The following is a 54,935-nucleotide window of genomic DNA, read 5'->3' as shown; positions in this document are numbered from 1 at the left end:
AACATCCGTTCCACCTTGGCGCCGGCGACGTAGGTGTCCCAGGGGATTCCGGGGACGTTGCTGGCCTGCAGATCGTTCTGGCTGGTGGTTCCGCTGAACTGCATGAGCAGCGATCCGGGTAGCCAGGCCATCACCGAACCGAGGGTGTTGAACAGGTCAACCGCAGGTTCGTGACGGGCGACGCGCACCTGTTCCCGGATGGTCAACACACGTTCGAACGGGTCGGCGATGGCGACCGGCCCGGACAGGCGGCCCACCGCGATCCGGTTTCCACCGGCGGGGTCCTCGGGCCGGCGCACCGAGATAGGGATCGCGACGGGGATCGCCTCGACCGGAGTGCCCATCTTCTCGTGGTACAGACGGAATCCGCCGATCAGTCCGGCGAGATAGACGTCGTTGATCGACGCCTTGGTGGCCGTGGCGGTCGCCTTCAGATCGGCGAAGGGAACCTCGAATGCGCTGAATCGCCACGACAGGCTGCGGTGCGCGAGCAGCGGGGAACCGGGTGGACTCGCCAGCCCCGCAACCCGGGGCACCGACCGCCCGTAGCGCAACGCAGAACTCAAGGCGCGGCGCGGGTGTGCCAGGGCGCGTACTCCGGAGATGGCCACATCGAGGCGATGGGGGACCCGGCGGACCTCCTCGCCGAACTGGCGCCGCAGCAGATCGAGGGCGGTGATGTTGTCCGGCTCGGGGTTCGGCGGCTGCGGTTTGCTCGGATTGTGCTCGCGGGTCGGTGAATGCAACTGGGCGAGACCGAGGATGGCGCCCAGCCCGTCGGTCAGTGCGTGATGTCCCTTCAGGAAATAGGCGGCCTTTCCGTCGGGTAGACCTTCGATCACCGTGCCCTCCCACGGTGGGCGGGCGGGGTCGAGCGCGGTCATGGCGAGCTGCTCGCAGGTGGACAACAGCTCACGCATGCTGCCGTCTCCGCCGATCCGGATCCGGCGCAGGTGGTAATGCAGATCGAACTCGGGATCGATTGCCCAGCTGGGTGTTCCGGTGCCGAACGGTGAGTCGACCACACGCTGACGGAACCGCGGCGCCATCCGGCTCGCCCACTCGTGGGCGGCGACCAGCCGATCCCAATCCGGGGCGCAGTCGTAGATCTCCAGCATGCAGATGGTGCCGCGCATGCGCCGGTCGGTGTCACCTCGCCACATGATGGTGTCCACCGGGCTCATATGGGGCTCGTTCGCCCAATCCAGCGGGCGATCACCCGCATCGCCGGCATCAGCCGTGTCACTCATCTACTGTCTCCTGTTCGGACTCCGGGGAATCGTCGGTGAACGACTCGAGTGGCCAATCGGCGAGCGCGGTCACGAACATTTGGCGTACCTCCTCGGCGTGGGTGCCCATCTCCTCGGCCCGCCACCCGGTGGTGTCGACCGGCGGCAGCACCCGCACCTCCACGATTCCCGGTCGGATCAACTGCGAACCGCGCCACATCAATTCGCCGGTGTTACGCATCACCACCGGGACCACCGGTACTTCCGCCTGCGCGGCGATGTGGAACGGTCCCTTCTTGAACGGTCCGATCCGGGGCGTCGCGGACCGTGTCCCCTCGGGCGCCACCACCAGCGACATCCCGTCCTCACGGAGTGCTTTCACTGCCGGCGCCAGCTGTTCGATCGCCCGGCTCGGGTCGGCGCGGTCGATGAACACCAGTCCGGCCTGATCGAGGATCTGACCCACCACGGGCACACGCTGGACTTCCTTCTTGGCCACCCCCGTCGCATCCGATCGGACGAGGTTGATCATCACCGGTAGGTCGAGTTTGGACTGGTGGTTGAACACGAAAACGCACGGCCGGTCCGAGGTGAGGTATTCGCCACCGTCGAGGACCCGCACGTGCACACCGGCCAGCGACAACCCGACATCGACACCCGTCGGGAGGGCCTCGATAAGTGTCTGCGGGTTCCGACGCACCAGTCCCGCAGTGAAACCCACAGCGGCAGAGGCGATGAACGACCCGTAGAAGGCGCCGGTGCGGGCCAACATGCCGGCCCGGTTGTAGGTGGGGTTCTTCAGGTCCAGGATCGGCCACCCGCGGGCCTCGGCTTCGGCGCGCAGCAAACGACGGGGCGAGACGGCGGCCGGATGGCCGACCGACTCCAGATAGGGGATGTCCTCGTTGCCGTCGCTGTAGGCGAACGACGCGCCCAGGTCGATCTCGTGGTCGCGGGCCAACGCCCGCACGGCCGCCGCCTTGCCCGGCCCCCACAGCGGTCGGCCCAGAATCCTGCCGGTGAGCACACCGTCGACGACCTCGACGTCGGTGGCCAGCGCGTGGTCGGCCTCGATCTCCCGGGCGATCGGTGCGATCTGAAATCGCGTCGCCGACGAGGCGATCACGATCGTGTGCCCCATCTCCCGGTGCGCGCGCAGGATCTGCCACATCTGCGGGCGCAGTTTGGCCGCCGTCTCATGCTTGAACAGATCCTCACCGAACTCCAGCATCTCGGTGTAGGTCTTGCCGGCGAATGTCGGCTTCGTCGCCGCGAGTACCTCGGCGTAGTCCTGCTCGGACACTACGCCGCGCAGCCCGATCAGCAGGTAGTCGGCGAGCTCGCCGAGCCCGAACTCCATGCTGCGCATGCGCGCCCGCATGATGGCCGCGGCGGAGAAGCCCTCGATGAGGGTGCCGTCGTAGTCGAACAGCGCGGCCACCTTCTTGCCCGTCGGCGCCGCACGGATCGCGCGCATCCGGTCGGTGAATGCGCTCATCGGGCATCCTTCTGTCCGAGCGCCGGTTGGATGTCCTCGATCTCGGCGATACGAGCGAGTCGATCGCGCATGAGGTTCACCTCGTCGAGCCACTCCTGACGGGCGGCAAGAAGGTCTGTGACACCGTCGCCGTGAATGAGATCGCGATTGTCGGCGAGGCGATAAGCGCCGTCGTAAAGGTCCTTGGACACCGAATCCTTGCTGCGCACAACGCCTTGTAATGACAGCTGTCTGCCGAGGCCCAGGCAGTCGGCGATCAGGTCGGCTTTGTCGCACGCGGCGGTGCCCAGCTGGACGAGCCGTGTGGCGGCCACCAGCTGCGCATCGAAGAATGGTTGCAGGGTCCGCCGCGCGAGCAGGGCGCCGGTGTGACCGTGTAGGACCTCATACGTCCACTCCTGGGTCGGTATCCGCTCGCGCCACTGCGGCGCGATCAGGTCGAGTTCGGCGGCGAGCCGGTGGAAGTACTCGTCCTTGACCGGAAAGAAGAACTCGAACTTGAGCAGATCTCGTATCCTTAGGGCTTCGCGCTGCGCCACGGCCAGCAGGCCTTCATCGGTGGCGTAGTCGCCGGTGGCGCGGACCTCGCCTTCGGCTACCGCCAGCATGTTGACCTCGACGATGGCCCGGTTCACGAAATGGTGCAGCGCACCGTTGCGGTAGTAGGCGGCGACCGCGCGGTTGTCCGGCACGATCGACCAGACCGGCTCGGACCCACCGTCGAAACAGCTCACCACGCCGTTGCCGGCCAGCACCCGGAGAGTCTGGGTCAGGCCCACCCCGCGACAACGCGCCGGGTCGGGTCCGGGTAGGCCGCGGCGCGCGATGTAGTCGAGCAGCGGCACCAGGATCGCCTCGATCTCCGCCAGGGTGTAGGCGCGGTCGGGTGCACCCAGCAGGGCGAAGCCGGCCAGCGATGTTGCCGAGATCGGTGTGGCGGAATTGATCTCGTCCATCACGCGGAACGCGACCTTCTCCAGTCGGGCGCGGCCCTCACCGGCGTCGTCCAGTGCCGAGCGCAGCGAGAACGGCGTGCCGAAGCGGACCCGCGCCTCGCCCAGATAGCTGCGCTGGGCCTTGGCATATCGGAGCAGCCACCCGATTCCCTCGGGCTTCTTGGCGCCGCCGGCGTCCTCGGCGGCCATCGCGCCGATCTCCTGCAGCTGGTCGTAGACGATCGAGGTGGGCACGATGGTCACGTCGCCGGAGTCGAGCTGGGTCACCGCGTCGACGACGTAGTTGAGCAGGCCCATCATCGGCTTGCGCAGCTTGCCGGTGCGACTGCGGCCGCCCTCGATGTACCACTCCAGGTTGAACCGCTTCTCGACGATGTAGGAGAGATAGGACCGCATGGCGAACTTGTAGACCGGGTCCGACCCGAACTTCCGTCGGATGAAGATCATGCCGGCGCGGCGTGCGACCGGGCCCACCGGCCAAAACGACAGATTGTTGCCGCCCAGGACCAGAGTGGGTGGGAAATCGTTGCTGCGCAGCACTTTCGCCAATACCAACGGATCGACGTAGGACCGGTGGGACGGCAGGAACACCAGGCCGGTCGACTTGTTCAGAGTCCGCAGGGTGTTGAGCGTGTCCAGATCCACCGTGACATGCCACGCCCGTTCGTGCAGCCGGTCGAAGGTCGCGGAGAACACATCGTCCATCAGCCGGCTCTGGGTGGCCACGAAGCCCGACAGCTTGTCGACGGCCTCGGCCACCACCGTTTCGGTCGGTCGGCCGAGCTCGGCGGCCAGCTTCGCCGCACCGGCCTGGAAGCGTGCCGAACTGCTGACCTGTTCGGCGACCAGCTGCGGCACCTTGTAGCGGTCCCCGATGATCTGCCGCTCGGCCCGCTCGGCCGACAGGGATGCCTGGACGGCGACGTACTTCCCGAACGGTGCACCCTCGGCGAGGTCGCGGGCGTAGCGCTCACGGAGTTCCGCGATGGTCGCCGGCGCCCCTTCCACGACGCGCAGACTGTCCGGCCGCCGGCCGCGGATCAGCGGCTGCACCAGTCCCACAGGACGCCTCGGGTTCGACAGCACCAGCACATCGCCGAGCGTGACGCGACGCTCACCCTGGCGGACCGCGGGCAGCCACACCGGCCGTACCGGCACCAGCGTCGTCGATGGCGGCAGTGCATCGAAGTCGACATCGTCCGGCCGGCGAACCGGGGCATCCGGGTGGGCGGTCGACGCCCAGTCGGTAACCGCCCGCAGCTCGACGGACGTGCGTGTTTCCGCCAGAACGACGACCTCGTCGGCCATGTGCACCACCCTCACGTCGTCACCGCGCGGCAACGCGGCACGTCCATTGTGGCGCGGGTCACATCTCGGCTGGTGGGCTTTGGCTCAGATCGGTCGGGGTGGAATGGCGCATCAGCTCTGCCGTCACCCGGTCAGTGAGGAAGCTCCTGCTCGGTCATCCGTACCGGCCGCTGCGGTAGGCGCGGCCGCAAGAACGTGGTGGCCGCGGCGATGACGATCGTCACCCCGGCCGCCAGCCACAGCACCTCGATTCCGAGGCCGCGGTAGGCGAGCGCACCCAGGATGGCGCCGACGGCGAGTCCGGCCCACAACGACAGGTAGCGCAGCCACAGCCAGCGTGGACCGCCCGCGAAGGCGTCGACGAGCCGCTGCCCCGCCTTGACGAGGGTGCCGGTCATGTAGGTGAGCCCCACAGTGACCTCGCCGTCGCGCTGGAACACCGAGTTCATCACCCCCATCGACGCCGCCATCACGCCCATCGACGCGGTGTCGAAACCCGCCTGCGCCACGGCCGCGGCGGCCAGCAGGACGGTGCACACCAGCCACAACACGCCCATCCGCGAACTGCTCACCCGGGCGGCCACCGCGCCGACGATGACACCGAGGAAGAACGCCCCCACCAACCCGGCCGTGATCCCGACGACCTCCCACCGGAACTGCGCCACGCCCGCGGCCATCCGGGTCGTGTTGCCACTCATGAACGACAGGAAGTAGCCGCCGAGGTGGACGAAGCCGATCGCATCCACGAACCCGGCGATCCCGGACAGCACGATGGCCAGCCCCAACTCGCGTCGACGAAACAGCCGCACAGTTCTCCCTTCAGCGCGCACCAGGTACGCGCCGACCATTCTCCCAGGTCGGCCTCGTTCGCATCCGGCAGCCGGGTAACGCTCGGCTCCCCGACGAGGTCCGCGGTGCGCACATACGAAGTCCGCGGTGCGCACCACATACCCAAGGAGGTCCGGCCGCAGGCTGGGGCCGAAGGACTCTCCCGTGTCCTGGATCACCAGAGGAACATGGTTGCTGTGAGCAACGACGCCCCCCGGATGACCCAGTCGGACATGTTCTCCTGGCACATGGAGCAGAACCCGATTCTGCGGTCGACGGTGGTGGTTGTGGTGCTGCTCGACGCCTCCCCGGATTGGGATCGGTTCCTCGCCACGGTCGAACGTGCCGCGCAGGTGCTGCCGGCGATGCGCCGCAAGCTCGTGCCCGACCGCGGACTCGCGCCGGCGCGGTGGGTCGACGACGCCGACTTCGACCTCAACTGGCACGTGCGCCGACTCGACGCCCCACATCCGAAGAACCTCGACGGGGTGCTCGAGGTCGCGCGGACCGCCGCGATGACCGCTTTCGACCCGGCGCGACCGATGTGGGAGTACACGCTGCTCGACGGCCTCGAGGAGGATGCGGCGGCCGCGGTGGTGATGAAGTTCCATCATTCGCTGACCGACGGGGTCGGCGGGGTGCGCATCGCCGCGGAGATCATGGACTTCGAACGAGGCGGCACCGAGCGTGAGCCGATCGCGAGTTCCGACCAGGTCGCGCCCGCGCCGACGTTGCGCGACACCGTCGGCTGGTACGCGTCCTCCGGCGTCACGGTGGTGCGCCAGTCGGTGTCGTCGGCGGCGCGGCTCGGTGCCCGCATGGTGGTCCGGCCGTTGCGGGCGTTGCGTGACGTCGCCGGAACGGCGGTGTCGGTCGCGCGGATCGTCGAACCGGTCACCTCCACGGCGTCGCCGGTGATGACCGAACGCAGCACCCGACGACATCTCGCCACCCTGGACGTCCCCGTCGACGCGCTGGCTGCCGCCGGAGAAGCCGGCGGCGGAACGCTCAACGACGCCTTCCTGGCCGGAATCGTGCTCGGGATGCGTGACTATCACCGACGCCACGATGCGCAGATCGATCACTTGCGCGTGACCATGCCGATGAACCTGCGCCACGAGGACGACCCGCTCGGCGGGAACCGGATCACGTTGGTGCGGATCCGGATTCCGTGCGATCTCGACGAACCGAAGAAGCTGATCGACCGCATCCACGACATCGTGATGAAGTGGCGGCTGGAACCGGCGGTGCCGCTGGCCGACCCCATCGCCGGCGCGCTGAACGTGCTACCCGCCGCCGCGGTGGGAGCGATGCTCGAGCACGTCGACTTCCTCGCCTCCGACGTTCCCGGCTCGCCGGTCCCGCTGTACCTGGCGGGCGCGAAGATCACCCGGCAGTACGCGTTCGGCCCGACCATCGGTGCCGCCTTCAACGTGACCCTGCTGTCCTACGTCGGTGACTGCTGCATGGGGATCGACGTCGATGACGCGGCGGTCCCTGATCTCGACGTCCTGGTCGAGAGCCTCGCCGCCGGTTTTCGGGAGGTGTGCGAGACCTGACGGCGCGATACCCGGCGGAGGACGCGCGGTCGCATGCCGGACAATGAACCGAGTGTTCGACAGTCTGCAGCCCCCGCACCCCATCCGGGATCTCCGCCGATGACCGCCCCACCGCGCCCGGCCCAGGCGATGACGATCTGGCTGGTCGGCCTCGCGGTCTACTTCGTGGCCGTGCTGCACCGGTCGTCGTTGGGTGTCGCGGGCCTGCTCGCCGCCGAACGCTTCGACATCAGCGCATCCCAACTGTCCACCTTCGTGGTGCTGCAGCTGCTGATCTACGCGCTCATGCAGGTGCCCGTCGGCCTGCTGGTGGACCGGTTCGGGCCGCGACGGGTATTGCTCACCGGCACGCTGATTCTGACCTCGGCTCAGTTGAGCTTTGCCTTCGCCGACAGCTACCTGTGGGCGCTGTCGGCGCGCTTCTTCGTCGGCGTCGGTGACGCGATGACCTTCGTGTGCGTGCTCCGGCTGGTCACCACGTGGTTCCCGATCCGGCGCATCCCGCTGATGACGCAGCTGACCGGGGTGCTCGGACAACTGGGCGCGGTGGCCGCGGCGGTGCCGATGACCTGGGCGTTGTCGACGTTGGGCTGGACGCATGCCTACATCGCGACCGCCGCGCTCGGCGGTGTGCTGCTCGTGGCGACCCTGGTCGTGGTGCGGGACTCGGCCGAGGCGCGCTCGGTGTCGGGGCCGATGCTGGGGTTGGCGGGGATCAAGGACAGCCTGAAGGCGTCGTGGGAGCATCCGGGCACCCGGCTCGGATTCTGGATGCACTTCTCCACCCAGTTCAGTGCGACGGTCCTCGGTCTGCTGTGGGGTTATCCGTTCTTTGTCGAGGGGCAGGGATTGAGTTCGGCGACCGCCGGTCTGCTGCTGACCGTCATGGTGCTCTCGATCATGGCCTTCGGACCCACCTTCGCGTGGCTCATCACCCGCTGGCCGTGGCACCGGTCGACGTTGGTGTTGCTGGTGGTGGCGAGTATCGCGACCACCTGGGCGGTGGTCCTGGCGTGGCCCGGGGCGGCGCCGTTATGGATGCTCGTCGTATTGGTGGTGATCTGCGGGATGGGTGGTCCGGCCTCGATGGTCGGCTTCGACCTCGGTCGCACCTCGAATCCGGTGTTCCGGGTCAGCACCGCCACCGGGATCATCAACCAGGGCGGATTCCTGGCCAGCCTCACCACCGCCGCCCTGATCGGTCTGCTCCTGGACTGGCGCACCCCCGACGGCGTGTCCGGCTATCCCGCCGAGGCCTTCACCTGGGCGATGTCGGCGCAGTTCGTGCTGTGGGCGATCGGTGCGACACAGATCTGGCGATACCGGCGCAAAGGCCGCGCGCGCCTGCTGCGCGACGATCCGGAGCTCTGGTCACAACAGTCGGGCCGCCCGGTGCCGAACTGAGGGAGTACCAATGGGTCTGCTCGGTACCCACATACAAGTGTGTTCGCGCGCCCCATGAGTTTTCGCGCGTGCAGCTTTACGCGCGGATGGTCGAAGGACGCGCGACGACCCCACGTCTCACGGTTCGACGGGCGCGAAATCCACCCCTTGCCTTCCTCGGTGTGGGAACGATCACCCGGCGGCAGAGAGACATCGCCGGACCCAGGACCAATCGATGCGTTCCTGTTCAAGTCGCACACGCTCGCCGAGGGCGTCGGTGACGAGGTCGGTGTAGAGCTCGTGCTCGCCACGGGTCAGATGCGTGAGATCCGACGACGCGGGGCGTTGTTCGGTGACCCAGCGGTCCCGATGGGAGAGTAGGGTTTCCCGATCCATCAGCACCGACTCGGTCTGCGGCAGCCAGGCACGCATGCGGTCGAGGATCGCGAAGCCGTGGGTGTCCAGGTCGCCCCAGTAGCGAATGGGTGTGTCGGCAAGCCAGGGCAGGCGCCCGATTCGATCCACCTCGAAACCCTTGCCCCACAGCACCACACCGTCGTCGGGGACATCGACACTCAGATAGGTGATCTCGTTCTCGATCACGAGTGCACTGCGTGGCCGCAGCTCGAGCCGCGCGAGTTCGTCGGCGCGCGCCGTCAGCTCGGTCAGCGGCGCGGGCAACCCCACCGACGCCGCGAACCGCAGGCGCACGAACTCGGGCTTGCCGTGCAGGCCGAGATCAGCCAGGAAGCCCGACGCCGACGTCGACACGCCGAGCATCGCGGCAAGGACCGCACGGTGCCGTTCGGCGAACTTGGTGTCCACACCGGGCGCGCTGATCTCTCGCAGGTACCGGTGAGAGGAGCGGTGCTCGTCGAGCCACGCGTGCGCGGCGATCAGACGCGGCATCTCGTCTGCCAATTCCAGTGCGCGCAAGGGATATCGGATCATCCACGTGCGGACCGCCGGGTGTTCGGCGGCGAGATCGAGGAGCTCGTCGTACCGCCGGACAGTCGCCGTCACACCCAGTGCTGTCCACGCCTGCTCGAACGAGGACACCACCGCGCGGGCCGGCAGTTGGTTGCGGCCGACATGGCGCCCACCGACCGACTGCCACTGCAGCGCATAGCGCCGATCGTCGCGGCGTCCCGTGTCCAGGGCCGTCACCCAGTCGCGGGCGGAGCCGAGGTCCGCGCCGATCTCCGACGCCGTCGGCCCGCGCAGTGCAATCACGATGGGATCGAACGGTTCTCGGTTGGCATGAGACCGCAGCAGCGATCCGTCATCCCACCGGCGTCGGACCTTGGCGGCGATGTCGTCGGGGGTGGTCCAGCGTCGGCTCACTTCAGTCGTCCGTCGCGGCGCGACCGGTACTCCTCGATCGTCATCGTCTGCAGGCGGGAGAAGGTGCCGGTCGGGTTGTCGACGAAGCCGATGGCTTTCACATACGGCTCGATCACGTGCACCTTCTGCAACGGGGTCACGATGAGCAACTGGAGGCCGAGTTTCGCGAACAGATCCAATGCGTATCGGGTCGAGATGTCCGAACCGCGACCGAAGGCCTCGTCGATCACCGCGAACCGGAAGTCGCGGGATTTCTCCACACCCCACTCCAACCCGAACTGATACGCCAGCGACGCCGCGAGGATGGTGTAGGCGAGCTTCTCCTTCTGTCCACCGGATTTGCCGTCGGAGTCGCTGTAGTGCTCCCACTCCACGTCGGTGTCGACGTCGCGTTCGGATGCGGAGAACACGAACCAGTTGCGGACATCGGTGACGCGTCGGGTCCAGTTCTTGTCGGAATCGGCGTGCCCGTCGCGGCCGCGGAACCGTTCGATGATCCGCTTGACGTCCAGGAAGCGTTGCTCGGAGTACTGGTCACCGTCGACGGCGAGGGTGTCGTTGGTCAGGTTGCGTAGATCGGAACGGAACTGTGCCACATCCTGATTCGTGGTGGACTCCCGCTCCAGCCGGATGTATCGGCCGGGGTTGTAGGGTACGGCGCCCAACGCCTCGTTGATGCGGGCAACGCGCTCGTCGATGGAGGCGGCCTGCCGGTGCAGCCAGTTGTTGAAGCCGGCGAGCTCCTGGATGGCATTCTTGTTCAGCTGTTCCTTGAACTCGAACTCGAACCGCGGCAGATCGTCGGTGGCGACACGCTCCCGGAACGCGACGAAGTCGGCGCGGGCATCGACGCTGGCGTCCATGTCGGCGCGCAGGTCGGGCCAGCGGCGCAGCACCTCGGCCATCTGCTGGGCCAGGCTCTGCCCGAACCCGCCGAGTTCGCGGGTCAATCGCTCGATCCGCTGATGCAATGTGGACGACAGCGAATTCTCCGCAGCGGCACAATCGGCGGCGCGGGTCGGCAGCGTACCGGTGAGCCGTTGGGTCAGCGCGTCGTAGGAGGCGCGGGCCGTCGCGAGATCGGTGTCGGTGTGTCCGGAGATGAACTCGTCGTCACTCTTCTTGTCCTGCTCCGCGCGATGTCGGGTCGCGGCGGTGGTGGCGAGCTTGCCGGTGAGGTCGTCGATGGTGGCGTTCGCGGTGGTCGCGAGTTCGGCATTGCGTTCCAGCGCCGTCGTGATCTCCTGCAGCCGTGAGGAACCCGACTCCAGCCGGGCCTGTTCGGCCTCGCACTCGTCGGCGCGGCGTTGGGCTTCCTCGACGTCGAGGTCGGCCCACGAGTGGAAGCCGTCGAGCCGGGCGAGCGCTTCGCGTCGCGTCTGCAGCGCATCCCGTTCCTCCGACAGCGAGACCACCTCGGCGGCGGCCGCCGACCGCTGACGGTCCAGGTCGTCGAGATCCTCACGCAACGCGGCGATCTTACGTTCGTTGGCCCAGCCCAGCACCCAGCGGCGCGGGTCGTCGACGCGGTGCCGGTCGTCTTTCTCGTGCCGTCCGCCGGAGCGGACCTGGCCCTCGCGGGTGACCGCCCTCTTCGCCGCGCGGAACTCCTCGAGTGTTGCCGCGCACTGATGGTCGGCGCGTTTGATCAGTTCGTCGCGCAGGTAGTCTTCGAACGGGCCCTGTTTGATCTCCAGACAGTCGGCGAGCAGCAACGTTCCAGAATCCTGACGCTGCAAAGGAACCCGCCGCGCAGGCACCCGCTCGTAGACGAGTTTCGCGCCGACGGTGCGCCCACCGGCGCCCTGGAAGGTGAGCCGTCGGCCGTTGACCCACTGCGTGACCGCCTCGTAGTGCTGTTGCGGCACCAGTAGCGACAATGCGAAGCCGCGCAGCACCCGCTCGGCCGCGCCCCGCCATTCCGCGTGCTCCTCGTCGACGTCGAGAAGCTCACCGGCATAGGGAAGATCGTCGTGCGTCAGCCCCAGATCGGTACACAGCTGATCGCGCAGCTGCACCTGATCGGGTGGCAAATTGCTGGTGCGGTTGGCGAGGTCGTCGAGTTCGTCGCGGATGGCGTCACACCTGCGGGCGGTGTCCTTCTCGCGTCCGATCGCGTCGGCGGTCGACGCGTCCAACGTGCGTTTCGTCTCGGCCAGCCGCGGCCGTTCGTCGGCGATGAGTCCGCGCAGCGCGGTGAACTGTTCACCGCTGGTGACCGGCTCGAACGCGGCATCGGCGACCGTTGAATCGAACAAGGTGCGGCCGTGCCGGCGTTTGCGCACGTCATCGCGGGCAACGGCGGCGAGGCGTTCCAACTCGCCGACCCGGTCGCCGCCGGCCCGGGCGCGTTCCTCGATGAGTGACTCGCGTTCGCGGCTCAGATTGCGTTGCTGCGCTTTGGCGTCGTCCTGCTCGCGCAGCAGGCGTTCACCCTCGGCGGTCAGGGTGGCGATCTCGCCGGCGAGCAGCCCAGAGCGGTGTTCGGCGATGAACAATCGCACCGCCGCGCGCTGCAGGTCGAGAGCATCCCGCTCGGCCAGCGCCGCATTGTATTTCTGCGCCGTCGCCACGATCGGATCGAGCGCCTCGAGCTGTTCGCGGGCTCGTTTGACCGCGTCGTACGCCTTGGTCAGGTCGTCGAAATGGGCGATGATGTCGCGAACCCGGTCGGTGGAGTCGCTGGGTTCGAGCATGTGGCCGCGGACGAAGTCGTTGAGATTGCCCACCGACTTCATCGACACGGTCTGATGCAGCAGTTCGAGGGCCTGCTCGGAGCGGATACCGAGTAGCCGCCGCAGCGACGTCGAGTACTTGGGGAACTCGTCCACCACGTCGGCGCCACCGGAGCGCAGCCGCTTGCGCAGGTCACGAAGGTCGGAACCGAAGTCGGCGAAGTCGGTGGCGATGGCGAGCTGCTTGGTCGCGGTGACGTAGAAGCGATACGGTTGTCCGGCGCTGTCGCGCTGCTGGAACACCTGTGCGAGGGTGACGGTTTCGTCGTAGCCGGGGTTGGTGAATACGCCGAGGATCACCGAGTAGGTGCTGCGGTCTTGCCGCAACCCTTTGGCGCGGGACCGGCCGGTCGCCTCTTGGCGCTCCGACTTGTAGTGGCCCTCGACATAGGAGCGCAGTGTGCGTTCTTTGGCCTCGGCGCCGGCGGCCTTGTTGTAGGCGATCTTGTGTGCCGGCATCAGCAGCGTGGTCACCGCATCGACCAATGTGGACTTGCCCGAACCGATGTCGCCGGTCAACAGCGCGGTGTCGGTGTTGGGCGTCAGCCGCCACACCTGCCGATCGAAGGTGCCCCAGTTCAACACCTCGACATGCTGTAGCCGGAACCCGGCCCCGCCGTTCGGGGCGGCGAGTTCGACCGACGAGAACAGCCCCTCACTCATCGGCGCGCGCCGTTCCGGCATACTCGCGCAACTTGCCGGCGAAGTCCGACAGAGTTTGCGCGTCGATGTAGGCCTTGATGATGCGCCGGACCTCCCACTGGTCGGTCTGCCCGCGTAGCTGTCGCAGGAAACCGAGTTCGACGGTCTTCTTGATCGTCGTCTCCGCCTGGTCGACCAGCCGCGCCTCGTTGGTGGATTCGGCTTGGAACAGCCGCAGCATCTCCACGATCTGCTCGGTCGACAGTACGAGTCGTCCTTCACCGCCGGTGATCTCGAACTCCAACAACCGTTTACGCAGCAACACCAGCAGCAGGCTCACGTTGTAGGTCAACGCACGTCGACGCACCAGCCTCGGTAGTGGTTCGTCACCTTCTTCTTCCGGGCGTGACCGCAGATAGGCGTAACCTTCGGAATCGTCGACCACCACGTCGACGCCGATGGTGGCGAAGTGATCGCGCACGCCGGCGCCCGAGCGTTCGAGGGTGCCCCAGGTGTCCTCGTCGGACTCGCGATACACCACACCCTGCATCAGCCGGATGATCGCGCTCGCGACGGTGCGTTCGTCGGTCATCGTCGTCTCACCGTGACTCTCGGTAGCCGTGCCCGTTTGGTGGTCTCGGGATCGTCGGGGTCGGGGTATTCCAGCAGCGTCTCGTCGGTGTCATCGATGTCGACGCTGACGTCGTCGTCGTTGAGTGCAAGGTAGCCGACGATCTCGGCCGCACCCTGCTCGATCGGGTACATGTCGATGACGTCGGACAGCAACGCCGACGATCGCTCCGGCAGGATGGCGCGGATGTTGGCGGCCAGCCGGGCCTGGTCGACGAACGTCTGGGTGAACAGCAGGTCCGCATCGACTTGTTCGGTGGTCTCATCGATGGTGCTCTCCACGGTCACCGCAGCGGGCTGCTGGTACAGCGGTCGCTCGAAGGGTAAAACGATCTCGATACCAGGCTGATCGACTTCGAGTCCGAAACGTGGTTCCCGGCCGCGGATCTCGAGGGCGGTCGCCTCCACTGATCGAACGAGGTCGAGGACGCGGCGGTTCTCCAGCCATACCTGATCGTCGAGGAACCGCCGCAGTTGTTCGGAGATCTGGCGCACGGTGCGTTGCGTGCGGTCGGCGGCTTCCGACCAGTCGTGGTGGATGCCGCGGATGCGGCGGTCGGCATCGACGATGTCCAGCGAGGACACCGTGGCCAGTAGGTCGGACAGCTCGGTCTGCCGGGCGTCGGAGAGCAGGAACTCGTAGAACGACGCGAAGCTGCGGCCCTGGTCGGAACCGGCGATCTCCGAGCGGCTGCCCACCAGCTCGGCGAGCAATTCACCCTTGGGGCCGTCCCAGGACGCGATCTTCTCGCGGGCGGCGCGGTCGAGGAGTCGGAAGTTGTCCTCGACCTCCCGAAAGTCGGAGAGGAGTTCACGCGCGGTCGCCGACATCTGCTGGTAGCGGTCGCGAACGCCGGTCTCATCGAGCACCGAGACGTCGCCGGATTCGACCGCCTCGATCTCGGCGTCGATCTCGGCGCGACGGCGACGCAGCTCGGCCAGCCGGATCTCCGGGTCGGCCTCGGTGCCGTGCACGATCTGTCGCAGCAGTTCGACGACGGTGTGCAGCCGCGATTCGGTGCCCACAAACGAGCGGCCCTGCAGCGACACCACCCACGCGTAGGCCTTTTCGAAGGCGGGGGTCACCTCGTAGTGGACCTCGTCGTCGCCGGGCGGGTAGAAGCGGCGCAGGAACCCCGCCTCGGTGGCGGCCCAGTCCTCGAGGTAGGCGCGCGGTTCCTTCGGGAAACGAGGCTGGCCGTCCTCGGCCGGTGACGCGCCGTTGAGGTCATACAACAGGTCGTCCAGCGCGGTGGCCAGGGCACTTGCCGAGCTCGCCCCGCGATTGCCTTCCACGAAGTAGTTCCCGAGGAACGTGAGGAGGAGCGGGGAGTTGTGCGCACGTAGCAGCCGCCAGGCGGGATGGCGATCCCATAGGCTGCCGAATGCGTCGAAGTCCACGGGTCAAGGGTAGGCAATGGGGCCGACAGGTAGAGGCCGACGTCTGGTACGTCATTGATCAGTGCTCGATCCAAGGGGGTGGTATCACACTGGTATCGTCTCGGGGGTGGGTATGACATTGCGGACCAGTGAGGCGCAGACAGAGGCCTTGCGGCGACAGGCCGAAGCCGAAGGCCGTTCCATGCAAGCGGTCGCGCTGTCGGCGATCGACGAGTACATCGCGCGACGCGAACACAAGGCGAAGGTAAGCGCGGTTGCGCGTCGGGTTGTCAGCGAAGAAGCGGGCGTGTTGGAGCGGCTCAAGGACGCATGACCGAGTATCTCGACCTCGAAGACGTACTCGAGATAGCGAGACTCGCACTCGGCGCACCTCCCGACATTCGCGACTACGGACTGCTCGAGTCCGCACTGGCCCGGCCTCGCGCATCCCTCTTCGGCGAGGACGCGTACCCCGACATTCATCTGAAGGCTGCGGCGCTGGTGCAGTCGTTGACGCGCAACCACGCGCTCGTCGATGGCAACAAGCGAACTGCCTGGGCGGTGTGCCTGACATTTCTGGGCATGAACGGGCAGTGGATCACGGCGTCGGAGAATGACCGTTTCGCATTCGTCATCGACGTGGCGACCGGTGGCGTGGACGCACTTGATCGCATCGCAGATCAGCTGCGGACCTGGAGTCAACGTAGCCCGTGACCGGGGCAGCATCGCCTACACAGGCATCAACCGCAGCGTCGTCTGTGCTGCCTCGTCGCCCACCATCCGGTCGACCGAGCCGGATCCGGGCCCTCCGTACTTCGCGTGATACGACGCGTCGACCGCTTCCCGAAGTCGGCCGACGAGCGCACCTACGTCGGTGACTGATACGTCGAGCTCGTCCGCGCCGAGCCGCACGCGAGCCATGCCGGAAGCCGATGCGTGGCCATACCAACCGGACTCGCGCCGATACCAGGTGCGGACATAGACGGCGTCCTCGGACCGCACCACCCAGACTGGCGTGAAGCGCAGCAATCGGCCATCGGGGCGGCGTGCGGCGATCTCCAATTCCCGCATGGCCTCGACGGTCGACAACATGTCCAGCGACCAGCGTCCGCTCATGCCGTCAGGTTACCGACCGCCGGACGACGTGCAGGTGGCTCCGATGTGCGCGACAGTCAGAGCAGCAGCACCCACACGAACCGCAAACCGATGGCGGTGAACCCGAGGATCGCGGTCGCCACCAACCACCGCTTGCCGAGTCGATCGCCGGCGGAGCGGTCGCGACCCGGACGCAGGTAGACGTACGCGGCCGCGATCGCGCACGCGGTGGCCGCGATGCCAGTACCGAGAACCAGGAGCAGCATCACCACGTTCACCGTGTTGTCGAGTTCGCCCATCGGTCACCTTCCTGACGTGACGACCACTCCAGGATGCCGATATCGGTGTGGCAATGGGTGATTTCGGCGGGCCGCACTACCGAGTGGCGTCGGCCAGTGCCGAGGAGCGATGCGCGTCAGGACGATTCCTCGACGACCCCGCGCAACCCGTCGGTGCCGAACAGCGGTTCCAGCATCGAACTGAAATCCGGTCCGCGGCGCAGCATTTGACCGCCATCGACATTGATCACCTGCCCGGTGATCCAGCCAGAACGCTCGCTGAGCAGAAACGCCGCCATCCAGCCGATGTCGTCGACCTCGCCGATCCGGGGCAGCGGGGTGTTGATGCGGTAGTCCCCGCTGAGTGATTCGTCGTCGAGCACTGCGGCCACCAGGTCGGTGCGCACCAGGCCGGGCCGTATCCCGTTGACCCGCACACCACTTGTGCCCAACTCGTCGGCGGCCAAGGCCACCATGTGGTCCACCGCGGACTTGGTGACCCCGTAGGCGCCGAACCACCGATGAGTATTGCTCGCGGCGATCGACGAGATCGCGACAAACGAGCCGCCGCCGGCTCGAACCAGTTCGCGCGCGGAGTGTTTAAGCGTGAACATGGTCCCGTTGACGTTGAGGTCGACGGTACGCTTCCAGGCGTCCGAGTCCATCTGGGTGATCGGGCCGATCGTCTCGCTGCCGCCGGCGCAGGCCACCGCGCCGTGCAGGCCGCCACGACCACTCGCGGTTCGGACCGCTTCCGCGATCTGCTCCTCGTCCGTGACGTCAGCGACATGGGTGTGCACGGAGGCACGTCCCGACGACGCGTTCAGTTTCGCTGCCGTGTTCTCGAGACGCTCGGCAGTGCGACCGACGATGGTGACGGTGGCGCCGCACTTGACCAACACGGATGCGATTCCCGCGCCAATGCCGGTACCGCCGCCGGTCACCAGGACCGATTTTCCTGTCATGTCCACCCGACGCATTAGAACGTGTTCCATCGCTGGCGTCAACGTCCATTGCACCGAATCGACACATCGTGTGCCTGCTGCCGCGTGGGCGGTCTAGTATCAAAACAAGAACAGGTTCTAGTAAGGTTTCGGTGCCGAAGGAGTACGCATGCACACCCCGATCTGCGATGAGCTCGGTATCGAGTTCCCGATTTTCGCATTCACCCACTGCCGCGACGTGGTGGTTGCTGTCAGCAAGGCCGGTGGTTTCGGCGTACTGGGTGCGGTCGGCTTCACGCCCGAACAACTCGAGATCGAATTGAACTGGATCGACGACCACATCGGCGATCACCCCTATGGTGTCGACATCGTGATCCCCAACAAGTACGAGGGCATGGACGCCAACATGTCGACCGAGGAGCTCACTACGATGCTCCAGTCGATGGTGCCTGCCGAGACCCTCGACTTCGGTCGCAAGCTGCTGCTCGACCACGGCGTCCCGCTCAACGAGGATGACGACAATTCCCTGCAGCTACTCGGTTGGACCGAGGCCACCGCGACGCCGCAGGTGGAAATCGCGCTGCAGCACCCGAAAGTCAAGCTCATCGCCAACGCGCTCGGCACCCCGCCGCCCGACATGATCCAGAAGATCCACGATTCCGGACGCAAGGTGGCGGCGCTGTGCGGCTCTCCGCAGCAGGCGCTCAAGCACGCCGAGGCCGACGTGGACATCATCATCGCCCAAGGCGGCGAAGGCGGTGGCCACTGCGGTGAGGTCGGTTCGATCGTGCTGTGGCCGCAGGTCGTCAAGGCTGTCGCACCGCGCCCCGTGTTGGCGGCGGGCGGCATCGGCAGCGGACAGCAGATCGCCGCCGCACTTGCACTCGGCACCCAGGGAGCATGGACCGGATCGCAGTGGCTGATGGTGGAGGAGTCGGAGAACACTCCGATCCAGCAGAAGGCCTACATCGACGCGGGTAGCCGTGACACGGTGCGCAGCCGCTCGTTCACCGGCAAACCGTGCCGGATGTTACGGAACGACTGGACCGAGGCGTGGGAAGACCCCAACACCCCCGACCCGCTGGGAATGCCGTTGCAGTACATGGTGTCCGGGATGGCGGTCGCCGCTACCCACAAACATCCCGACGAGAGCATCGATGTCGCCTTCAACCCGGTCGGCCAGGTGGTCGGGCAGTTCCAGAAGGTGGAGAAGTCGTCGGCGGTCATCGAACGATGGGTGCAGGAATACATCGACGCAACGTCGTCATTGGATGCACTGGCCAACGTCGCCCCCTGATCCCCCGGGGAGCAGGTGAGGCTCAGAGGCGGCCGAGCAGTTCTGCCTTCTTGGCGGCGAATTCCTCGTCGGAGAGGATGCCGCGCTGATGAAGTCCGGCCAGTGACTCGATCGCGTTGATGATCGCGGTCGAATCGCCGGGGTCCTCACCGGCGGAGGGGGCAGGGTACGTCGAATCCTGCTGCGGAGCCGAGTGCGCGGAGTTCGACGGTTGCTGCGACGGATTGTCCTGTACCGGTGCATCGACAGACCCGGCGGCGGGTGCCCCGATGCCCACCTCCGGCAGACTGGAGACGTCGAAGGTTCCGTACTGGCTGGTGAACAGCAACGATCCCGCCGGCCCGCCTTGCTGCTGTTGCACGCCCCCGATGTTGTGGTCGCCGGTGTCGAAAATGCGGACCACGCCGGAGGTGTCGACGGCCAGTCGGCGGGTACTCGGGAAAATCGCGTAGCGAGATTGGTTCTGTCCACCGGTCGAACTCGGCACCCCGAGTTCGGCCGGCCACCAGTTGTTGGACCCGAACACGCCGGCGCTGCCGGCCGGCAGCGCCGGGAAAACCTGGGTCGTGGCCAGCAACTGGGACAGCTCGTTGCACAGTGCGTCGACGCGCGCCTTGAGTGCATTGTCGAACATGTTGCCGACCATCGTCATCCCGCCGCGCATCCACTGGCCGGAACCGCCCAACTCGGGGACCGAGAACTGGGCCATCGTGCCCCCACCTGCGTTGACGGCCACCAGCATGGACACGACCGCATCGCGTGAGAGACCGTGGCGTTGTGCCACATCATTGACTGCTGCGTCGGCTTCAGGGGTCAGGGCCTGGTTCATGTCGGTGATTCCTTCGTCGGGCGATGCCGGATCCGAGGGTACAGGGATCGGTGTGGTGCGCATCGGCCGACGACGCTTCGACCCCGGTCAGAGGGTTGAGAGCACTTCACCGGCGACCCGGTGACCCGATTCGATGGCACCTTCCAGGTAGCCGGCGTGCTCACGGGCGGTCTCGGTTCCGGCCCAGTGCAGGCGACCGACCGGGTCGGATGGCATCGGGAGGAATCCCTCGGTGGTGCCGATATGTGGCAGTGCCAGATAGCCGCCGCCCACAAACTCGTCGAGGTGCCATGATTTCTCGTGCCAGTCGGACGGCGCGGTGACCTCCGGCCCGAGGTGGGCCGCCAACGCCCCGAGGAGCGCGCCTTGTCGCTGCTCGGTGGTCAGCTCGTCGAGCTCACGCGCCTCCGGGCCGGCGACCAGCAAGCAGAGATGACCCGGACCCTCCGGTGCCGTGGTGTCGTAGACCGCTGCGCCGGGGTGTCCGAGCATCATGAACTCGGCTCCGGAACGTGCGTGCCAGAACGGTCGCGGATACACCGCGATGGCCTTGTAGACCGAACCCATGTAGGTGTTGTGCTGCAGAGCAATGCGGGTCGGCGGAAGCGCTGGGTCCATGTCGATGGACGCGACCACGGGCGGCGGGACGGCGACGACGACCCTGTCGGCGACCACGGTGAGGGCGTGCGTGCGCAGAGTCGCGGAATCCGCGGTTTGCGAGATCGCGGTCACCCGACAGCCGGTGTGTACCCGAGAGCCGAGTTCCTCGGCCAAGGTGTCGGTCAGGGTGCCGCGCCCTCGAGTACCAATGACTCCTGAGCGCCGCCGCTGCTCGACAGCATGCCGGTCAATCCGCCCTCGTGACTGATCATCCGGGTGAGTGCGTGAACGGAGAGTCGGTCGGTGTCGGCGGTGGACGCCACCGCAGCGATGACCTCGAGTAACCGCCGGGCGCGTCGACCAGGCACGCGGCGAATCCATCCGGCGACGCTTGACGAGTTCCAGCGCTCTGGCATCCCGAGTCTGGCGAGGGTACCCACGATGGTCAGTGCCGCCGCTGCGGTCAGCACCGACCCAGACGCCGCCGACACCGTCCGCGGGCCGTCCACAATCACCGGTATCCGACCCGTGCGCATCGGAAACACTGTGGCGTTGCAGTCCGCCGCGAGCCGCGTCAACCGGTCGTGTCCGTGGCCGACCCACTGGCCGCCGAGGTCCAGACGAGAACCGAAAATCGATGTCGCACTGAATGCCCGGCCACCCACTCGATCGGCCGCCTCCAGAATCACGACGTCGACGCCGCGCCGGTGTAGTTCGGTCGCGGCCGTCAGTCCCGAGAGTCCCGCCCCGACGATGGCCACGGTCGTGTGGATCTGAGCCGGTTCCGTCATCGCCGCTCAGTCCTCACCGGCCAGGATTTCGACCGCGGCGCGTCGGCCGGATCGGATCGCGCCGTCCATGTACCCGTTCCACACATCGGAGGTTTCCGCACCGGCCCAGTGGATCCGACCGACCGGTGCCGCGAGCACGCGGCCGTACTGCGTCCACACGCCGGCGCCGAGTCGGCCGCCATAGCATCCGCGGGTGAACTCCTCTGCGGTCCAGTCCTGTTCGATTACCTCGGTGGGCCCGGCGGCTCGTGCGCCGAAGTAGGTGACGAGGTTGCCGACGATCCGGTCGCGCCGCTCGTCGGCGGAGAGTTCCGCGGCACGACGAGCGTGTGCGCCCTCGAGGAAACCGACGATGACGCCGCATGATCCGTCCGCTGGGGAGTTGTCCAGGGTCACGTTGAACTCATCGTCGAGGCTCAGCACGAATCCGTTGAGTCCCTCCTCGCGCCAGAACGGTGTCGGGTAGGCCACGTGGAACTTGATCACCGAACCGGCCGGGATCTGTTGGGTCAGTGCGTCTCTGGCGGCAGGCAATGGCGGGGTGTAGCGAATGCGACCGGCCAGGGTCTGGGGGACTGCGACGATCACGTGCTTCCCGTGAATCTCGCCGCCCGCGAAACCGACCACCACGCCGTCGGTGTCCGCTCGGATGTCACGCACCACGGTGCGCAGGCGGACCCGGTCACCGAGGTCCTCGGCCATCCGCTCCGAGATGCGATGTGTCCCACCGACAACCCGTGACTCCTGGGCGCCACCGGTCGTCGTGACCAGGGACTCGAGGCTGGTTCCCGACTTCACATAGAACAGGAAGTGCAGCAGCGAGAGCTCCGGTGTCTCCGCGGAGAACAGTGCCGGTACCAGGACGCGGAACAAGCGTAGTGCAAGCGTGTCGGAGGTGTTGGTGCGCAACCATTCGTCGAGTGTTCGGCGGTCCAAGTAGTCTGCGTCGGTCGTCTCCCAGGGGGCTGACGTCAAGACCGTTTCGGCCAGCGTGGTGATCTCCTCCCAGAGTCGCCCGACCTCCACAGCCGACTCCATCGGAAGCCCGAAGGTGTCGTCGGCATATCGCACGACCGCTCCGTCGTAAACAGTCAGCGAGTCGCCGTCGTCGTAGGTGCGGAACGTCTCGAGGCCGAGCTCGTCGATCAGTTCGAGGACGGCATCCTGGGTGGGCCCCACCCACTGTCCGCCCAGCTCCACCGGTACCCCGTTCGCGAGCGCCCCACCGAAGGTGCGGCCGGCAACCCGGTCGCGCGCTTCGAGGACTGCGACAGTGCGACCGTTGGCGACCAGTGACCGCGCTGCGCTGAGTCCGGCGAGCCCGGCTCCGACCACCACCACGTCGACGTTATCCATGGGATTCCCTTTCGGCGCTGATCGGCTCGGGGGGATGTGCACCCGAGCCACAAACTCAGTCATACGTATGACTTGAAGCGAGTGTAGGGGAGGTCACATCGGTCCACAAGGGTTGATTCAGCCGGCGGATCGCACCGACGCGAGGTCGGTGATCATCCGGATCAGGGCCTCCACGTCCGCGCTCGCCCGGTCGGAATCCGGCGCGATGACGTGCTGGACGATCAGGCCGTCGATGCCGGCCACCAAGACGCGGGCGAGTTGGTCATAGGGCACGGCTGCGGTCTCGTCCGCCCGGGCTGCCGCGCGCCGACACCAGTCCTCGACGACCTGGCAATACCGCTCGTACTGCCAGCGCGGCAGGTCTTCGAGACCAGGCGTGCGCAAGGCGTAGGTGACCAACTCGAGCTGCAGCAGCTGGAGGTCGCGATGGTCGATCACCAGCACTGACCAGAAGTTGCGCAGTCCGTTGCCGATGGCGTTGCCCAGGCCGGAGTCGATGTCGGCTGAGTCGCGCAGCACATCGGCGATTTCGTCGACGACATCGGAGATGACCGCGTGCAGCAGGCCGAGCTTGTTGGGGAAGACGTACTGAAGAGTGCCCAGCGGGATGTCTGCCTCGTTGGCCACCGCACGCATCGTCAGCCGCGTGATGCCCTCCCGCATCATGACGGCGCGGGCCGCGGCGACGGCCTGCCTGGTACGGACCGATGACTCGACGTAGGGCATCTCTCACCTTCGGGCGACGTGCCCCGCCGATAGTGGAGAGGCCGCTGTGATCAGCCTCAGCAATAGCACAGGAGATTGGGTGGCGGGATGCTCACCGGTGGAGGTGTCCGCCGCCGCTGCCGGTGAGAAGCTCCAGATCGATGTCCCATGCCCGGTGCCGGAATCGGCGGAGGACGGCACGGGCGCCAAACACGAGAAGGGCGATGAGGGAGAGAACCGCCAGGTAGAAGGCGACCGCCGTCAGCACCGAACCCAGCGCGGCCTCGACTGCGGTCAGTGGGGCATGGGTGGCGTCACCTGCGTCGTCGACCCACAGGTCGAAACGGTCACCGGCGTTGATGCTGCCGTCGTCGACATCGACGCTGCCGTTGTGCGGCACGGAGTTGTAGGTCCATCGTGCGGTCACCATCGCGCCACCGCCGGCCTCGGTGACGATTGCGGACGCGTCGTCGACTGCGGTGGCCTGGACGGTATGGATGGTCTGGGCCTGGCGTTCCATCGCGGCGGTCTGCGCGGCATGGACCTCGCTGTGCACGAGGAACGAGAACGGGATGGCCACCAGCGCCAGCGCGGTCGCCAGGCAGAGCGTCAAGGCCTCGATGCGGTCGTTGCGCCGGACCAGTGGATTGCGACTCAGGAGTCGTGCGATCGGCCAGCAGCGCGGCGTCAGCGCCGGTGACACTCGCCCCCGGGCCGGATTGGTTGCACGACGCACCTATTCATGGTGGCACCGGATTCGGTCGGAATGCCAGTGGGAGTCCTTCACAGGGATGAACATCACAGGACGATCTCACCGATGACGTCGCGATATCCGATCCGGCTGTCGCGCTCGGGTGAAGGGCTGAAGCGGCGCGCTGGTGCTCGGACACCCGACGGCCATCGTTGATCACGAAATGGTCGCAAATCGGCGATTCGAGTTGACAGACTTTGTGAAACACGTCACCCGGCGTCGCCGGGTGTGAATATCCAGCTCAGGGCGGCAAAACGACGGTTCGTGCGGCGGGAGATATTCCCGGTTTCAAGCGTTTTAATCGCCGTTCACTTGGACAACACACAGGTATGTATATCAATCTGTTACCTGTCACGAGGCAGGCGACGGTCTGCCCAGCACGAGAAAGTCGAATAGCTATGCGGAACCGCACCGCATGCGCAATCCGCGGACTCGTGTTGGCCATCGGGGCCATCACCGCCGCTGTCTGAGCGATCTGCGCCAGACAACCCGCTTCGCCCGGGTGTTGCGCCATGCGCGCGACGACTACGTCGTCCACATACAAGTCCACTCACAGCGCTGACCGAGCCGGGAGCCCACGCGTGCCCCGGATGTGCAGTGCTGCCGGCCGACATGCGGCCGCAACGATCAGGAACCACTTCACATGTCTGTTTTCACCACTTCGCTTCGTCGTGTCCGGGGCGTCTCCCGCTCCCGGACCAGCCACGTCGTGGGCGCCGCAACGCTGGCCATCGCCGCTGCGGTGACCGCAGGATCCATCGCTGTGGACGAGCCTGCCCGGGCGGAGCAGCCGATCACGCAGACCGCCCACACCATCGACCTGGGTGACAACGCCGAGACCCCGGCGAAGTCGTCGACCACGACCCCAGCTGTTGCGCCGGCACCCGCGCCGGTGCCGGCTCCGGCACCTGCGCCCAAGCCCGCACCCAAGCCCGTGTATCCGGACAACCTCGATGGCTGGATTCGTGAGTCGCTCGACATCATGCGGGCCAACAACATCCCCGGCAGCTACGACGGTATCTATCGCAACATCATGCGCGAGTCGACCGGAAACCCGCAGGCCATCAACCTCTATGACTCCAACGCCGCCGCAGGAATCCCGTCGAAGGGTTTGCTGCAGGTGATCGACCCGACCTTCGCCGCCTACCACGTCAAGGGAACGGCTTTCGACGTCTGGAACCCGGTCTCCAACATCGTCGCGGCCTGCAACTACGCGGCCCACCGCTACGGGTCGATGGACAACGTCAGCTCGGCGTACTGAGGTTTCGTCCGACGCGTTCGTCAGCTCAGGCCCACCAACCGCTCCGAGGTCTCCCACAACCCGTCGATGAGTTCCTGCTTGCGCGCCTGCGGGTTCTCTCGACCATTCGCCCGGTGACGGCTGAAGTACACGCCGTTGATCGTCGGGTCGGCACCCCGGTTGGCCAGGGCGATCAACGGTTCGGCGCCCTGCTCGGGAGTGATGGTCCCGACCTTCTTGAGCGGTGTGCGATAGAGCAGGCCGACAAAGAACGAATCGCGACCGAAGCTCGTCGCAGCAGGTCCGGGGTGTACTGCGGCAGAGACGATTCCGTCATCTCGCCAGCGATCGGCGATGCCGCGGGTGAAGAGGATGTTCTCCAGCTTTCCGGTTCCGTAGCAGCGTAACTCGAGTGCTCGGCGTCGGTCGAAGTCGAGGTCGTCGAGGTCCACCTGGCCGGCGAGATTGCCGATACTAGAGGTGTTGAGCACCAATCCACCGCCGTCGGCGGCGAGGGCATCGTGCAGCAGGTTGGTCAGCAGGAAGCTGCCGAGGTGGTTGATCTGGAAGTTCGGTTCGTGACCGTCGGCGGTCCGCTTCTTCGGATCGAAGGTTCCGCCCGCATTGTTGAGCAGCACGTCGATCGAGCCGACTCGGTCGCGGATCTCACCGGCGAGCCGGCGCACGTCGTCGAGCTTGGCGTAGTCCGCGGTCAACGCGGTGGCGCCGGCCTGCGCGGCGACCGCCTCGGTCTTGTCCGCCGAGCGACCCACGACGATGAGGTCCACACCCGGGCCTGCGAGTGCGCGCGCGGTTACTGCACCGATCCCATCGCTGGCTCCGGTGATCACGATGGTCCGCTGCTGTGGCAAGAGTTCAGTCCTCCTGGTCGGTTTCCGACGATCCCCCGGCCGACAATACGGACCGGACGGTCACGGCCGAGGTGGTATTGCGGCTATCGGCCACAATCGATGGCGGCGCGGCGCTGGTCGGCGGACGACCGTCCGATCGCCTGGGATGACGATGATCAATCGGTCAGCACCACCAGTTCCCGCGTCGCGCGTGTCATCGCGACATAGCGATCCACCGCACCGGTGAGTCCGCTGCCGAACGCGTCCGGGTTCACCAGCACCACCAGATCGAACTCCAGTCCCTTGGCCTGCTGCGGGGACAGTGAGCGGATGCGGCCGGAGGCGGCGAAGTCGGGGGCGCCGATCACACAGGCGGTCCCTTCGTGGTGTGCCGCCGACCAGCGGGCCACAACCTCATCCAGCTCGGTCACCGGGCCGGTCACGACCGGAATGCCACTGACGCGGATCGATCTCGGTACGTTGGCATCCGGCAGCGCCGCACGGATCACCGGCGTCGCCTCGGCCATGATCTCCTCGGGCGTGCGATAGTTCACCGTCAATGTCGCCGACCGGACGTCACGAAACCCGACGCGAGCCAGCCGCTGCGACCACGACTCGGCAAACCCGGCGCGCGCCTGGGCGCGATCGCCGACGACCGTGAAGCTACGAGAAGGGCAACGCGCCAACAGCATCTGCCACTGGGCATCGGTGAGTTCCTGGGCTTCGTCGACGATGATGTGCGCATACGGGCCGGACAGCGGTACCGCCTCGGTGTCCGACGTGGCGTTGGCGTCGCCGAGGATGTCGCGCAGATCGACGCTCCGCAACATCGACATCAGTCCGTCGCCGTCGTCATAGGTGTTGGACGCCAACAACTCGTCGACCACCCGATCCATCCGTTGGTGGTCGGTGTGGCGGGCGGCCGCGGTGCGCCGCCGTCGCTGCGCAGCCATCGGGTCGCCGAGCCGTCGGCGCGCGGCGTCGAGCAGCGGCAGATCCGACTCCGTCCAAGCGGCCGCGTCGGATCGTTGCAGCACCGCGATCTCGGCGCGGCTCAGGTGCGGGGCGCACAGCCGGAGATAGGCAGGCACCGACCAGAGGTCGCCCACGAGATCGGTGTAGTCCAGCATCGGCCATGCGCGGTTCACCGCTGTGGTGAGTTCATCGTTGTCCGCCAAAGACTTCCGCAGTTGCTCGGCGGGCACGTCATCGTCGTGTTTGGCGATGACGAGGTCCACCAGCGCTGCCCACACCTCGTCCCGAGCCTCGTTGTGCGGTGTGCCCGACTCGGGTGCCCCGAATGCCTCGAGCCACTCGGCGCGGGTGATCTCGACGTCGGCCCAATCGGTTTCCACGGTCATCGAGTCGGTCGGCGGAGCCTCGTAGAAGCGTACGGCCGCTTCGATGGCATCGACCAGCGCCATCGAGGATTTCAACCGGGCGACAACGTGGTCGCTCTCGGGCACCGCTGTCGCGCCTTCGGGCAGCAGGTCACGCAGGGTCACCGTGTGCACGCCCTCTTCGCCCAGGCTCGGCAGGACATCGGCGACGTAACCCAGATACGGCTCGTGGGGGCCGACCACCAAGACGCCGCCCTGATTGCCGGCCAGTCGCGGATCGGCGTAGAGCAAGTATGCGGCACGATGCAGCGCGACGACGGTTTTGCCGGTGCCGGGACCGCCGTCCACCACCAGTGCGCCGCGTGAGTCCGCGCGCACGATGGCGTCCTGGTCGGCGGCGATCGTGCTCAGCACGTCACGCATGCGGGGTGATCGGTTCGCCTCGAGGCCGGCGATGAAGGCGGAGTCGGCGTCGAGGACCAGCGACGGGTCGGTGGCGGCGTCGGGGCGCAGCGCCTCGTCCCAGAAGTCGCCGATGCGGCCGCGCCCCCATCGGTACCGGCGGCGGCTGACCAACCCCATCGGCCGGGCCGGGGTCGCTGAGAAGAAGGGTGCGGCCGCCGGTGTGCGCCAGTCGATGAGGAGTTGCCGTCCCGATCGGTCGGTGAGGCCGATCCGGCCGATGTAGTGGATCTCGGTGGTGCCGTCCGGTTCGGCTACGACGATTCGGCCGAGGCAGAGATCGAGCCGGAAGCGGTGCAGGGTGCGCAGGCGGCCGGTCAACTCGTGGATCTCCAGGTCACGTTCGACCGCCTGTTTTCCCCGTCGTCCGGCAGTCCTGCGCACGGCGTCGAGTCGATCGGACAGGTCGGTGATGAGTGCGTCGAGGCTCACCGACATGGTCGCGAAATGGCGCTCGTCGTCGGCGATGACCTCCGGGGTGGACTTTGTCGGATCGGCGGTGTGGAAGATGGCGACGTCACGGGTCTCGGGGTTGCGTGGTGGCATTAGGGCGGCTCCGAAGGTATGACCGGCATGGTCAGGTGTTGGTGGAGTTGCGGTTTCGGCACAGGACCGCAACGTCGGGAACGGGTCGGCGTGGGGTTGACACCTCCGCGACGTCGGGCAGGGCGGGGCGGAGACGACCATTGTGCAGGTCGACCCGGGTCTTGCGGCAAGACCCGGGTCGCGCGGTATCGTGAAAGGGGCAGGGGAATCCGGCTATCGGGCCCGAAGCGTGAGCGGTCTTCACGAGGCGGGGTCGTGCGGCCGGTCGGCCGGGGCCGCGGTGGTTTACAGGGGCGAGGACGCCCACCAACCCGGAATCGGTGTCATCGGTGGTTGTGGCGATGTCGCCCGCGCGGGGAGATGCGTCGGCACTTCGGCCGGAGTGCCCGCCGCACATGCCCTTTCATCGGCGGTGGTGTGGGGATAGATCGCGGCGAAGTCGTAGCGCGTGACATGCCAGTCGCCGAAGACGTCGCCATGCGGTGTCCGGGCCGTCCCGCGGATGTTGCTCGGTGGGACCACACCGCCCCGCCTAAAGTCGATCTCGACCGGCCGGGGCGCATCCAGCCGTCCCGACCACTCGTCGTCGGCGACCTGAACTGACCGATACCCATAGCGGCACAGAACGATCCGAGTCCAGTCGGCGTCGTCGACACGCCGCAGACCCGTGAAGAACGCGCTCCCGACACCGGGATGCGTAGCCGAGGTCTCCGCCGGATACACCTCGATCATCTGGGCGATGTTGGAGGGCGCGGCCTCCTCGAACCCGCGATATCCCCACTGCACCGATCGTCCGGCGTTGGCGAGTTCGAAGGATTCGACGAACGCCCGGACGAATGTGCCCTCCTGCCCGGAGACGTCGAAGACGCCGTTCGGCAACCATCGGAAGGTGACGTCGAAGCCGCTGGGGATGTCCTCGGATGGCATGGGTATGGCCCGCGGTGCCGGGTCGTCGGGGGTGTTGCCGCATCCGCCGAGCGTGAGCGCGGTGACGGCGGCGGCGAGCAGCGCGAGTACGCGATGGCGACGATGTGTTCGCATCGGCGGTCCATCCCTTCGGGCGGCCCCCCACTCGGCTTGACTGCAGGATAGGCGCCCGACCGGTGCGGATTGCGTGGCCTGCGGCATCGGATCGGCCTAGAAAAGGCAACGAAATCGACACGACGGTCAGGTGACCCTCACCTGGCTTGCAGTCGACGACGCGGTGTGTCCGGCCGACGTTCGGCGGCCACGCGGGCGAGCACCTCGCGGAAGGCGACCACGGCGGGATGACCGCCGCGCCCGGCGCGCACCGACGTGTACAGGATGCGCTCGGGATTGCCGGTCAGCGCAGCGAGTTGCGCGCCGGCCAGATGCTCGGCCGCGATCAGCGCGGGCACGAAGGCCACCGCATGACCGGTGCGGACCATCTGGGCGTGCAGCAGCGGGTCGGGGCCCTCCATCCGGACCCGCGGCTCGAATCCCGCTCCGCGGCACATCGCCCGCGCCCAGTCGCCGCTCGCGGTGCCCGGTGGGTCCAGCGCCCACGGCGCGTCGGCGAGGTCGGCGATCCGATCCGGTTGCCGGGCCCATGCGCCGTGTGAGGGCACCGCGAGGAACAGCGGGTCACGGACGAGGTCGGCGCGATCGGTTCCGGCGCGGACGGGGTCGGGCAGATCGGGGTATTCCTCGCCGAGGATCAGGTCGAAGTCGTGGGCCAGCAGGCCGCTGAAGGCTTCGTCGACAGCACGCTGGGTGATCTCGACCTGAAGTGACGGGTACCGCAGGTTCAGCAGCGTCAGTGCGGGCGGTGCGATCTCCAGCAGCACCGTCTGGAACGACGCCACCCGCAGAGTGCCGCTGACCTCCGGTTGGGTGGCGGCCAACTCAGCCTCGGCCAGCTCGAGCTGTGCCAGCACGAGCTCGGTGTGGCCGACAAGTGTCACCGCGTCGTCGGTCAGCCGGACTCGCCGCCCGACGTGTTCGAGCAGCCGCACGCCCACTTCGCGTTCGAGGAGCGAGAGCTGCTGGGAGATGGCCGACGGACTGTAGGAGAGTGCGTCGGCGACCTGCGCCAGCGTGCCACGCAGGTGCAGTTCACGCAGGATGCGCAGGCGCGTCACATTGAGCATCGCCATATCTTAAGTAGAAGTGACTGGTTATCGGTGAAAACATTCACTGGACTGATCGTATAGCCCGGGGTGATGCTGGCGTCATGAAAGCCATGACGACGCCCCGGAGCGCAGTGCTGCGCCGTGCCGACCAGACCGGTCCGGCTGTGCTGATGATTCTCGGTTCGTGTGTCTCGCTGCAGTTCGGTGCAGCCCTGGCCGTGCAGATGTTCGACGGTGTCGGGCCGCTGGGCGCCACCACGCTGCGGCTGGCGATCGCCGCCGTCATCCTGCTCGTCGTGATCCGCCCGGACGTTCGGCGCTGGACGCGGAGGCAATGGGTCGCGGTGGTGGCTTTCGGAGCCGCGATCGGGGCGATGAACGGGGCCTTCTACTCGGCTATCGACCGCCTTCCGCTGGGGGTGGCGGTGTCGATAGAGTTCACCGGCCCGCTGATCCTCGCCGCGGTGCTGTCCCGCAGTCGGACCGACCTCGCGTGGGTGTCCCTGGCGGTGGCCGGCATGGCGCTGCTCGGTATCGAGAGCATCACCGGCGCCGAGAGCCTCGATCCGGTGGGTGTGGCGTTCGCGCTGTTGGCGGGATCGTTCTGGGCCGGCTACATCCTGACCAGTGCGCGCGCCGGGCGGTTGGTGCCGGGCCACGACGGTCTGGCAGTTGCGTTGGTGGTGTCCGCAGTCGTAATGATGCCGCTGGGTGGGGCCGGGGCGAGCGCAGCATTCGAGGACCTCCACCTACTCGCGCTGGCCGCTGTCGTGGCGCTGCTGGCATCGGTGATCCCGTACTCGCTCGAGTTCGCTGCCGTGCGCCGCCTGCCGAAGCATGTGTTCGGCGTGCTGTTGAGTCTCGAGCCGATCGTCGCCGCCATCGCGGGATGGTTACTGCTCGACCAATCGCTCGGGCCGGTGCGCCTCGCCGCGATCATGCTGGTGATCCTCGCGAGCATCGGCACCACGGTGACGGCCTCGCGGATGCGACGCCGACAAACGGACTCGCCGGCGGAGCTCAGTCGTCGGCCTGCAGCATCGCGGCACGGAGGCTGACGAGCGGCGAAACCATCGCGTAGACCGAACAGCTCGGGCGATCTTCATACTCGCCCGTCGGCAGTGGGTCCTCCTTTGGGGCGAGCGGCGGTGCGTCGTCAGCCACCTGTGCGCGTTCGGCGCGGACGGAGCGCGGTGGCTGATCGATGCGGCGCGTCATCCCGAGACCATCAAATTGTCTTCTCGCGGTGATTTTTACCCAAGAATGCGTAACTCCTGTGACTTCTGTTCACCAAAGTCGACTGAAAAATCCACATTTCACTGCTGCTCTATCCAAAGCCTCTGTCCCAGAGCAATTCTCACGCTTAGCTCCTTGACATCGAACACTCTTGCGATTACCTTGGAATCATGAGAACTTCGGGGGATCTCACATCCATTACTGATTCACTGCGTGAGCTGTGCTTTGCCGACGACATGTCGGGGCGTGCAGCGTTTGATGCGATGACCGCTCTGGTCACGTTGCGTAACCTGATCGACCATCACGCCGCCACGGTGGTCGGCCATCTGGACCGCCTCGGTGTGGCCCGCGACCACGGCCGCAAACTCAGCGAACTGTTGATCGTGATGGGGCTCGCGCCGGCGGTCGCCTCCCGTCTGATCCGTATCACTGCCGCACGCGAGCAGCTACCCACTCTGGCCGCGCATGCCGCCGATGGGGCGATCTCCGCCGAACATGTGGACGCGGTGGGTAAAGGAGTCGATCATGTCGGGAAAAGATCGGCGGAACCGCTCGACGATGTAGCGCGTCTAAACATCCTGACCGAACTTCTCGCGCACTTCTTTTCCGGCGCCACCCCCGCCGACATCGGTAAACGTGCGCGTCGTCTGGGCAACCAGGTGGCCGCCGCCAATACCGGTGGGCTACCGGCATCCGAGGACCGCAACCTCAACACACTCACCCACGATGCCGACGGTGACGGACGCCTACAGGTACGCGCCGACCTCAACACCGAAGTCGGCGAAAAATTCTCGGCCGCAATGGAAGAGTTGGCGGCACCCCGCCCCCGAACCCGACGGCTCACCGGATGCGCGTTCCACCGAGCGCCGGCATGCCGACGCCCTCGAAGCGTTGCTGGATATCGCTGCCCGCAGCGGCGATGCGGCCTCGGCACCCCGTCACCAACTGCTGGTGTCGGTGCCCGCCGATACCCCGGATCTGGCCGAACTACCATTCATGGGGTCGATCTCCGAAGCCATGCTGCGCACCCTGACCTGTGACACCACCGCGACCGTCGCGATCGTCGATGGTGAGGCGGTGCCGATGGAGATGAGTAAAGACAAACGTCTGTTCCCAGCCCATCTGCGTAAAGCGTTGCACAAACGCGACGAGTGTTGCATCAAATGCGGTGTGGCGGCCTCCCGCTGCCAAGGCCACCACATCGTGCATTGGGCGGACGGTGGAATCACAGTGTTGGACAACGGCTGTCTGCTGTGCCCGTCGTGTCATGCCGACATCCACCACAACGGGTGGCAGGTGATCATGGGCCACGACCGACATCCCTGGCTCATCCCACCCGCCGCTGTCGACCCGACACGTCGGCCGATACCGGCCTACAACCGACGCACGATGAACCTCGACAACCTACCCGCCGCCGCCTGAGCCACGCTGACCACTTCCCACGCACCCGGCCCCGGTCGGGACCGCAACCGTCCCTTGAGAACTCCATAGCGTGATTGCGCGATGGCGCCCCAGGCGTCGCGTACCCGACGGCGACTGCAGCGTTCGGCTGCGACGGTGCGCGGTATGCGACCCTGCGGCGCCGCGTACTCGGTGAAAGCCGAGTGGAGTCGAACTGTGCATCCCCTTCGGCATCCGCGACGCGGCCGAGGAGACTACAGTCCGAGAGGTGGGCTCGAATCCTGGTTCCGCCGCAGCCGAGTACACGTCGATCGGGGTGGAGACCTTCGAAGGGGTCACCACCATATCGATGTGCCGGCCCGAGGTGCGCAATGCTGTCGACCGACCTATGGCAGCTGAACTCGCGTCGGCGTTTCGAGCGTTCGATTCCGATCCCGAGGCCGATGTCGCCGTGCTGTGGGGAAGTGGTGGACACTTCTGCGCCGGGGCGGATCTGAAGGCCGTCGGAACCGGACGGATCAACGAGGTGGCACCGACCGGAGACGGGCCGATGGGGCCGACGCGCCTGGTGATGTCGAAGCCGGTGATCGCGGCAGTCGAAGGCTACGCAGTCGCCGGCGGCCTGGAATTGGCGATCTGGTGCGACCTGCGGGTCGCTGCATCGGACGCGACGTTCGGCGTGTTCTGCCGACGATGGGGCGTCCCACTGATCGACGGCGGCACGGTCCGGCTGCCTCGGCTCATCGGCTCCAGTCGCGCGATGGACATGATCCTCACTGGTCGACCGGTCGACGGTTTCGAGGCGGAGCGATTCGGCTTGGTCAACCGCCTGGTCGAACCGGGGATGAGTCTGACGGAAGCGCGGCAGTTGGCGCAGCAGATCAGGCAGTTCCCGCAGACGTGCATGCGCAACGACCGCCGATCCGTGCAGGAACAAGCGGGGTGCCGTGAAGCGGATGCGATGGCGTTCGAAATCGCGGTAGGCATCGAGTCGCTGAATTCCGACGGGCACACCGGTGCTGCCCGGTTCGCGGGTGGAGCCGGACGGCACGGCGACTTCTCGGACCTCTGAGAACGCAAAGGCACACCGGCTAGGCTGCGGGCATGTCCAGCCTGTTCGTCCGCACGCTGCAGACCCATCAGTGGATCTACGAGCACTCCGGTGGGCTGCTCGGTCATCGGCTACTGATGGGCAACCCGACCTTGCTGCTCCGCCATATCGGCAGCCGCACCGGTAGGTCGCGCACCTCGGCCCTCACCTACGCAGTCGACGGGGAAAGATATCTGGTCGTCGCGTCCAACGGCGGCTCGCCGAGGCCGCCCGCATGGCTTGGCAACATCACGGCCAACCCGGCGTGTGAGATCCAGGTCGGGCGCCGCCGGCTGGCCGTCACTGCCCGGCCGACCTTCCCCGGTGACCCCGACTACGCGCGGCGATTCGATCTCGTCGACAGCGTGAACAAGGGGCGATACCGCGCCTACCAGCAGAAGACGTCACGGCCACTCGCGATCGTCGAACTCACGCCGGACACGGCGTGATCACGGGTTCCGAAATCGGACATGGGTACCCGGGAGGCCGCGTACGGTGGACATGCTTGCAGCAGCGTCGAGCAGTCCGTCCGCCGAACATCGGAGGTTGGCCGTGATCATTCTCGGCATCATCTTGCTCATCCTGGGATTCATCTTCAGCATCCCGATTCTCTGGACGATCGGCATCATTCTGGTCGTCGTCGGAGCGATTCTGGCGGTTCTCGGGGCAACCGGACGCGCGGTCGGCGGTCGGAAACACTTCTACTGAGAGGTCTCCTCGACGAGGCGCCACGAGATCTGGCCGTCCGATCCATCCGATTCGCGTGTGGTGACGAAGAATGGAGCGTATGCGGCAGCGGCTGCATCACCGCCCAGCGAACGGAGGACGGCCGATGACGAATGATCTGGTGGTACTCGTCGACGCCGAGCGCAGGCCCCGCGGCACGGCGCCGCGGGGCAGCGTGCACGGCCACGACACCCCACTTCATCTCGCGTTCTCCTGCCATGTCGTCGATGACGTCGGGCGGATCCTGATGACGCGCCGAGCGTTGGGCAAACGCACCTGGCCCGGGGTATGGACCAACTCGTTCTGCGGACATCCGCGACCCGGCGAGCCCGTCGAAGACGCCGTGCGGCGCTATGCGCCGCGAGAACTGGGTTTCGAGGTCGCCGACCTGCACTGCGTCCTGCCGGACTTTAGCTACCGCGCCGTTGACGCGAGCGGGATGGTGGAGAACGAGATGTGTCCGGTCTATCGGGCACGACCCTGCGGTTCACCAATCCCGAACCCGGACGAGGTGATGGATGTGGTCTGGGCACCGATCGAGGACGTCTGGGCGTCGGCGCTCCGAACACCGTGGGTGTTCAGTCCTTGGTTCGTCGACCAGGTTCACGCACTCGGCTCGGATCCCTACCGCGGGATCGGTGTGTGATCGCGATGACATCGACCTCTGGCCGCGACACCGAGGCGTTGCCCTACCACCACTACGATGAGGTCGCCGAACAGACGGCTGCGTTGGTGATCCGCTCCTACTCATCGTCATTCGGACTGGCTTCCCGACTTCTCACCGCACCGGTCCGTCGCGACGTCCACAACATCTACGCCCTGGTGCGGGTCGCCGACGAGATCGTCGATGCGCCGCGCCCCGGGCAGACGGTCGACCAGCGTCGCGCCGAACTGGATGCGCTGGAGAAGCAGACGCACGCGGCGATGGCGACCGGCACGAGCACCAATCTCGTGGTGCACGCCTTCGCCCGCACCGCTCGGCGTACCGGAATCGACGAGTCGCTCACCGCACCGTTCTTCGCCTCTATGCGGATGGATCTGGAGTGGTCGAGCCACGACGCCGAGAGCCTGGCCACCTACATCTACGGGTCCGCTGAGGTTGTCGGACTGATGTGCGTACATGCCTTCCTCGCCGACGAACCGCACCGGAAGGCGCGGTACGACCAGCTCGCGCCGGGTGCACGTCGGCTCGGCGCGGCATTTCAGAAAATCAACTTCCTGCGCGACATCGGCGCCGACAGCGCCGAGTTGGGGCGCCGATACCTGGTGGGTCTGGACCCCGAACGTCCGTCCGCAGACACATGGCATCGCTGGCTGGACGACATCGACGACGACCTGGCCTGCGCCCAGCAAGCGATTCCGTTGCTGCCCAGTGGAACCCGCGTGGCGGTGTGCACGGCGCACGACCTGTTCGCCGAGCTGGCGAGACGACTCCGGGCCACCCCGCCGCAGGACGCGTGCCGTCACCGGGTCCGCGTGCCGGGCCCGGCGAAGGCGCGGATCGCCGCAGCGGCAGCCTTTCGCCGCGGAGCGCCGCGGCGCGCCACAACGGCGGTGAACGCATGACGGCCACCGCTCGCCGGATCGTCGTGATCGGCGGCGGAATCGCCGGGCTGGCGAGTGCCGCGTTGCTGGCCGCGGATGGCCACGAGGTCGACCTCGTCGAGAAGAACGATCGCCCCGGGGGTCGTGCCGGATCATGGGAACGCAACGGATTCCGGTTCGACACCGGACCCTCATGGTGGCTCATGCCGGAGGTGTTCGATCACTTCTTCGAACTACTCGGCACCTCCACCGACGAACAGATCGATCTGCTGCGGTTGGAACCCGGCTACCGGGTGTTCTTCGAGGGCGTTGCCGACAGCGTCGACGTCGCCGGCGACGAGGCCCGCAACCGAGAGCTGTTCGAGTCGCTCGAACCGGGGGCCGGCGCGGCCTTCGACGACTATCTCGCCTCCGCGCGCAGTGCCTATGACATCGCAGTGCAACGCTTTCTCTACACCAACTTCGACTCCGTGGACGCTTTCGCGGGCCGTCGGGTGCTGGCGAATGCCCGGCAGTTGGTGGGCCTGCTGACCGCGAAGCTGGATGCGCATATCGCCTCCCGGTTCCGGGACAACCGCATTCGCCAGATCCTCGGCTACCCTGCGGTGTTCCTGGGGGCATCCCCGGATCGGGCGCCCGCGATGTATCACCTGATGAGCTGGCTCGACCTCGCCGACGGCGTCCGCTACCCCGACGGCGGTTTCGTGCGGCTACCCGAGGTGCTCGAGAAACTGGCCGTCGAGAACGGCGTGCGGATACACACCGGAACCGCTGCCACCGCCATCCTCACCGAGCCGCGGCAGCCGACAAGACGATGGAGTTCACGCCGCGACCGGGTGAGCGGGGTGCGCACCCGCGACAGTACCGGCGTCGAATGCGACCTACCCGCCGACCTCGTCATCGGCGCCGCTGATCTCCACCACATCGAGACCACGATGTTGCCGCCGCACCAACAGACCTTCCCGCAGAAATGGTGGGACAAAGCGACATCGGGCCCCGGCGCGGTACTGGTCTTCCTCGGGGTACGGGGCCGGCTGCCCGAACTGGCCCATCACTCGCTGTTCTTCACCAGCGACTGGAGCACCAACTTCGACGCGATCTTCGAGTCGCCCACCCGCGTACCCGACCCCGCCTCGCTGTATGTGTGCCGTCCGTCGGCGTCGGACGACTCGGTGGCCCCCGACGGCGACGAGAATCTCTTCCTCCTGGTGCCGATACCGGCCGATCCGTCGCTCGGCTCCGGTGGCGTCGACGGAGCGGGTGCCCCGGTCATCGAACAGATCGCGGATCGGGCGATCGAACTGGTCGCCGACTGGGCGTCGATCCCCGACCTCGCCGAGCGGATCGTGGTACGCCGGACGATGGGGCCCGGTGACTTCGTCGCCGACCTCAACTCGTGGTCGGGTGGCGCGCTCGGACCGGCACACACGTTGCGGCAGAGTGCTTTTCTGCGCGCAGCAAACACGTCGCGCAAGGTGGAGGGACTCTACTACGCGGGCTCGAGCACCACCCCCGGCATCGGTCTGCCGATGTGTCTGATCAGCGCCGAGTTGGTACTCAAACGGGTTCGCGGCGACCGCTCGGTGGGGCCGCTACCAACCCGGTGAACCGACGCGGCTAGCCCGCAGGTCCGATCAGCCCGGCGACGATCTTGGCCGACAGCATCACCAACGGCAGTCCGCCGCCGGGATGAGCCGAACCACCGACCAGATAGAGCCCCGGAACCGGGGAGGCGTTGCGCGGGCGCAGGAATGCAGCGCGCGGACCATTCGATGACGACCCGTAGATCGACCCACCCGGCGTGCGGGTGCGGCGCTCGAGGTCGGCCGGTGTCAGCACGATGCGGTGGCGGATCGACGATCGGACGTCGACTCCACGGTCGGCCATCAACCGCAGAATCCGGTCGGCATAATCGGTGGCGAGGCCCGGAGTGTCCCAGTCGACGCCCCCATCCGGATCGTGTCGTGGGGCGTTGACCAACACGAACCAGGAGGCCGTACCCGGGCCGGGGACGATCGCCGGATCGTCGGGTGCCGAGATGTAGACGGTCGGAGCCGGCACCGGGCGCGCCGGACCGCCGAAGCCAAACACCGAATCGAACTCGTCGTCGTAATCGTCGGCGAACAGAACCTGATGATGCGGCGTCCACGGCGGCGGATCGTCCAGAGCGAGGAGGAGCACGAAGCCTGCCAGCGACGGTGTCGTGCGCCGTGTGCGCTCGGCGGCGCGATCCGCGGCCGCCGCGCCCACCAGGCGGCCGTACACCTCGCGGGCATCGGCGTTGGCGACCACCAGGTCGGCCGGCCGGAACGATCCGTCTGCCGGCGTCACCCCACTCACGCGGCCGAAGGGGTCGGTCTCGATCCCATCGACGGCGGTTCCGGTTTCGATCGCGCCGCCGTGTTCGATGAAGCTGTCGCGCAGCACTTCAGCGATCCGGCCGAGGCCGCCGGGGACGTACCACGAACCCCACGCCTGTTCGGTCCAGGGCACCGAGGCCAGCGCGGCGGGAGCGCGTCGCGGGTCGGACCCGGTGTAGGTGGCGTAGCGGTCGAGCAGCATCACCAGGCGTGGATCATCGAGGTAGCGACCTCCCAGACCGCGCAGCGTACGCCACGGAGCGATGGTGACCAGATCGGACGGCCGGCCCCGTCGGGCGACGATGCGCGGGTCGATCGGAGATTCCAGGAACGGGCCGCGCGACGCCGCCCAGATCGATCGGGCCCGACTGAGAAACGCCATCCACTGGTCCCCGCGGCCGGGGCCGAGTGCCTCGTCGAGCGCCGCAGGTATCCGTGCGAGTTCGCCGGGGAGGTCCAGGCCCGTGCCGTCAGGGAATCGGTAGTGCGCCGCCACGTCGAGACGGGACAACGGCAACACCTCCTCGAGGCGCCGGCCGGCAGACGCGAGCAACTCGGCCAGGATATGCGGCATCGTCACCAGCGACGGGCCGGTGTCGAACATGAAACCGTCGTGCCGGATCACGCCGAGCTTCCCGCCGACCTCCGGTGCCTGCTCGAACACCGTCACGCGATGTCCGGCCGCCTGCAGCCGCAGCGCCGCGGCCAGTCCGCCCACACCGGCACCCACCACCACGATGCTGCTCATCGCGTCGTCTCGGAGATTGCGCGGCCCTTCCAGGACAGCCGACCGGTGCGCCGCGCGAGCACCGAATCCACGGTGAGCGCCGTGAACGCGAGGATCGACATCGGATGGACGAGCGCGTCGGGCCACACCCGCCCGCCGGTGCTCCGCGCGGACACCGCCCGGGAGGTCACGCCGAGCAGATACCCGAGCACCCCTGCCCGCGAACCCCGCAGTGCCGCAAGCGGCGGCACCACGTACAGCAGGTTCAGCAGCGCCACCACCGCCACCGTGCCGGGTAGCGAGCCGAACGCCGACCACAACGACTTCCGGTAGCCGGCCCGCACCTCGCGCCACCCGTGATACATGTGGCAGTCGGCGACCGCGCTCCCGTCCGCGGCCACGCCCCGTCCGCCGGAGCGCTTGACCGCCCGCAACAACGCGATGTCCTCGAGCACGTCGGCACGCACCGCCGCGTGCCCGCCCGCGCGGTGGTAAGCGGCCGCGTCGACGACGAGCAGCTGGCCGTTCGCCGCCGACATCGACGGGCGCGCCGAACGCTCGGCGAGCCCAAGCGGCAGGGTGCTCATCCACGACCACTGCACCAGGGGCTGCACCAGCCGCTCGGCCGGGCCGGTCGCGTGTTGGCGCGGGTAGGGCGAGATGAGGTCGAGACCGGATGTGCGCAGCAGCGCAACGGACGCCACCAGCGCATCTGGTGCGAGCCGGACGTCGGCGTCGACGAATACGAGGACACCGTCGTGGTCGGCGTTGCGAGACAACTGTTCACAGGCCCATGATTTGCCGAGCCACCCCGATGGTGTCGGTGTTCCATGCAGAACCTCGATGCGTTCGTCGGTGCGCGCCAACTCGTCCAGTAGGCGACCGGTTCCGTCGGTGGACTCGTCGTCGAGGACCAGGAGGCGGATTCGGCCCGGCCAGCGGTCGGCGGCGGCGCGCAGGGCGGTCAGGCAGCCTGTGATCTCGTCCATCTCGTCGCGGACCGGCAACAGGACGTTCAGCGGCTCGGGGTTGGCGATCGCCGTCGGATCGGGACGTCGGATTCGGCGGGCGTTGTCGAGCGTCAGCGCCAACGACGCCGCCGCACCCACGCTCGCGGCGCGTAACGCGACCCGCCGGACCTCAGCGCTGCGCACGCGTCGCACCCCGCATCACGGTGACCGCCAACGGAACGGCCACCACACCCATCACGAGGCCGCCGACCAGCGCCACGGGTGGACGACCGAAGAACGCCGCATGCGCGATCACCGATGACAGGTAGGTCCACAAATAGACCGCAACCGGCAGCAGATCTGTTGCCCCACCCCAGCTGTCGGCATCGGAGGGGTGCTCGGGAGCTGCCGGGATCAACCGGTCGAGCAGGGTGATCATGATCGCTGACACCACGAACCAGCCGGCGAAGTTGGTGAGCGGGATACCCTCCACGCCGGGCAGCGCCGGCTGTGGGTAGGACCATCGCCAGTGCCCCTGATCCACCATCTGTGGATCGAGGAACACGTCCCAGGCGGTCAACGCCCACGCACCGACCAGAGGGGTCACCAGCCGGTGGGCACCGACGAGCTGTCGTGCGGCGGCCAGCGCTGGCCATGCCATCATCGTCCAAGCCAATGGCACCAGAGCCGGGACACCGAACATCTGCAGGCCCAGACTGCCTGTGTACTCGTAGGTGCCGAACGGGAAACCGGTGTGCACACCGACGGTTTCGGCCAGCAGACCGCCACCTCCCGCTACCACCACCAGGATCACCGCCGGGCGGGTGCCGCGGCTGGTCACCACATGTGCCACCGCCGCCGCGGTCAGCAACAGCACGCTGGCCGTGGTCAGCGCGCGCGTACCGCCGTCGGTGAAGGGGAACGCTGTCTGGGTGAGGAATGCGCATCCGAACAACACCCACGGCACCGCGACCCGCCGTCGGTCGACGTACGGCGGGGCCAGTGGGGTCGCACGAGATGCGAACGGGTTCATGATGTTCGTTCACCGTACCGGCCGCCGGTCCGGACGGCCGGGTAATGCGCCGGCTCAGGCCGCACGCCACACGCACCGGGCGACGAGACCGGCAAGCGCATGCCGGGTGACCTCGTCGACCGGTGAGGCGTCGATGAGTTCGGTCGACTGCGCGGCCAACTCCGCAATCCGGTTCTCCACCCGCTGCACCGCACCGGTGTCCCGGAGCACCTCGCACACCTCCCGGACGCCGTCGTGGGTCACCTCGGGGTTGCCCAGATGTTGGTCCAGAACGCGCCGCTGTATGCGGTCGGCGTTCTCCTCGGCCCAGGCGATCAACAGGGTGCGCTTGCCTTCTCGGATGTCGTCGACCGTCGGTTTGCCGGTGACTGCCGGGTCGCCGATAACTCCGAGCAGATCGTCGCGCAGCTGAAAGGCCTCGCCGGCCGCGATACCGATTGCGTCGTAGGCGCTGAGCAGATCCGCCGGTGCACCCGCGACGGCGGCGCCGAGTCGCAGGGGGTGCGAGATCGTGTACTTGGCGCTCTTGAACCGGAGGACCAGTTCCGCGCGCGTCGCGGAGGTCACGGCGTGGGTCTGACCGTCGACGTCGAGGAACTGGCCGGCGATGGCTTCGTCACGCATCACCGAAAAGATTCGCCGCACCTGACGCCGAGTGATCCGGTCGAGGTCGGCGGTGCCCTCGGCGAGGATGTCGTCGGACCAGGTGAGGCACAGATCGCCGGCGAGGACGGCGACCGCCTCACCGTAGGCGTCGGCGTCACCGATCCGGCTGTTGTGCCGGTGTTCGTCGGCGAAGTGGCGGTGCATCGTTGACAGACCGCGGCGCTGGTCACTGTGGTCCATGATGTCGTCGTGGATGAGCGCGGCCAGGTGAAACAGTTCCACGGCCGCGGCGATCTGTGTGGCGCCCGGCGGCAACTCGCCGCGGGTGGCGCCGCGTGCGCCCCACAGGCAGAACGACGCGCGTAGCCGTTTACCGCGATTGCCGGCGCGGGCGAGTACGGCGCTCACCGGGCGGAGGTCGGGATGGACGCCGGTCAGGACCGCGGCGTGGTCGGCCAGCTGTGTCCGGAGCACGCTGCCGACCTGAGCGATATCGCTGTCGGCGAGCTCACGGACCCGCCGATCCAGGTCGGCTGCGTGGCCCGACGCCTGCGGTGCGGACTCGGTGTGGGTGGGGGTCACACCCCTTCTTCGGAGCCGTCGCCGGGGCGGATGTGTCCGCAGGTCGCCGGCGCGTCTTGCTCAGCTCGCCAGCCAGTCGTTGCCGCCGAGCCGGAGCTGCGAGACATCGAGCGAGGGTTCGACACCGCTCTGCGGCGCCAGACCGTGATCTTCCAACACCGCGCGTAGGGTCTCGGCGCTGTCGATGTTGAGAGGGCTCGACACCCACATCGCGTACGGCAGGTTGATGAATCGGTTCTCCCGCACGGCGGCCAAATCCTTGCTCGCCGGGTGGTCCTTGAGCGCGGCGATCTTCTCGTCGACGGTCTGTCCGGGGTAGTCGACGAAGGCGATCAGGTCGGGGTCGGCCGTCGCCAGGCGTTCCCAGCTGACGGTGGTCCAGGTGTCGGCGACATCCTCGGTGGCGTTGCGTGCGCCGGCGGCGTCGATGATGCCCTGCGGGCCGCCGTACGAGCCGGAGGAGAAGATCGTGTCGGTGCCGCTGTCGAACAAGAAGATGGTCGGCTTGTCGGCGGGTTGGGGAGCTGCGCGCAGGGCGTCGAGTCGCGTCGCGACATCGTCGGCCGCCTGCGCCCCGACGTCGGCATTGCCGGTGATGGTGCCGATGTTGCGGAGGTCGGTGTCGAGCGCGACCCACGGATCCATGGTCCCGCGGGTCTTCTCACCGGCAACCTGTCGGCAGGCCTCGGACAGCTGGTACACGTCGATGTCGTGCTGCGCGAGGATCTCCGGGGTGATTCCGCGGGACTCGCTCATGCCGTAGTTGTAACCGGCGTAGAGGACCTCCGGGCGGGCACCGACGATGTTCTCCAGGGTGGGTTGATCGGGGGAGACCTGATGGAGGTCGTCGACCTGCGGTCCGTAGGCCAGCCGCAGCACCTCGGAGTCGCGGGCCATCGAGCTGACGGCCACGATCTGGTCGTGCGCGCCGGCGGCCAAGGCGATCGCGATCATGCCGCCGTCATTGACGAACAGTCGCTGCACGGGCTGGGGGTAGGTGACGTCGGCGCCGCAGTTGGTGACGGTGACGTGGTCGCCGGCGACGGCATCGGCATCGGTGGAGTCCGTCGTGCCGCAGGCTGTGGTGAGACCCAGAATTGCTGCGGCGGCAGCGATCCCGATGGTGACGGGACGCAAGGTGGGCATCATGTGAGTGTCCTTCCAGGAGGGGGCGACGGCGTGGCGTCGGTGAGCAGCAGGTGTGGCCTGCCGGTGCGGGGGTGAGTGATGATGTCGCCGTCGACGGCGAAGACGTCACGGAGAACGCGGTTGTCGAGAACCTCGACCGGCGGGCCGTGGGTCACGAGGCGACCGTCGGCGATGACGGCAACGCTGTCGAAATGTCGCAGGACGAGGTCGAGGTCGTGCATCGCGGCGACGATGGTGCGGTCGAGCTTGTCGAGGATGCGCATCAGCCGGAGTCGCCAGGCGGCATCGAGATGATTGGTGGGTTCGTCCAGGACCAGCATCGGGGTCTGCTGCGCCAACGCGCGGGCGAGGACGACCCGGTGGCGTTCACCCCCGGACAGCGCGATGCAGGAACGTCCGCCGGCGTCGCCGAGCCCCACCATCTCCAGAGCGTCGGCGACGATCTCGCGTTCGGCGTCCGCGCCGGCGGCCCACGGGTTGCGGTGCGGGGTGCGCCCGAGGCCGACCGCTTCGGCCACTGTCAACTCCGCCGACGGCTGCTCCTCCTGCGCGACGACGGCGACCGTCCGTGCGCGCTGTCGCGCGCGCATCGCATGCAGATCGGCGCCGCCGACGTACACGGCGCCTGTTGCTGGTGTCTCGAGGCCGGCCAGCACCCGCAGCAGCGTCGTCTTGCCGGCGCCGTTGGGCCCCACCACCGCCATCCGGGTACCGGCGGGGATCGTCACATCGACGCCGGAGACAATCGTTCGCGATCCGCGGCGACACGCGACACCGTTGGCCCGGAGGTCGGCGACGTAGGACGCGGCGTCGGTGCGCACGCTCATTCGGTGGGTCCGAACGTGTAGCGCCGACGACCCATCAAGAACAGGAAGATAGGTGCGCCGATCAGGCCGGTGACGATGCCCAACGGCATCTCCCGCGGCGCCGCGGCGACGCGCGAGAACACATCCACCCACACGAGGAACAACGCTCCACCGCAGACCGCGACCGGCAGCATCGCCCGGTGGGTCGCACCGACCACCAGGCGGGCGGCGTGCGGAATGATCAGGCCGACGAAGCCGATACCGCCGGCCACCGCGACGAGTACGCCGACCAGAACCCCCTGCACCGCGAACAGCGCGGTGCGCAGCGCAGCCACTGGCACGCCGAGCGAGGACGCGGTGTCGTTGCCGGCGGCGTAGGCGTCGAGCCAGGCGTGGATCACCACCATGCCGAGCAGGGTGGCCAACACGACGACGCCGGCCAACTGCACCTTCGCCCAAGTGGCACCCGCGACGCTGCCCAGCATCCAGAACATGACGCTCTCGGCGGCCTGCGGGTCGCCGGCGGTGAACACCATCAGCGACGACAGCGCCATGAACGCAGACGAGAGCACCACTCCGGACAGAATCAGTCGAATCGCGGTGAGACCGCCCTGCACGCGGGCCACCAGATAGACCGTGACAGTGGCAGCGAGTGCGCCGAGCAGGGCACCGCCGGACAGCGCCCACAAGCCGAGCGCCGAGAGTGTTCCCATCGTCATCACCGACGTGGCGCCGACCGCCGCACCGGCCGACACCCCGAGCAGGTAGGGCTCGGCGAGGGGGTTACGCACCAGCGCCTGCATCAGTGCGCCCGCCAACGCCAGACCGGCACCGACGATGGCGGCCAGCACCGACCGCGGCAACCGCAGGTCCCAGATGATGACCGAGTACGCGGTGTCGGTGGTGTCGCCGGTCAGCCTCCCCAGGACCGTGTCCCACACGTCGGCTACGGGAATGTGTTCGGAACCGAATGCGACCGACGTGACGATGCTGACGGCGGTAAGTGCCGCCAATGCCACGGCCAGCGGGGCGGGCGACAACCGGCGTGCCGAAAGATCGGGTGGGGTCGCCGCGCGGGCGGTCACCACCGTGACCGAGGTGTCGTCTCGTACATGAGAGGGTGATGACGGTGAGCGTTGTGCACGGCTACCTCGTGATGTCGGGGGATCTGTGCGCGAGATACCCGGTGGACTCATACGAGAACGGCAGGTAGTCGGACTCGGGATGGACGAAGCTCGTCTTCCCACACCGTTGCGCGCCAGTCCCGGATTCTCACCGGGTTCCCTGACATCCGCATACCGCGGATGGGCACCGTTCTCTGCGTGCAGGCTATCAAGCCGGATCTGTCGGCTACTGCCCAGCTATCCGGTTGGTGCGGCGTTCGGTACCTCGGTCCTCGTCACGAAGGGTCGTCCAGCACGCCCGCCACCAGGTGCATCGCCGCCACTGTGGACAGCATCCGCACATTGGCGCGATCACCGGGGAAATATCGCGTCCAGGTCGCGGTGGGCCGGCCGGACACGGCCACCCCGAAGCACACCGTGCCCACCGGCTTGATGTCCGTACCACCACCGGGTCCGGCGATCCCGGTGGTGGAGACCGCGACATCGGCGCCGAGCCGGTCGGCGGCGCCGTCGGCCATCGCGGCCGCCACCTGCTCGCTGACCGCACCGTGCTCGGCGATCATCGCCGCCGGAACGCCGAGCTGCCCGGACTTGACCTCGTTGGCGTAGGCGACCACACCGCCCACCAGATAGGCCGACGACCCGGCGCGATCGGTGAGCCGGGCCGCGACCATGCCGCCGGTGCAGGATTCGGCCGTCGCGATGGTCCGACCGGACAACGCGGCCACGACCTGGTCGTCGATGGTCGATCCATCGGTGGAAAAAACCTGCTTCCCATGGTGTTCGGCGATCAGCGCGGCCAGTTCGGCGTAGGCGGGTGCCGCCTCGGCGACGAAGCGTGTCACCATCTCCAGTTCACCGTGCCGAAGGCAGGTGGTGACCTCCAGATCGCCGACACCGCTGATCGTGTCGTCGGCCAAGCGCAACGTCTCGGCGAGATCGGCCTCCGACAGCCCATAGGCACGAATCACCTCCTGGCGGTGATCGATCCGCGCCGCCAACGCATCGCGGACAGGTGGTGTGTCGAGCGCGGTCGGCCACATCGCCTGCAGTTCACGCGGCGGTCCGGGCAGCACCAGAATCGTCGGCATGCCGGCCCCGTCGACCGGGATCGCCACACCGGGTGCCGTACCGGTGGGTGGAATCGGTACGGCACCGTCGGGAACCAGTGCCTGCTTGCGGATTCCGGCGCGCAGGGGGGAGCTGTCCGGTTGGGCGTTGCGGCGCTTCATCCAGCGGTCGATGATCGCGGTGATGTGTGCCTCGAGTTCGGCGTCGAGATTCAGGGCGCGTCCGCAGAAGTCGGCGACGGTCGCGACGGTGAGGTCGTCGGCGGTCGGGCCGAGCCCACCGGTCGTCACGATGAGGTCGACGTCGTCGGCGGCCAGGAAACGCAATTGCGCGAGCAGGTCGGCGGGCCGGTCACCGCAGACGGTGATGTGGGCGACGTCGACCCCCATCGTCAGGAGGCGATCGGCCACCCACGGCCCGTTCTGATCGGCCACCCGCCCCGACAACACCTCGGTCCCGGTCACCACGATGCCCGCACGCACACTCACCCGGCCGAGTCTATCGACGGCCGGCGGTCGCGGTGTCGGAGTCAGGACAGACCGCGGGCCGCCAGTGCCTCCAGCACGGTGAGTGGCGCACGGTAGGGCTCATCGTCGCGTGGCCAGTGCACGATGACATCGGTGAATCCGAGGTTCGCGGCACGCCCGACCATGTCGTCGAACAGGTGCACACTTTCCAGCGCATTGCGCGGGGAGGCGTCGAGGCTGAGATACCGAGGGAAGTCGGCGCGTGCGCGTTGGGCGAGCGCCTCGTCGAGCACACGACACATCCGTGCCACGCCGCCGAACCACTCGTCGAGCGAGGATGCCGATGTACCGGTGGTGATCCAGCCGTCACCACGCTCGGCGGCGAACCGCACATTCCGGGGCCCGTTGCCCGCCAACAACAGTGGCACCCGCTCACGCACGCTGCCGCCGACCAACCGCATGTCGCGCGCCCGGTAGAACTCGCCGTCGGCGGTCACGTGGTCGACGCGCAGAGTCTGATCGAGCAGATCGGTGAACTCGTGGAAGCGGTCCACGCGCCGCCCGACGGTGACCTCGGGTTGCCCGAGCAGTGTGTCGTCGGGGGTACCACCGACACCGAGGCCGAGCAGGAACCTGTCGTCGGAGATGTCGGCGAGTGTCTGGACCTCACGAGAAAACGCCACGGGATGCCGGAAGTTGGGCGACACCACGAAAGCGCCGAGCCCGATGCGCTCGGTGATCGTGGCCGCGGCGGTCAGCGTGGGAATGCAGGAGAACCACTGTGCATCCGGAAGTCCGCCCCAGACCAGGTGATCGTAGGTCCAGGCGTGGTCGAAGCCCATCTGTTCGGCACGCTGCCACAGCGGTCGAGTCGACGTCCACGGCTGGTCGGGCAGGATGCAGATTCCGTAGCGCATGAACTGACCGTAGCGAGTGAGTGTGGTGTGGGACCGAATTCAGCCCGGCACCACGACCGCCCGTCCGCGCAGGTCGTTGGCGGCGGGCTTGCGGTAGGCGTCGAGGCCGTCGTCGAGGGCGAACTTCTCCACGGACACGTCGAGCACTCCATCGCGCGCCAACTCGAGTACCTCCATCAGTTCGCTGCGTGAGCCCCAGTATGGTGCGCGTACCGATACTTCGTAGGGCTGGGTGAACATGCCGACCTTGGCGGTGGCGGCGCCGTCACCGAGGCCGACGATGACGACATCACCCATGGTGCCCACCACACCCATCGCGATGTCGAGGGTTGGTTGAAAGCCGACGAAGTCGAAAACCGCCGTCGCCCCGTCCTTGCCGGTGATCGCGCGGACGTTGTCGACGGCATCGTCGTTGCTCAGGACGGCCTCGGTGGCTCCGACCTCCTTGGCAAAGGACAGCTTGTCCTCGGTCACGTCGAGCGCGATGATCCGGGACGGGGTCAGGTGACGCAGCAACTGGATGGCGACGTGCCCGAGTCCGCCGGCGCCGATGACCACGGCGGTGGTGCCGCCGACGAGCTTGGGCAGCGACGCCTTGATCGCGTGGTACGGGGTGAGTCCGGCGTCGGTGAGAGGTGCGGTGCGCACCGGGTCGAGATCGCCGATGGGCACCAGATGGCGCGTCGTCGACGAGCATGTACTCGGCCATCGCACCGTCGACGCCCAGGCCGGGTGGGGTGATCGACAGCTCGGCTGCGCGACTGCAATAGTTTTCCATCCCACGCGAACAGAAGTGGCACACTCCGCATCCCCACGGTCCGTATACCGCCACCGCGGTCCCCTCCGAGACGTTGTCCACGCCGGTGCCGGTCTCCGCGACCACACCGACGCCCTCGTGTCCTAGCGTCATCGGTAGCGGATAAGGAAAAACCGTGGGCCGGCATGTTCAACACGAAGTCGTCGGAATGGCAGGCGCCGGCGGCCGACACCTTCAGCAGTACTTGGCCCGGACCTGGCGTGGGTTTGTCGACCTCGCGGAGTTCGGGTTCGGTGCCGGGCTTGACGATTTGGATGGCCTTCATACGTTCACACCTTTTGTATGCGTGTTCACCCAAGGTGTTCCCCGGTGACCGGCGACCGAAACGTGGCTGTCAGGTGTGCGGGTATCCGGCGAGCATGAGCGCCGACACTGCGCTGAGCGCCTCGCCCCATTCCCTCGTCATCGCCGGCGTCCACGCGTCACCGCCGATCTCGGTCATCGCCGCGATCATGCATTCGCCGACCGCCTCGTACATCGGTGCGGTGACACCCATCGCGGCGTGCCGCTGTCCGAGGGACTCGAGGTTGGTGGTCAACCACTCGCCGTCATCGAGGTTGTCGATTACCGACACAATGGCGGTGCGCAGCATCGCCGCCTGAACCTTGTTGTCGCGCTGGAACATCGGCTCGACGTCGGGATATCTCTCGAACAGGATTTCGTAGAACCGCACGGTCAGGCCGTCGTCGGGGAGGCCCACCGACGCCAGGCTTTCTTCGAGAATCTGCTTGTCCATCACACGGTGCTCCAGATCATGGGTCAGGAATGAGCGGAGGCCAGGGCTGCGAGATGGTTGTGCGCCCACTGCACGGCGCTGACTCCGGGGGCGACCACGAAGGCCGCGTAGTTGGTGTGCACGCCGGACTGCAGAAACCTGTTGAACACGGTGATCTGCTGGCGGGCACGCTGATTGCTCACCTCACGGCCGACCGCGCCGATGCCACCCTGGGCGAGCAGTTCGTCGAGGATGTCGCCGGCCTCGGCTTGATACTGACCCATCTGACTCGGGGTGGGGTCGCTGGTCTCGGCGAGATACCCGACGATCCGGGTCACGTAATAATCGCGCGGCGTGTTGCAGTACAGGTCCCGTGGCGCGCAGATGCTGTAGGTGCGTGGGCTCAGGTGGCCCATACCGGACAACCGCGGTCCGCCGCTGCCCTGGCCGGTCAGTCGTGGGCCCACCAGGTTGTCCCGATGGGAGCGGCGGGGATCGGAGATGAGAACCACCCCCGCCACCTGCTCGGGCCGGATCGCGCCACGGCCGGTGCCGATCTCGGCGGCCACGTCCCCGGCCGCGTCGGCGCCCTGACTATAGCCGGTGATCGCCAACCTGGTGACGGGACAGCGGCGCACCATGGCGCGAGCCAAGCCGGTCGTGTTGGCCACCGCCTGCGCCTTGGATCGGCCGTAGATGGCTGTCTCCCAAGGGAAGGCGGTCGCGCTGTAGCCGACATAGTGAACCAGCGTCCGGGGTCCGAGATCGCTGGTGATCTCACGCAGAATCCCGGGGGCGGCGGCGTCGGCCCAGGTGCCCGGAATGGCCAGGACGTACAGGTCAGGACATTTCGCGTGATGTGACGGCGCAGGAACCGCCGCCGCAGTGGCCGGTACGACGAATCCGGCCACCACGACGACAAGCACCACGAACCAGCCGCGCACGGTCATCGTGCTTCCCCCGACTTTCGTTGGTGTACAGCGGTACCGGCCTCAGTTGTAGCGCGGGTTGTTGGCCACCGGGATGGTGATGTTGATCGGCATCCGCAGCTCGGACATGTAGAACAGCACGAACTGGCGCAGGAACTCGTCGAAGAGCCAGTACGCCTCCTTCGGCATGCCCACCTGGAGCAGTCCTTCGCGAACGAGAACGTAGGGCCCCCAGGCTGTCTCGAGTAGAGGGCTCCACACCGGCTCACGCGGGATCTCGAGCCAGTTGGCGATCTTGTCACCCAACATGAACCGGGTGAGCGCACCCAGCACGCCGCGCGACAACAGGCTCAGGTCGAGGTTCATGCCGAGATCGAGCAGAATGTCGGCGAGCTTCTTGCCCTCCGGGGTGGGGGCGAGGATCGGGTCCAACACCTGCCGGGCCTGCGCATCTGCCTGGTTCCAGGAGTTCGGGATGTACTGGTCCTGGACGCCGAGCATGTGTGCGGTGATCTGCCACGAGTGCAGGAAGCCGTCCGATTCGTCGGCGGCGATCGGCACGTTCCACCGTTCCAGCATGCGCATGACGGTGGTGGGCAGGCTGTGCCAGGTGACCATGATGTCGGCCTGGCTGATCGGGATCTTCTCCTGCGCCGAGTGGTTCCACCAGGGCGACTGCGGCAGCAGAGTGCGCACCGATGCGTGGGCCAGTCGGGTCTTGAGGCAGGTGACGATCATCTCGCCGTCGGGTCGATAAGCGTTGAGCGAACCGATGTCGTAACCGAGTTTGGCCGTCTTGGTGATGCGGTCCTTCATGTCCGCGCCACCCTGCGAGTAATAGACCGCCCGGGCTTCGCGGGGGATGACGGTGCTCATCATGCCGCTGGCGAAGCCGTACAGGACGCCGAGGTACGTGCCTCGCTTCTGGTTGAACCGCACCGCCGTCTCGAGTTTGCCGCGGTCGGTCCACGATGGCAGTTGACGCGCGTGTTCCATGAAGTCACGGAGTTCGTTCGGGAGACCGGCCGGCAACGGCTGGCCGTTCTTGGTCCATCCGCGGAGTAGTTCATTGACCCGCTGCACCTGGCCGCGCTCCAAGAGCTTCGCCACGACGGGGTCGGCCTCCTCGTCCCAGACCCCCTGTGGGTTGGCGCCGCTGCCCCGTCCGGGTACCGAACCCGCCGGTGACCACGTCCACGGTGTTGCTTGGCTGACGGTCGCGAGGGCGCCCACTGCGCCCACCGTGCCGCCGGCCTTCAACATGTTCCGCCTGCTCAGGTTCTCCATTTTTCTTGGCTCCCGTCTTCGCCACCCGACTCGATGACGCCCCGATCATGATGAAGCGATGTAACAAAGGCTGTAACTCTGTTACATAGAACTATCACAGTGTGACACCACTCACAAGGCAAAGTGGTCACAGGTGTAGTCACACGTGCTGACGGCGAACGCAGAGGCCTCGCGGTATGCTTCGCGCACGACTGGCGAGGAGTGAGAGTGAAACCAGGCCAAGCTGCCGCGACGCCGGGCATCCAGTCGCCTCCGCAATCCCCATCCCTGCTGCAGCGGGCCTATGTGGCGGTGGTGGGTGGCGATTTCGACGAGCCCGACGACCCGACCCGGGCCCGGTTGCTCGACGCCGCCTTCGACCAGTTCTGCCGCATGGGCATCCAGCGATCGTCGATGGATGAGGTCGCCCGGCGGGCCGGGCTGTCCCGGGTGACCATCTATCGGAAGTTCGACACGAAGGATGCGCTGGTCGAGCAGGTCATCCTGCGCGAGTTCCGGCGGTATTTCCTGCGCTTTCTCGCCGACATCGGCGAGGCGGACACGGCGGAGGAACGCGTGGTGTTCGGCTTCGTCAGTTCGCTGCGATCGATCCTCGGCAACCCCCTCATCGGTGGCCTCATCGAGACGGAACCGACCCTGCTCGCCGGTTCGATCGGCGCCGACGACGGCCGCATGCTCGCAGCGGTCCGCCAGTTCCTCGCCCAGCAGCTGCGCAAGGAGCAATTGGCCGGCAACATCGCCGCCGACCTCGACACCGAGCTGACCGCGGAGATGATGGTCCGATTCTCGAACTCGTTCCTCACCGTGCCCAGTCAACTCGTCGACGTGCACGACGACGAGCAGTTGGCGGCGATTGCGCGCCAGTACCTGGTGCCGATGCTGAATCCACCGAAACCGTGAACACGTCCGGGCACCGGTACGACATGGTCGGGCGCAAACTTGTCATGGCGGTGGTCGGGGCGTTCGTGCTCACGGGGATGGGCGGTGCGCCCGGCGTTTCCGCGGCGCCCGCGCCCGCCGGGACGGTGACCCTGTACGGCGACCGCTCGTTGTGCCGGAATGCGCAACTGCCGCGAGACAACGTGGCCTGTGCGGTCGCACTGACCCGCGAGTGGCTCGATCACACCGGACGATCCACGGCGGTCCGTCGGACGGTGGCGGTGAGCAATCCAGCACTGGGCGGTTCGTGGAATCCGCAGAACCGGGATGTGTGCGTCTACGCCGAAGTCGGTACGGTGCTCAATCTCGGTCTGCACCACTGCAACACCATCACCTTCGTCAACTGGGTCACCGATGCGGCGCTGATCCGGACGCCGGCGCGGGCGTTGACCACGTTCGTACACGAGTCCAGCCACGGCGTGCAGGAGGCCATCGGTCTGAAGCCGGTGTCGGTGACCGTTTTCGGTCCCGCCGACGCGCTGCGGCGACTCGAGTGGGCCAGTGATTGCTGGTCGGGGGCGGCGTGGTCGTGGTTCGTGCGGCGCGGCGAGATGACCGCTGCCGAACGCGATGAGGCGACGGCGTTCATGTACTCGCTGCCAGAGCGGACGTCGCATGGCAGTGGGTCCGAGCGCGGCGCGGCCTTTGAACGTGGCATTGTCGAAGGTGTCACCGCATGTGACCAGATTCTCGGCACGCCGGCCTACACCTGACCGGCATCGACAGGGGGTACCGATGACCAGCTCCGACAAGACGACCGCCTACGACTTCACCGCCACCGACATCGACGGCACTCCGGTGCCGTTGTCCACGTACGCGGGGCTGCCGCTGCTCATCGTCAACACGGCGTCGAAGTGTGGCTTCACTCCGCAGTACGAGGGCCTCGAACAACTCAACCGCGAGTTCGCGGACAAAGGGTTGCGGGTGCTGGGCTTTCCCTGCGACCAGTTCGCTCATCAAGAGCCCGGCGATGCCGAGGAGATCAAGAACTTTTGCTCGCTGACCTACGACGTGACGTTCCCGATGTTCGCCAAGATCGACGTCAACGGCTCTGAAGCGCATCCCCTCTACGAGTGGCTGCGGGCACAGAAGCGCGGTCTGCTCGGCGGCCGAATTCAGTGGAACTTCACCAAGTTCCTGATCGACCGCGGTGGCAACGTGGTGGACCGGTTCGCCCCGACGACCAAGCCGGAGAAGCTGACCGGCGCCATCGGGAAAGTGCTCTGACTAGAACGGTGGCGGGCCGGCGTCGGTGACGCGTTTGCGGTTTCGGGCGCGTTCGGCGCGTCTGCGGGCGTGTTTGTTCGCCACCCGTGTGTTGACGCGGGTGCTGCGTTCGATCGTGCTGCCGGTGTGTGGGGGTGGGGCCTGGGCGGGTGCGGTGAACCGGATCCTGCGCAGCCCAGGGAACAAGTCTTCCTGGGTTTCGGCTTCGCCGGGCAACACCAGGCCTTCGGGGGTGATGTATTCGGTGACCAGCCGCCCGTCGGCATCACGCCATTGATCATCGACCCAGTCGCCGAAGGTCTTCAGCAAGTGTCCGGGACGACATTTCGCGTTCAACCCCACCTCAGTGGTCTGTCCACCGTTGTGCGGACAGTCGTGGTCGTACTCATCGACATGGTCGAGGTCGCCACGCCACGCCGAGGTCAGACATCCCGGTTCGGTGCAATAGCCATCGCGCAACCGGATGAAGGTGTCCAACGCCGCCGACGGCCGATACGGATCCGACGGCAGATGCGCCGGCAACGTGAACGTGCCATCGGGCTCCGGTTCGGTCGTGGGCGC

50 protein-coding genes, 3 pseudogenes and 1 riboswitch are annotated in these 54,935 nt (G+C 67.1%); of the genes and pseudogenes, 17 read left to right on the top strand and 36 right to left on the bottom strand.

Annotated elements, in window-relative coordinates; all coding sequences use genetic code 11:
* From OSB52_RS22425 to OSB52_RS22410, 4 genes are all read right to left on the bottom strand, one after another.
* Nucleotides 1–1,250 (bottom strand): wax ester/triacylglycerol synthase domain-containing protein (locus tag OSB52_RS22425; protein ID WP_266063579.1); only part of this gene is annotated, 1,250 nt, incomplete at its 3' end.
* A complete protein-coding gene (locus OSB52_RS22420) occupies nucleotides 1,243–2,727 on the bottom strand; it encodes an HAD-IB family hydrolase (RefSeq protein WP_266063578.1) in 1,485 nt (494 codons plus the stop codon). The genes OSB52_RS22420 and OSB52_RS22425, both read right to left, overlap by 8 nt.
* Nucleotides 2,724–4,997, bottom strand: a complete 2,274-nt coding sequence (locus tag OSB52_RS22415) for a glycerol-3-phosphate 1-O-acyltransferase (RefSeq protein ID WP_266063583.1) — start codon at nucleotides 4,995–4,997, stop codon at nucleotides 2,724–2,726. Before OSB52_RS22415 ends, OSB52_RS22420 begins: the two co-directional genes overlap by 4 nt.
* 125 nt (nucleotides 4,998–5,122) lie before the next feature.
* Nucleotides 5,123–5,800 carry a YoaK family protein gene (locus tag OSB52_RS22410; RefSeq protein WP_372475425.1) on the bottom strand — a complete coding sequence of 226 codons (678 nt, stop codon included), beginning with the start codon at nucleotides 5,798–5,800 and terminating at the stop codon, nucleotides 5,123–5,125.
* A 207-nt stretch (nucleotides 5,801–6,007) separates the two neighbouring features.
* Between OSB52_RS22410 and OSB52_RS22405 the strand changes: the two genes are divergently transcribed.
* Nucleotides 6,008–7,378 carry a wax ester/triacylglycerol synthase domain-containing protein gene (locus OSB52_RS22405; protein ID WP_266063577.1) on the top strand — a complete coding sequence of 457 codons (1,371 nt, stop codon included), beginning with the start codon at nucleotides 6,008–6,010 and terminating at the stop codon, nucleotides 7,376–7,378.
* Between the two features lie 99 nt (nucleotides 7,379–7,477).
* Complete coding sequence (locus OSB52_RS22400; RefSeq protein ID WP_266063576.1) at nucleotides 7,478–8,782, top strand: MFS transporter; 1,305 nt, start codon at nucleotides 7,478–7,480, stop codon at nucleotides 8,780–8,782.
* A gap of 171 nt (nucleotides 8,783–8,953) precedes the next feature.
* On the opposite strand, the gene OSB52_RS22395 is transcribed toward OSB52_RS22400, so the two are convergent.
* The 4 genes from OSB52_RS22395 to OSB52_RS22380 are packed head-to-tail and all read right to left on the bottom strand — an operon-like array spanning nucleotide 8,954 to nucleotide 15,513.
* Nucleotides 8,954–10,105, bottom strand: coding sequence for a Wadjet anti-phage system protein JetD domain-containing protein (locus OSB52_RS22395; protein WP_266063575.1), 1,152 nt, complete (start codon nucleotides 10,103–10,105; stop codon nucleotides 8,954–8,956).
* Complete coding sequence (locus tag OSB52_RS22390; protein ID WP_266063574.1) at nucleotides 10,102–13,503, bottom strand: ATP-binding protein; 3,402 nt, start codon at nucleotides 13,501–13,503, stop codon at nucleotides 10,102–10,104. Before OSB52_RS22390 ends, OSB52_RS22395 begins: the two co-directional genes overlap by 4 nt.
* The gene (locus tag OSB52_RS22385; RefSeq protein WP_266063573.1) at nucleotides 13,496–14,074 is read right to left on the bottom strand and encodes a DUF4194 domain-containing protein; all 579 of its coding nucleotides are present in this window, start codon (nucleotides 14,072–14,074) and stop codon (nucleotides 13,496–13,498) included. The genes OSB52_RS22390 and OSB52_RS22385 overlap by 8 nt, the downstream gene beginning before the upstream one ends.
* Nucleotides 14,071–15,513 (bottom strand): DUF3375 domain-containing protein, encoded by a 1,443-nt coding sequence (locus OSB52_RS22380; RefSeq protein WP_266063572.1) that lies wholly within the window; start codon nucleotides 15,511–15,513, stop codon nucleotides 14,071–14,073. Before OSB52_RS22380 ends, OSB52_RS22385 begins: the two co-directional genes overlap by 4 nt.
* 106 nt (nucleotides 15,514–15,619) lie before the next feature.
* Here OSB52_RS22380 and OSB52_RS22375 point away from each other — a divergent pair, with 106 nt between their 5' ends.
* Entirely contained in the window at nucleotides 15,620–15,826 is a 207-nt protein-coding gene (locus OSB52_RS22375) for a CopG family transcriptional regulator (RefSeq protein WP_266063571.1), read from the top strand.
* Nucleotides 15,823–16,206, top strand: coding sequence for a type II toxin-antitoxin system death-on-curing family toxin (locus OSB52_RS22370; protein ID WP_266063570.1), 384 nt, complete (start codon nucleotides 15,823–15,825; stop codon nucleotides 16,204–16,206). Before OSB52_RS22375 ends, OSB52_RS22370 begins: the two co-directional genes overlap by 4 nt.
* 15 nt (nucleotides 16,207–16,221) lie before the next feature.
* Here the strand turns inward: OSB52_RS22370 and OSB52_RS22365 are convergent, their stop codons facing one another.
* The 3 genes from OSB52_RS22365 to OSB52_RS22355 form a co-directional block, all read right to left on the bottom strand.
* The gene (locus tag OSB52_RS22365) at nucleotides 16,222–16,608 is read right to left on the bottom strand and encodes a DUF2255 family protein (RefSeq protein WP_235726040.1); all 387 of its coding nucleotides are present in this window, start codon (nucleotides 16,606–16,608) and stop codon (nucleotides 16,222–16,224) included.
* A gap of 56 nt (nucleotides 16,609–16,664) precedes the next feature.
* Nucleotides 16,665–16,886 carry a hypothetical protein gene (locus OSB52_RS22360; protein WP_266063569.1) on the bottom strand — a complete coding sequence of 74 codons (222 nt, stop codon included), beginning with the start codon at nucleotides 16,884–16,886 and terminating at the stop codon, nucleotides 16,665–16,667.
* A 116-nt stretch (nucleotides 16,887–17,002) separates the two neighbouring features.
* Complete coding sequence (locus tag OSB52_RS22355; protein ID WP_266063568.1) at nucleotides 17,003–17,830, bottom strand: SDR family oxidoreductase; 828 nt, start codon at nucleotides 17,828–17,830, stop codon at nucleotides 17,003–17,005.
* Between the two features lie 148 nt (nucleotides 17,831–17,978).
* Here OSB52_RS22355 and OSB52_RS22350 point away from each other — a divergent pair, with 148 nt between their 5' ends.
* Nucleotides 17,979–19,106 carry a nitronate monooxygenase gene (locus tag OSB52_RS22350; protein WP_266063567.1) on the top strand — a complete coding sequence of 376 codons (1,128 nt, stop codon included), beginning with the start codon at nucleotides 17,979–17,981 and terminating at the stop codon, nucleotides 19,104–19,106.
* A gap of 22 nt (nucleotides 19,107–19,128) precedes the next feature.
* Here OSB52_RS22350 and OSB52_RS22345 read toward each other — a convergent pair whose 3' ends face one another.
* The 6 genes from OSB52_RS22345 to OSB52_RS22325 form a co-directional block, all read right to left on the bottom strand.
* Nucleotides 19,129–19,935, bottom strand: coding sequence for an SHOCT domain-containing protein (locus OSB52_RS22345; RefSeq protein ID WP_266063566.1), 807 nt, complete (start codon nucleotides 19,933–19,935; stop codon nucleotides 19,129–19,131).
* 87 nt (nucleotides 19,936–20,022) lie between these two features.
* Nucleotides 20,023–20,721: a flavin monoamine oxidase family protein gene (locus tag OSB52_RS25090; RefSeq protein WP_308203687.1), complete on the bottom strand. Its 699-nt coding sequence runs from the start codon at nucleotides 20,719–20,721 to the stop codon at nucleotides 20,023–20,025.
* Nucleotides 20,718–21,326, bottom strand: coding sequence for a flavin monoamine oxidase family protein (locus OSB52_RS25085; RefSeq protein WP_308203686.1), 609 nt, complete (start codon nucleotides 21,324–21,326; stop codon nucleotides 20,718–20,720). The genes OSB52_RS25090 and OSB52_RS25085 overlap by 4 nt, the downstream gene beginning before the upstream one ends.
* 6 nt (nucleotides 21,327–21,332) lie before the next feature.
* The gene (locus OSB52_RS22335; RefSeq protein WP_235726046.1) at nucleotides 21,333–22,682 is read right to left on the bottom strand and encodes a flavin monoamine oxidase family protein; all 1,350 of its coding nucleotides are present in this window, start codon (nucleotides 22,680–22,682) and stop codon (nucleotides 21,333–21,335) included.
* Between the two features lie 117 nt (nucleotides 22,683–22,799).
* Nucleotides 22,800–23,408, bottom strand: a complete 609-nt coding sequence (locus OSB52_RS22330; RefSeq protein WP_235726047.1) for a TetR/AcrR family transcriptional regulator — start codon at nucleotides 23,406–23,408, stop codon at nucleotides 22,800–22,802.
* A gap of 91 nt (nucleotides 23,409–23,499) precedes the next feature.
* Nucleotides 23,500–24,123 (bottom strand): Rv1733c family protein, encoded by a 624-nt coding sequence (locus OSB52_RS22325; protein ID WP_235726048.1) that lies wholly within the window; start codon nucleotides 24,121–24,123, stop codon nucleotides 23,500–23,502.
* 658 nt (nucleotides 24,124–24,781) lie between these two features.
* Here OSB52_RS22325 and OSB52_RS22320 point away from each other — a divergent pair.
* Nucleotides 24,782–25,399, top strand: coding sequence for a transglycosylase SLT domain-containing protein (locus OSB52_RS22320; protein WP_266063565.1), 618 nt, complete (start codon nucleotides 24,782–24,784; stop codon nucleotides 25,397–25,399).
* Nucleotides 25,400–25,419: 20 nt separating this feature from the next.
* Here the strand turns inward: OSB52_RS22320 and OSB52_RS22315 are convergent, their stop codons facing one another.
* The 4 genes from OSB52_RS22315 to OSB52_RS22300 form a co-directional block, all read right to left on the bottom strand.
* Nucleotides 25,420–26,250 (bottom strand): SDR family NAD(P)-dependent oxidoreductase, encoded by an 831-nt coding sequence (locus tag OSB52_RS22315; RefSeq protein ID WP_266063564.1) that lies wholly within the window; start codon nucleotides 26,248–26,250, stop codon nucleotides 25,420–25,422.
* Nucleotides 26,251–26,405: 155 nt separating this feature from the next.
* Nucleotides 26,406–28,577 carry an RNA polymerase recycling motor ATPase HelR gene (gene helR, locus OSB52_RS22310; RefSeq protein ID WP_266063563.1) on the bottom strand — a complete coding sequence of 724 codons (2,172 nt, stop codon included), beginning with the start codon at nucleotides 28,575–28,577 and terminating at the stop codon, nucleotides 26,406–26,408.
* Nucleotides 28,578–28,862: 285 nt separating this feature from the next.
* A complete protein-coding gene (locus OSB52_RS22305; protein WP_266063562.1) occupies nucleotides 28,863–29,618 on the bottom strand; it encodes a hypothetical protein in 756 nt (251 codons plus the stop codon).
* A gap of 137 nt (nucleotides 29,619–29,755) precedes the next feature.
* Nucleotides 29,756–30,688, bottom strand: a complete 933-nt coding sequence (locus OSB52_RS22300; RefSeq protein ID WP_266063561.1) for a LysR family transcriptional regulator — start codon at nucleotides 30,686–30,688, stop codon at nucleotides 29,756–29,758.
* Nucleotides 30,689–30,771: 83 nt separating this feature from the next.
* Between OSB52_RS22300 and OSB52_RS22295 the strand changes: the two genes are divergently transcribed.
* Nucleotides 30,772–31,728, top strand: a complete 957-nt coding sequence (locus tag OSB52_RS22295) for an EamA family transporter (RefSeq protein WP_308203685.1) — start codon at nucleotides 30,772–30,774, stop codon at nucleotides 31,726–31,728.
* On the opposite strand, the gene OSB52_RS22290 is transcribed toward OSB52_RS22295, so the two are convergent.
* Entirely contained in the window at nucleotides 31,691–31,888 is a 198-nt protein-coding gene (locus OSB52_RS22290) for a hypothetical protein (RefSeq protein WP_266063560.1), read from the bottom strand. The genes OSB52_RS22295 and OSB52_RS22290 overlap by 38 nt on opposite strands.
* 744 nt (nucleotides 31,889–32,632) lie before the next feature.
* On the opposite strand from OSB52_RS22290, the gene OSB52_RS25235 reads away from it, so the two are divergent.
* The 7 genes from OSB52_RS25235 to crtI all read left to right on the top strand — a co-directional run bounded on the left by OSB52_RS25235 (nucleotide 32,633) and on the right by crtI (nucleotide 38,275).
* Entirely contained in the window at nucleotides 32,633–33,328 is a 696-nt protein-coding gene (locus OSB52_RS25235; RefSeq protein ID WP_308203684.1) for an HNH endonuclease, read from the top strand.
* 328 nt (nucleotides 33,329–33,656) lie between these two features.
* Entirely contained in the window at nucleotides 33,657–34,379 is a 723-nt protein-coding gene (locus OSB52_RS22280; protein WP_372512466.1) for a crotonase/enoyl-CoA hydratase family protein, read from the top strand.
* Nucleotides 34,380–34,411: 32 nt separating this feature from the next.
* Nucleotides 34,412–34,846, top strand: a complete 435-nt coding sequence (locus OSB52_RS22275) for a nitroreductase family deazaflavin-dependent oxidoreductase (protein WP_266063559.1) — start codon at nucleotides 34,412–34,414, stop codon at nucleotides 34,844–34,846.
* Nucleotides 34,847–34,949: 103 nt separating this feature from the next.
* Nucleotides 34,950–35,105: a DUF6131 family protein gene (locus OSB52_RS22270; RefSeq protein WP_266063580.1), complete on the top strand. Its 156-nt coding sequence runs from the start codon at nucleotides 34,950–34,952 to the stop codon at nucleotides 35,103–35,105.
* Nucleotides 35,106–35,229: 124 nt separating this feature from the next.
* A complete protein-coding gene (gene idi, locus OSB52_RS22265; protein ID WP_266063558.1) occupies nucleotides 35,230–35,769 on the top strand; it encodes an isopentenyl-diphosphate Delta-isomerase in 540 nt (179 codons plus the stop codon).
* Between the two features lie 5 nt (nucleotides 35,770–35,774).
* Nucleotides 35,775–36,689 carry a phytoene/squalene synthase family protein gene (locus tag OSB52_RS22260; protein ID WP_266063557.1) on the top strand — a complete coding sequence of 305 codons (915 nt, stop codon included), beginning with the start codon at nucleotides 35,775–35,777 and terminating at the stop codon, nucleotides 36,687–36,689.
* The gene (gene crtI, locus OSB52_RS22255; RefSeq protein WP_266063556.1) at nucleotides 36,686–38,275 is read left to right on the top strand and encodes a phytoene desaturase family protein; all 1,590 of its coding nucleotides are present in this window, start codon (nucleotides 36,686–36,688) and stop codon (nucleotides 38,273–38,275) included. The genes OSB52_RS22260 and crtI overlap by 4 nt, the downstream gene beginning before the upstream one ends.
* A gap of 10 nt (nucleotides 38,276–38,285) precedes the next feature.
* Here the strand turns inward: crtI and OSB52_RS22250 are convergent, their stop codons facing one another.
* The 13 genes and pseudogenes from OSB52_RS22250 to OSB52_RS22190 all read right to left on the bottom strand — a co-directional run bounded on the left by OSB52_RS22250 (nucleotide 38,286) and on the right by OSB52_RS22190 (nucleotide 52,208).
* Nucleotides 38,286–39,776, bottom strand: a complete 1,491-nt coding sequence (locus OSB52_RS22250) for a phytoene desaturase family protein (protein ID WP_235723022.1) — start codon at nucleotides 39,774–39,776, stop codon at nucleotides 38,286–38,288.
* Nucleotides 39,773–40,909: a glycosyltransferase family 2 protein gene (locus tag OSB52_RS22245; protein ID WP_266063555.1), complete on the bottom strand. Its 1,137-nt coding sequence runs from the start codon at nucleotides 40,907–40,909 to the stop codon at nucleotides 39,773–39,775. The genes OSB52_RS22250 and OSB52_RS22245 overlap by 4 nt, the downstream gene beginning before the upstream one ends.
* Nucleotides 40,896–41,738 carry a carotenoid biosynthesis protein gene (locus OSB52_RS22240; protein ID WP_266063554.1) on the bottom strand — a complete coding sequence of 281 codons (843 nt, stop codon included), beginning with the start codon at nucleotides 41,736–41,738 and terminating at the stop codon, nucleotides 40,896–40,898. The genes OSB52_RS22245 and OSB52_RS22240 overlap by 14 nt, the downstream gene beginning before the upstream one ends.
* Before the next feature lie 54 nt (nucleotides 41,739–41,792).
* Nucleotides 41,793–42,926: a polyprenyl synthetase family protein gene (locus tag OSB52_RS22235; protein ID WP_266063553.1), complete on the bottom strand. Its 1,134-nt coding sequence runs from the start codon at nucleotides 42,924–42,926 to the stop codon at nucleotides 41,793–41,795.
* Between the two features lie 60 nt (nucleotides 42,927–42,986).
* Nucleotides 42,987–44,075: an ABC transporter substrate-binding protein gene (locus OSB52_RS22230; protein WP_266063552.1), complete on the bottom strand. Its 1,089-nt coding sequence runs from the start codon at nucleotides 44,073–44,075 to the stop codon at nucleotides 42,987–42,989.
* Nucleotides 44,072–44,803, bottom strand: a pseudogene (locus tag OSB52_RS22225) (ABC transporter ATP-binding protein); the annotation flags it as partial. The gene OSB52_RS22230 and the pseudogene OSB52_RS22225, both read right to left, overlap by 4 nt.
* 95 nt (nucleotides 44,804–44,898) lie before the next feature.
* Nucleotides 44,899–45,966, bottom strand: coding sequence for a FecCD family ABC transporter permease (locus OSB52_RS22220; protein WP_235723016.1), 1,068 nt, complete (start codon nucleotides 45,964–45,966; stop codon nucleotides 44,899–44,901).
* 102 nt (nucleotides 45,967–46,068) lie between these two features.
* A riboswitch (cobalamin riboswitch) is annotated at nucleotides 46,069–46,212 on the bottom strand.
* A gap of 68 nt (nucleotides 46,213–46,280) precedes the next feature.
* Nucleotides 46,281–47,564: a competence/damage-inducible protein A gene (locus OSB52_RS22215; RefSeq protein WP_235723015.1), complete on the bottom strand. Its 1,284-nt coding sequence runs from the start codon at nucleotides 47,562–47,564 to the stop codon at nucleotides 46,281–46,283.
* 41 nt (nucleotides 47,565–47,605) lie between these two features.
* Entirely contained in the window at nucleotides 47,606–48,460 is an 855-nt protein-coding gene (locus OSB52_RS22210; RefSeq protein WP_235723014.1) for an LLM class flavin-dependent oxidoreductase, read from the bottom strand.
* A 39-nt stretch (nucleotides 48,461–48,499) separates the two neighbouring features.
* Nucleotides 48,500–49,542 (bottom strand): annotated as a pseudogene (locus OSB52_RS22205) (NAD(P)-dependent alcohol dehydrogenase).
* Nucleotides 49,543–49,611: 69 nt separating this feature from the next.
* Nucleotides 49,612–50,013 (bottom strand): globin domain-containing protein, encoded by a 402-nt coding sequence (locus OSB52_RS22200; protein ID WP_266063550.1) that lies wholly within the window; start codon nucleotides 50,011–50,013, stop codon nucleotides 49,612–49,614.
* 23 nt (nucleotides 50,014–50,036) lie between these two features.
* A complete protein-coding gene (locus tag OSB52_RS22195; RefSeq protein WP_266063549.1) occupies nucleotides 50,037–50,942 on the bottom strand; it encodes a cutinase family protein in 906 nt (301 codons plus the stop codon).
* Between the two features lie 42 nt (nucleotides 50,943–50,984).
* Nucleotides 50,985–52,208, bottom strand: a complete 1,224-nt coding sequence (locus tag OSB52_RS22190; RefSeq protein WP_266063548.1) for an oxygenase MpaB family protein — start codon at nucleotides 52,206–52,208, stop codon at nucleotides 50,985–50,987.
* A 207-nt stretch (nucleotides 52,209–52,415) separates the two neighbouring features.
* On the opposite strand from OSB52_RS22190, the gene OSB52_RS22185 reads away from it, so the two are divergent.
* The 3 genes from OSB52_RS22185 to OSB52_RS22175 are packed head-to-tail and all read left to right on the top strand — an operon-like array spanning nucleotide 52,416 to nucleotide 54,374.
* Nucleotides 52,416–53,108 (top strand): TetR/AcrR family transcriptional regulator, encoded by a 693-nt coding sequence (locus OSB52_RS22185; protein WP_266063547.1) that lies wholly within the window; start codon nucleotides 52,416–52,418, stop codon nucleotides 53,106–53,108.
* Nucleotides 53,105–53,860, top strand: a complete 756-nt coding sequence (locus OSB52_RS22180) for a hypothetical protein (RefSeq protein ID WP_266063546.1) — start codon at nucleotides 53,105–53,107, stop codon at nucleotides 53,858–53,860. The genes OSB52_RS22185 and OSB52_RS22180 overlap by 4 nt, the downstream gene beginning before the upstream one ends.
* A gap of 22 nt (nucleotides 53,861–53,882) precedes the next feature.
* Complete coding sequence (locus tag OSB52_RS22175; RefSeq protein ID WP_266063545.1) at nucleotides 53,883–54,374, top strand: glutathione peroxidase; 492 nt, start codon at nucleotides 53,883–53,885, stop codon at nucleotides 54,372–54,374.
* Here the strand turns inward: OSB52_RS22175 and OSB52_RS22170 are convergent.
* Nucleotides 54,375–54,935, bottom strand: a pseudogene (locus tag OSB52_RS22170) (HNH endonuclease); the annotation flags it as partial. It lies immediately after the preceding gene.

Origin of the sequence: Gordonia aquimaris, from assembly GCF_026262595.1 — a bacterium.
GTDB classification, from domain to species: domain Bacteria; phylum Actinomycetota; class Actinomycetes; order Mycobacteriales; family Mycobacteriaceae; genus Gordonia; species Gordonia tangerina.
Note: the sequence above shows the minus strand (reverse complement) of the source record. Positions and strands in the feature narration are given on the sequence as shown.

What these genes read in the sequence shown, in the direction of transcription:
- OSB52_RS22420 (WP_266063578.1), bottom strand. Translation starts at nt 2,727, where the DNA reads ATGAGCGCATTCACCGACCGGATGCGCGCGATCCGTGCGGCGCCGACG.
- OSB52_RS22405 (WP_266063577.1), top strand. Translation starts at nt 6,008, where the DNA reads ATGGTTGCTGTGAGCAACGACGCCCCCCGGATGACCCAGTCGGACATG.
- OSB52_RS22400 (WP_266063576.1), top strand. Translation starts at nt 7,478, where the DNA reads ATGACCGCCCCACCGCGCCCGGCCCAGGCGATGACGATCTGGCTGGTC.
- OSB52_RS22390 (WP_266063574.1), bottom strand. Translation starts at nt 13,503, where the DNA reads ATGAGTGAGGGGCTGTTCTCGTCGGTCGAACTCGCCGCCCCGAACGGC.
- OSB52_RS22385 (WP_266063573.1), bottom strand. Translation starts at nt 14,074, where the DNA reads ATGACCGACGAACGCACCGTCGCGAGCGCGATCATCCGGCTGATGCAG.
- OSB52_RS22370 (WP_266063570.1), top strand. Translation starts at nt 15,823, where the DNA reads ATGACCGAGTATCTCGACCTCGAAGACGTACTCGAGATAGCGAGACTC.
- OSB52_RS22365 (WP_235726040.1), bottom strand. Translation starts at nt 16,608, where the DNA reads ATGAGCGGACGCTGGTCGCTGGACATGTTGTCGACCGTCGAGGCCATG.
- OSB52_RS22360 (WP_266063569.1), bottom strand. Translation starts at nt 16,886, where the DNA reads ATGGGCGAACTCGACAACACGGTGAACGTGGTGATGCTGCTCCTGGTT.
- OSB52_RS22355 (WP_266063568.1), bottom strand. Translation starts at nt 17,830, where the DNA reads ATGACAGGAAAATCGGTCCTGGTGACCGGCGGCGGTACCGGCATTGGC.
- OSB52_RS22350 (WP_266063567.1), top strand. Translation starts at nt 17,979, where the DNA reads ATGCACACCCCGATCTGCGATGAGCTCGGTATCGAGTTCCCGATTTTC.
- OSB52_RS22345 (WP_266063566.1), bottom strand. Translation starts at nt 19,935, where the DNA reads ATGAACCAGGCCCTGACCCCTGAAGCCGACGCAGCAGTCAATGATGTG.
- OSB52_RS25085 (WP_308203686.1), bottom strand. Translation starts at nt 21,326, where the DNA reads ATGACGGAACCGGCTCAGATCCACACGACCGTGGCCATCGTCGGGGCG.
- OSB52_RS22335 (WP_235726046.1), bottom strand. Translation starts at nt 22,682, where the DNA reads ATGGATAACGTCGACGTGGTGGTGGTCGGAGCCGGGCTCGCCGGACTC.
- OSB52_RS22330 (WP_235726047.1), bottom strand. Translation starts at nt 23,408, where the DNA reads ATGCCCTACGTCGAGTCATCGGTCCGTACCAGGCAGGCCGTCGCCGCG.
- OSB52_RS22320 (WP_266063565.1), top strand. Translation starts at nt 24,782, where the DNA reads ATGTCTGTTTTCACCACTTCGCTTCGTCGTGTCCGGGGCGTCTCCCGC.
- helR (WP_266063563.1), bottom strand. Translation starts at nt 28,577, where the DNA reads ATGCCACCACGCAACCCCGAGACCCGTGACGTCGCCATCTTCCACACC.
- OSB52_RS22305 (WP_266063562.1), bottom strand. Translation starts at nt 29,618, where the DNA reads ATGCGAACACATCGTCGCCATCGCGTACTCGCGCTGCTCGCCGCCGCC.
- OSB52_RS22300 (WP_266063561.1), bottom strand. Translation starts at nt 30,688, where the DNA reads ATGCTCAATGTGACGCGCCTGCGCATCCTGCGTGAACTGCACCTGCGT.
- OSB52_RS22295 (WP_308203685.1), top strand. Translation starts at nt 30,772, where the DNA reads ATGAAAGCCATGACGACGCCCCGGAGCGCAGTGCTGCGCCGTGCCGAC.
- OSB52_RS22290 (WP_266063560.1), bottom strand. Translation starts at nt 31,888, where the DNA reads ATGACGCGCCGCATCGATCAGCCACCGCGCTCCGTCCGCGCCGAACGC.
- OSB52_RS25235 (WP_308203684.1), top strand. Translation starts at nt 32,633, where the DNA reads ATGCCGACGGTGACGGACGCCTACAGGTACGCGCCGACCTCAACACCG.
- OSB52_RS22280 (WP_372512466.1), top strand. Translation starts at nt 33,657, where the DNA reads ATGTGCCGGCCCGAGGTGCGCAATGCTGTCGACCGACCTATGGCAGCT.
- OSB52_RS22275 (WP_266063559.1), top strand. Translation starts at nt 34,412, where the DNA reads ATGTCCAGCCTGTTCGTCCGCACGCTGCAGACCCATCAGTGGATCTAC.
- idi (WP_266063558.1), top strand. Translation starts at nt 35,230, where the DNA reads ATGACGAATGATCTGGTGGTACTCGTCGACGCCGAGCGCAGGCCCCGC.
- OSB52_RS22260 (WP_266063557.1), top strand. Translation starts at nt 35,775, where the DNA reads ATGACATCGACCTCTGGCCGCGACACCGAGGCGTTGCCCTACCACCAC.
- crtI (WP_266063556.1), top strand. Translation starts at nt 36,686, where the DNA reads ATGACGGCCACCGCTCGCCGGATCGTCGTGATCGGCGGCGGAATCGCC.
- OSB52_RS22250 (WP_235723022.1), bottom strand. Translation starts at nt 39,776, where the DNA reads ATGAGCAGCATCGTGGTGGTGGGTGCCGGTGTGGGCGGACTGGCCGCG.
- OSB52_RS22240 (WP_266063554.1), bottom strand. Translation starts at nt 41,738, where the DNA reads ATGAACCCGTTCGCATCTCGTGCGACCCCACTGGCCCCGCCGTACGTC.
- OSB52_RS22230 (WP_266063552.1), bottom strand. Translation starts at nt 44,075, where the DNA reads ATGATGCCCACCTTGCGTCCCGTCACCATCGGGATCGCTGCCGCCGCA.
- OSB52_RS22210 (WP_235723014.1), bottom strand. Translation starts at nt 48,460, where the DNA reads ATGCGCTACGGAATCTGCATCCTGCCCGACCAGCCGTGGACGTCGACT.
- OSB52_RS22200 (WP_266063550.1), bottom strand. Translation starts at nt 50,013, where the DNA reads ATGGACAAGCAGATTCTCGAAGAAAGCCTGGCGTCGGTGGGCCTCCCC.
- OSB52_RS22195 (WP_266063549.1), bottom strand. Translation starts at nt 50,942, where the DNA reads ATGACCGTGCGCGGCTGGTTCGTGGTGCTTGTCGTCGTGGTGGCCGGA.
- OSB52_RS22190 (WP_266063548.1), bottom strand. Translation starts at nt 52,208, where the DNA reads ATGGAGAACCTGAGCAGGCGGAACATGTTGAAGGCCGGCGGCACGGTG.
- OSB52_RS22175 (WP_266063545.1), top strand. Translation starts at nt 53,883, where the DNA reads ATGACCAGCTCCGACAAGACGACCGCCTACGACTTCACCGCCACCGAC.